This is a genomic window from Enterobacter sp. 01-M-03-SI-ECC, from assembly GCF_047530215.1.
GTDB classification, from domain to species: Bacteria; Pseudomonadota; Gammaproteobacteria; order Enterobacterales; family Enterobacteriaceae; genus Enterobacter; species Enterobacter chengduensis.
Window position 1 is genome coordinate 1 of the sequence record NZ_JBLKDA010000028.1, and the last position, 56,003, is coordinate 56,003.

The window sequence follows — 56,003 nt, forward strand, 5'->3', positions numbered from 1 at the left end:
GCGCTTCTCTGGACCTAAAACATCAATCATTCGGACTCCAACGACTAGTCTAAAAACTAGTATTAAGACTATCACTAACTTAAGTGATACCAACTGTCTGGAGATTCAGGGGGCCAGTCTACTGTTGTTATGCTTGAACAGAATGTTAGCATACCGTCAGTTGTGAATATTAGATATATTCACAAATACATATTCTAAGTTAAGCAAGGATGACTTATCAGCTAAGAGTTAAAAATCGGGATAAGCCCCGCTAAATTTTTCCAAAACCCTTTCTAACTAGGCGAACTATTCAAGACTGCAAACGAGCCCAAAGGAAAAACATATTTACCATTCCTTCAATCACTACTATTATTCCTATTCACTTCGAAACAGAAGGCTTTCAATTTTATTTTAATTATGGCACATGCATTTATTTTTCTAAAGTAGAAGACCGTTATTTTAGGGGTGATGATTCAAGTAACATTCTTTCAACTGTGTTTCTTAGCGCGGGTAGATTATCTGTAATAAAAAATATTACGTCCCCATCCGCACACTAATCTTCCATCAAGATGAAATGTATCCCGTTCAGAATTGAATACTGGACATGAAGGACAAGCCATTCATCACCATTTTCCCGAGCAGGATGCAGGGCGATTTACTAATCCAGTTCCCCTTCAAGCGCTTCCGTTAGCTGCACAACTTTCAACTTGCATGCATCATAGGGCAAGAATTTATCGAGCTACTCAGATCCAATATACGTAGACTACCTTCTTTACTTAAGACGTGCTCCTTATGCGTCCTGGTATATCGGGCTATTCTTTCCGAGCGACACCTTACATCAGCCGATTGATTTCAGAAAGATCGGCTTTGATCATAGTAACGGCAATATCCTAAGGCTTGCCCCCTGAGTGGCCGCCCCGTCTGGGACTGGATGATTACAGAGCTCAGCATCGGAGTTAACCACCTTTGAGGAGTACTGGAATAATCGTCATGGCTGAGCCAGTATGACAAACGCCCCTTTACTGCTTCTGAAACTTTACAGGAGGGATCGTCAATGTTGGCAGCTGCAGGGATGTATCCCGTCAAGATTGATAATGGCCTACATCTTCATTGTGCCGAATCCAGAAAGTTGAAACACCTCCAGAGGCTACTTCAGTGATGTATCAGCTTTGAATTCGCTGAGATAGTTTTGCTTCGAGACGCTGTATAAGAAGGTAGATGCACCTGAGAGTTAACTTCTCATCGTTTACGACATCAAATGCAGCCCTGAGATTGTCGTCCCGCCTGACAGGATTCGTTCTCTTATCTACCATCCCAAAAATCACCCTCGCCAAATCAGACCATTAACCTATAAAAAAGAAAAACAACAGAATAAAATTTTATAAATATAACCAATTCAATATAAAAAAACGCGACAAGGTTTTTCGTGGTAAAAATATCTCACATCAATATGTCATAAGACGTTGATGAATTTTTTATTTATAAACTTCAGATACTAGAAGGATTTCCTGTGAAATTTAACAAAATTACTACTGCCACACTCTTATCATTAGGCTTGGTATCTTTTAGTACCTTCGCGCAGGTTGAAAATAACATGGGTGAAGTGAACTTCACTGGCAGCATCATCGATGCCCCCTGCTCCATATCTTCTGATACCGTAAAACAGGATGTCGAACTGGGTGCAATCTCTCATTCGATGCTTGAGAGCAACGGTACGTCCACACCAACGGCCTTTACAATTAAACTTGAAAATTGCGCTCTTGAAGACGATACGGCGGGAGGCTCACGCCTGAAAAATGGCGTAAACATTACTTTCACTGGTCGACAGAATGAGACGGATAAGAGCTTGCTGGCACTGGATGGCGAGGCTAAAGGAGCTGGCGTAGTACTTACTGATGGCATGCAAAAAGTTATTCCTCTGGGGGAAGCAACTCCGCTGGGTACTTTGACTCAGGGTACTAATAACATCAAGTTCTATGCCTACCTTAAAGGTGCGGATAAGAACATCACCACCGGTGAATTTACTTCGAATGCCAGCTTCACGCTTGACTACGATTAATCAAAAAAATATGGAGGGTGAGATTAATAAAATCACACCCAGTCAATATGAAAAAAAAAGCTCTGGTGCTATTACTCCTTTCACTCTCCTCCTCTGCTAAAGATCATGGAAAAGGTGAAGTGAGCGTGAATGGTCAAATTCAAGAATCAGCATGTAATATTCATTTGGATGATGTATTCCAGTCGCTGTTTTTTGACAACGTAAAAGTTAGTCATATTGTCAATGACGACGAGGATAAGGCTAAAAATTTTACTATTCGTCTGATTAACTGCTCTGCGGAGAAAAGTACAGGGGGATTGTGGGAGTCTGTACATATATCGTTTGACGGCACACCTGATCGCCAGAATGGTGATTTATTCTTAATGTCGGGAGAAGGTTCTGGCGTTGCCGTACAAATCAAAGATACCAACGGACAGCGAGTCTTACCTGGCCGCCGGGTCAATGTTGCTAAAGTAGAAAATGGGCAAACAAGATTGGATTTTAAAATAAAACTTGTAAGCAACGGCACGCAACTATTATTAGGAAGTTTATCCACCACAATAAAATTCACAATTGAATACCAATAAGCTTTATCTTTACACAGGATATAAATCAATGATGTTTTCATTAAAATACCCAAGCATAAAAATGCGTGGATTATTCATATTCGCAGCACTGGCATTACATATTAAATGTGTATATGCTGTTGAGTTCAATATGGATCTGCTTGGCGATGAAAAAGACAATATTGATTTATCCCGCTTTTCAGAGGCCGGTTACATCATGCCCGGCACTTATCTTCTGAAAGTCAGAATCAATGAGTTCACGCTTTCTGAGAAAGAGGTTCTCTTTTTTGAATATGATGAAAATTCTAAAACCGTTGCCCCCTGTCTGGATACCGACATCATTGATATGCTGGGGCTTAAACCTGAGGCTAAAGAGAAAATCATTTGGTGGCACAATCAGCAATGCGCTGATTTTAGTCAATTGCCCGGGATGTCAGCAAAAGGAAACTTATCTGAATCAGCACTGATTATCTCAATACCTCAGGCATGGCTGGAATATCAGGACGCTAACTGGTTGCCGCCAACGCATTGGGAAGAAGGAACGGACGGCTATCTTTTTGATTACAATGTTAACGTAGGCCTGACGCGAAATGTCAATACCGATACGACAAAAGATGCGAGCGGCACGGGTGTAACAGGCATTAATGTGGGAGCCTGGCGTGTACGCGCAGACTGGCAATCCAGTTATCAGCACAAGGCACAATACACTAAAAAAAGTTTTGACTGGTCTCGATTCTACGCTTACCGGGCACTGAAAAAAATCGGTGCAAAAATCACGGCCGGTGAGTCTTATCTGGATTCAGATATTTTTGATAGTTGGCGCTATACCGGTGCCTCTATCGTGAGTGACGACCGCATGCTTCCTCCTAACCTTCGGGGATATGCGCCCTCTATCTCAGGGATCGCGAGAACCAATGCCACTGTGACGATCTCGCAGCAGGGTCGAGTAATATATGAAACAACCGTCGCTACCGGCCCTTTCTTAATTGAGGATCTGAACAGTGCGGTAAATGGAAAGCTGGATGTGAAGGTCAGCGAACAGGATGGCACTGAGCAAAATTTTCAGGTGGATACTGCATCAATTCCCTACCTGACCCGGCCTGGTCAACTCCGCTATAAGCTTGCCCTGGGTAAACCTAGCGACTTTGACCATAAATTCGAAGGGGACGTTTTCGGCACCGGTGAGTTTTCCTGGGGAATCAACAATGCCTATTCTCTTTATGGGGGGAATATTTTCAGTGAAAACTATAACGCACTGGCAGTCGGCATCGGCCGGGATTTGTTGAGTTTTGGTGCCGTTTCTGCGGATGTCACACAATCTATTGCCACTATTGATGGAGAACGTAAACAGGGCAAATCCTGGCGTCTTAGCTATTCGAAGCGCTTTGATGAGCTTAACAGTGAAGTTAGCTTTGCAGGGTATCGCTTTTCCGAACGCGACTTTCTCTCAATGGGTGAATATCTCGGTGCAAGATATCACAATGCCCAAAGCGGCAATAATAAAGAACTCTATACTATCACGGCCAATAAAAGTTTTCCCGACTATCGGATAACAACCTATCTGAGCTGGAGCCATCAAACCTATTGGGATCATAAAGTGTCAGATCGCTATAGTTTTTCAACCAGTCGCTATTTTGATATCGGCAAAATCCGTAATTTATCTGCATCAGTGAACGCAACCCAGAACACCTATATGGGGAGAAAGGATCGATACGCTTATATCAACATTAGTATTCCGATGCAAAGCGGCAGCGTTAATTATAACAGCGGATATGGGAACGGTCGAAACACGCATGCTGTTGGCTGGCATCAGCGTGTGAATGATAACAGCAGCTACATGTTAAGAGCGGGGTATGAGAATAACGCCAATGCCAGCGCGACAAAAAATGTGAGCGGTTTCTATTCGTATAACGGTAATGTTTCAGATGCAAATTTGAATGCAACCTGGCAGGAAAGCAGTTACAGCGCTGCAGGACTGTCGTTGAGTGGCGGCCTCACCGCAACGAAACACGGTATAGCTTTACACCGCGGTAGTAATGGTGGCACGCGCATTATGGTGGACACTGATGGCATCAGCGACGTTCCTTTCTCTTCCTCGGCGCGAACAAATAAGGGCGGCCTGGCTGTTATTCCTGACGTATCAAGCTACTACAAAGTGGCTGCATCCATAGATGTCAATGAGCTTCCTGCCGATGTTGAACATCGTAGTGCACCTGTTAAAGAGTTTGTTTTAACCGAAGGCGCAATCGGCTATAGGAAATTTGATCTCATTGAAGGGAAAAAGCGAATGGCAGCAATAAGAAATAGTCACGGAGAGCACCCTCCTTTTGGCGCCACGGTTCACGATGAAGCAAATCGAGAATTAGGTATTGTGGGTGATGATGGCATGGTCTGGCTTACGGGGCTAAAAGAAGGTCAATCGCTGACGGTGAAATGGGCAGGAAAAGAGCAGTGTACTGTCGTATTACCGCAGGAACTGGACGCCGAAACGCTCCTTTTACCCTGCAATAATTCAGAGTCATAACAAACAGTAAAGGTATTTAATATGTTTAATAAAATTAAGGTAATGATGGCTCTCGCAAGCATGCTGTCATTTTCTATTACGGCGGATGCCGCAGTCGCACTTGACCGAACCCGCGTGATTTATGCCGGGAATGTAAATAGTATGTCACTGACCCTCAGTAATGATAATACACATAGCCCCTACCTCGCTCAGGCATGGATAGAAGATGCACAAGGAAATAAGAGCAACTTACCGCTGGCGGTATCTCCTGCCCTGCAACGTATTGAGCCGGGCCATCGGGGTATGATTCGAATTAACCCTGTCAGCGCATCAGCAGGTTTGCCTCAGGATCGAGAGTCAGTTTTTTGGCTGAATGTGAAAGAGATACCGCCTAAAAGCGATCGTTCCAATGTTATGCAGATAGCGTTGCAAACCAGAATAAAATTGTTTTATCGCCCGACGGGCATTATTCCAAAAAAATTTAGCCGGTGGGATGATCAATTGATTTTAACGCGTACTAACAAAGGCTATAACGTTGAGAATCCGACCCCCTACTTTATGACAATCATTGCGATTCGTGGGTCGGAAAAAGATCCAGTGGCTAAAGGTTATAAATCCGTCATGATTGCGCCAAAATCTAGCAACCACATTGATACTGAACACTTTACTGCGCCTCATCTTACGACCATCAATGATTTCGGCGGGAAACCGACACTGGCATTTCACTGTACGGGTGAAATATGTAAAGCCAAAAAACAGTAAACCGGGATCGAGCAATTACGTATGAAAAAAACACTATGGGCTGCGGTTTCGATGATCACAGTTTTATATCTACCTGGCAGCAATGCTCAAAAACAGGATGCCGCCCACGTCGATGGACTAAATGGCATGCTGACTATCAATGCGAACATTGTTGAAACGCCGTGTAAGCTATCCATAGAATCGTTGAATCAAGATGCAATGCTCTCCTCTGTCTCATTGCGCGAGTTCAGGAAAGTCGGTGATATTTCTCAAGCAGGCCAGATCAGGTTAATTTTTGATGACTGCATGCCGGGCAGTTTATTAAGAAATGCTCATCAGGACGGGGCGTTAGAGTATATCAACGATCAGCCATCGGTTTATGTGCAGTTAGATTCAGAGCATGACATCGTTGACAAATCACTTTTCCGTTTACATGGTGACGTCTCCGGAGTTGGTCTGCGCATCGAAGGCCCGGAGTCAGTTCGTCTCATTCCTGGTGTGAAAAGCAAAGTGTTTAACTTAAGTCCCGGAAGGAATGAGTTTTTCCTGTCAAGTTACCTGGAAAAAACATCTGCGGGTCCTGTTCGACTGGGAGCATTTTGGTCCAGGATTAATGTTACCGTAGAATATCATTAATAAAATTAATTGAGGAACATCATGCGAACATTTGCCTGTAATACATTAATTGCATTAGCATTTATCTTTCCAACCTGCCAGGCTCTGGCAGCTTTATCCGTGGATCGCTCACGCCTTATTTTTAACGAAGGTGAGAAGTCTGTGAGCATTGGAATCACCAATAACAACAAAGATTTGCCTTATCTTGCACAAGCGTGGCTGGAAGATCAGCATGAAAATAAAATAAAAGGAAAATTCACGATACTACCACCGCTACAACGTATTGAACCTGACGGTAAGACATCTATTCGTATACAGCCATTGCCCGATCTGTCAACGCTTCCGCAGGATAGAGAAAGCCTGTATTACCTGAACCTCCGGGAAATTCCGACAAAAGACAACAAAGAGAATGTCCTGACGCTGGCGTTACAGCTGCGCCTGAAAATGTTCTACCGGCCTGCTGCGTTAAAAATAGCCCATCCGGAGGGCCATTATCCGGGTATTGAGAATGTGAAGTTAACAAAGAAGAATGGAGGTTATACGCTGGTGAACCCGACCCCCTATTACCTGACATTCACAGCGATTCGCGATTCTCAAAAAGGGGCCGCACTTCCAGGGTTTGATCCGGTAATGGTGTCACCAAAATCCGCTGCGGAGTTAGCCCTGAAAGGTGGGTTGCCCGGCACTTCTCCTGTTCTGATGCTGATAGATGATTATGGCGGACCTTTGCGACTGACGTTTAATTGCACACAGGCGCACTGTAGCGTGAATAACGTCATTTCAGATCTTTCACCTCAGTAAAGAAATCTCATACTTTTCAGGCTACTTTACATGCAAAAATTTATCTTATGCATCGCTGCATTACTCACCTGCCCCCCGGCCATTTCGGTTGAGGGAAAATATGGTATAAGTTCTGGTGATGATTTGATACTAATCAATATTTCCGGCACATTGAATGATAATCGTACCTGTACAGTAAATAAGGATAATAAGATAAATATTGAATGGAAAGACTTAATTACTATGAACATGACGGGAGATAATTACAAACAAAACATCATTAATACTTTTGAGTGCAATTCAGAAGCAAGAATGACGATTAAAATTTACGGAACAGAAGCGAAATTTGGGAACGGTCTGTTGTTGACAAACAGTGACAATGTCGCAATACAATTTTACTCGGGGGATGCAAAAATAGCTGTTAATAAAGGTTTCTCTTACACCTGGACTTCATCTGCGCAGCCGCCTCGTATTCACGTCTCGCCTGTAGCTAAGAACCAACAGCTTAACCAACAAGATGCATTTTCCGCTACTGCCTCATTGATTATTTCCTTTGAGTAAGGTGATCATTATGCCTGTTAAATTCATATGCTTTGTGTCGTGCATAATCGGCATTATCTTACCCGTTGAGCCCTTGCTCGCTGATGCAACAATTTCAATCAACGGAACGGTAAAGAGAGCGGTACCAACCTGTACGGTAAATACACAGAATCATATTGTTGTTGACTTTGGTGATAAAATTGCCAAAAAAAAGATTATGCAGAAAATATACAGAGAAAAGATACCCATCGAAGCTCGTTGTTCCGATTTTATCCATGACAGCATGACGCTGTCCATTCAGGGTGATCCAGCGGCATTCAACGGCGATTATATAAAAACGTCCATGACGGGCCTTGCTATACAACTTTTCAACAATAATACTCCAATAAAGCAAGGTGACTCAATAAGTTTTACCTATAGCAATAGCTCGCCGAATGGTGGAGCACCTGATATTTATGCACTGCTGGTAGCGAGTGACGATAACTCTGACGCTCTTGATGCCGGTGATTTTACTGGTAATGCCAACATTATTTTTCATTATCATTAGTTAAGTTTTACTAAGTCTGCAAGTGCTTTTATAAGCGCGAAAAAGTGGCCATACATATAATGATAATTCCTTACTCATACTGGAGAGAGTTATGATAAAAAAAATTTCTTTACTAACGCTCATGATTGCCACTTTTTACAGCGGTGTTGCGTCATGTGCACCTGTGAATTGGATACAACCTAACCTCATAACGGACGTTGGCACCAATACTTCTCCAGGTATACATATTCTCTCTCTCTCTCCACGAATTTATACTACGGAATGGGGCGTTAAGACAGAAACGGTCTTCAGGAACATTGGTTACTTTATTATGCTGCGTTCAGAATCAGGAGCACGATGGCAGTTTCTTGACAATGCGTATCAAAGCGCATTGAAACTGAATGTGGAGTCTGACCCACTTTTTCCTGGTAAACCAACTTTTGTATCGGCAGTGAATGATCTTAAAAAGAAATCAGGTATTTATTCGAATGTGACATCAATTGCAGGAGTTGTCATTTCTTATTGTGTTGGGTTTGGTTATTCGTCCTATAAAGAGCAATCTAATATAACATCAGATGGAAGACCAAAAAGAATTGATGGCACGGATTATAACTTTAATGATTCTGATATGTCCTGCGGAAGGATTATACCCAACTATATTCCTTGCAAGGCTCAAGCAAGCACATTGGATCTGAAATTTGGAACCATTAGTCTTACTGACTTCAATACTGCAAAAGCTAACACAACGCTCACCATAAACTGTGTCGGAGTAGCAGGGGCAGGTAACACTACTATCAGTTCCCTTGCATATAAATTAAAAATGCGAAGCAATAGCATTAAGTTAGATAATGGGACCGAAGCCTTCATTTATATTGAGGGAAGAAAAATTACTGCCACTGAGTACTACGGGATAAGGAACACTACTCAGAAAAACAATCTTGAGATCTCAGCCACACTATCCGGCACACCAACCAAAACGGGAGCCTTCAAGGGGTCTGGCTATCTGGTTATGGAATTTCTCTAATATAATAACGAGCATTTTTTCAAAAACTTTCCTGAGGGACTGATGTTCGATCCACAGGTATGGTAAACCGCTAAAAGGAGCGCCAGTCATGGCGCTTTTCTTCAACTTTAATGTGCAAGGCAGGTAAAAACAGGCGCACGTAGTGTTCCCACCACATAGCCATTCATCACCTTTCCAAGAGAAATAGTCCTGCCAGCTTCATCCTTTAGTGAAATAAAATTGCGATCAAAAACGTCATCGGGAGCGTTATCCCGACCGTATTTAATAATACGAACATTATCCAACCGAATATCATTAGTCTGTAAACGGTGATAGTTGAACACCACATCCCGATTCAGTGTCCAGCTACTTTTCCCTTTTCTCATGGTACCTTCTGCGCCAAACAAACCACTTGCATCGTTACGCAAATCCATTGTGATTACCACATCATAACTAAATTCTTCCTGCTGTATCTGATAAGTAACATAGGCATTACACTTGATATTATAGGTAGAGTGATAGCGCGCATAAAAATAGATAGCATTTACGATCATCACCAATGCGGCAAGCGCCAGAAGTACTTTCTGTTTTTTTGTCATCAGACTTCTCATGCTTATAACCAATTATTGAATGAATAGTTTTTACAGGAAACAAGTATCCCGTTGCTGTTATCACAAACGGAGACAAACACCCTCCCTGGCTGATCATAGAACACACTGCTTTGAACGAATAAAAAAGCTGTTTCATCTTTAAGGCAATGAATATTTTTAGCATCAAAGATCCGTTGTGATAGCGCGCGAAAGTCAGAGTGATGGCTGGTGTTTTCCATTTGTAATGTACTTACGTTGCACTGATTTATTTTCCCGATAACGACAGGATCAATTATCAGATTATTATTATTAACCCGATTAATCCCTGCTTTGAAAAGAAAAGGTGTGCAGACTATTACTAGAATTATTACGGCGAGTAGCGCATAAAAGGATGACGAGCGTAAAGCTAGACCTGAATGAATGTCTTTTATCAATTCCGGATGATGGTTTTCAGATAAAGGTTCCGAGATGACAGGGCGATGAATATCTTTTTCAATTTTAATCTCGCTACTCAGCACAAACCCAATACGGGGGATAGTTTTTATTACTTCCTCGCCAAGACCTACGTTTTGAAAATGTCTGCGTATATTCGAGATATATTGATTAAGGCTGTTTCCTGATGGTTCCAGACCGTGAATCGTCCACACGCGCTCCATGATTTCGTCGCGTGTCATTATTTTCCCTTGCTCTTCAAGTAGTAATGCCATTAATCTTGACACAATTGGAGGCAGGATAACTTTCTCGTCTTCCCTCTCCGTCATCCAGAACGCGCCGTCATCGGGGCGAAAAACTATCTTGTCTTCAACGATGTACTTCATCTGTGATCCTGACATTAACTGAATGTAAGCTCAAGGATATTATTTTAATACTTTTTGCACAGGCTTGCGAACATAGCCACCTTTATTTACGTACTTTCGTCAAAAGTAAATGCTTCTCATCCATATGAACTATTTTGCTATGAGTTTTTCATCAAAAAACTGCTATAGCTGAAACTACCGGCCCTACATGACTTTTACCTTCAGGCTAAGATGAAAAGGCGCTTCAGCTTGCCCTGACTCTACGGAAGCTATGACAGTGAGTGTTCACACAGGCTCCCCTGGACCATCAGCGACAGCTCCAGCGCGATCCAGATGGCGGTGGTATCACTCTACAAGTGCGGTTAACCATGGTTATCCTCTCCTGAAGGCCATGCCACCAAAAGACCTTAATTGTAGCGACTCGCTATCCATTACGCCGGGTTCATAACAACTGCAAATCAATATTATTTACTACTTATTATCTTCGCGAAAACCTCATATAAAATCACAATGATGATGAAATAAATTAATTTCATAAAGACGCACTGCACCACATAATGACTGAGGCGTCTCTCCCAAATTAACATCTACCAGCCTCGTAACCCTTATTTCACCTCAAATAAGATAGCGAGCAAGATCGTGTTTTCATTGTCTGCTCTGGCTATCAATAAAATCTGTATGCCACTGTATCATCTCCCTTCGCATGCAAAATCTTACTTATCGTTTCGCGTGGATCATTGCGCTCAGAAAACATCAGTGGAGATTGCCCAGACATTACTTAATGTTGATGTACGATTCCCAGAGCTTGAATAGAGACGGGCCAAGGTGAGGTCGTTCCATCTTCATTCTTACGTCTGGAATTTATCAAGTTAAAACTCGCTCCAGAAAACGGTACGGAGTTCGCCAGCGAGAACTCCCGTAAGGATCAGCAAACGAGCGGCAAGAACAGCTAGCGGACTTCCCGTATAGCCTGGGAGCGCTTTAAAGAAGTTTGGTAGCTTCTCTACACTCAGGCAGGGATAGTACTCCGATTCAAGCCTTGACATCGCGCTAGCTAGCTCTTCAGCAGGAGTATATTCTGCTCGGTCGATGACGATTGCGTAACCGAAGTTCTTCTCGTTAGGTTTAGCAGAATCAACCCGTCGTGCATTAAGCTTCACTGGGGTATCTCCATGGAACGAACCTGGAATGCCCCATAGTGACTTGATTCTGGTTGAGTCCAAATGATGACTAAAGATAAGAAACAGGCCAGAAACCACAGCACACGGACTTTATCTTGTGTCAGGTAAACATGGGAAGAGTTTGAAATGGTGCGATAATAGGAACAATACACATAGGCGATAACCTTTGTTTTTGTTGTCTTTTTTATTGTTCATTTTTTATAGATACCCCCAAAAGTACCCCCATATCTTTTTCCGCCCCTGAAATTTGGTTGTTATTCATACAGCATATCAGGCGGTAACGCTCTCCCTTCAACCCGCTTATTGTATGATAGTGCTATCCCACAATAAGGAACCTGCCAGCCATGAGAATGACCAACCGCAAAAAAGAGATACTCAGCTATTTTGAACCGGATAACCTCGAATGGGTGACAGGTGAAATTGGTGCGCCGCCGTTCGATGTGTCGGGCGTGGCCTACCTGCTTCATGGCATGGTGTCGTTCGATAAGCGCCACCAGCTAGAATCAACCCGGCGTACGTTGGAAAGCATGGTTGCTAGTGGGCTGCTGGAGCGTGTAACAGTGTATGAGTCGCGTCAGGTACGGCGCGGCGGTGAAACCAACGCAATGGTCGTGCGCTACGGTTTACCCGGTCAGTGCGCTGTTATGCGCGATACTGGCGGCGCTGATAACGCAATATCAGGCGAATACATGCGGGTCAGTTAAGAGCCTGCAATCTGTCGTTAATGTTGTTCAGGTCGTAAACCCGGCGTTCAATATCCAGCATCAGGAAATCGTGGATCTCTGCCTGTTCAGGATTATCAGACTTTCTGGCCTGTAAGAGCAATTCATTGTAACCATGCAAACCACCCGAATTTTCCGCCGGGGTAGTCCCCTTCCCGCGCAAACAGCTAACAGGCTGGATACTGGTATCATGTGTTTGCTTCTCCAGTACAATAAGGCAATCCCACCAGTCGCCAAAGTCATACGTGTAAACCAGCTTGTCACCCTCGTTCTGGAGCGCCGCCCATAATGGCGTGATTGCCGCGTTACCCATGCTTTCATCCTCACCCCATACGCGATACTCGCGACCTGGATCACCTTTACGCCCTTTCTCGAACATGTACAGGTGTTCGTCATTCCACCCAAAAGCCAACTGGATCACCGCGTGAAGTTTACTAAAGGGGATTTGCTCTGGAACCAGCACACGCCGCCATATTGGTGGTTTGCTGTCTCGGATGGTTATCTTTAGCTGGTACATGCGTCGTGAACGAATAGTGTAGGTTTAGGTGGGTGTTTTGCTGCTACTGACCGGGATAAAGCTGATGGTCAGGATCAAGCCATACAACATGGAACACGTTGCCTATGAAAAAACCATGTATACGGCCGTACTCATTACGTGATATCGCAAACTGATAAGGTGTAAAACTCTGAAATTGCTCGTTAAGGTGGGTAAAACCGTCAGGCTCAGAGGTCGTTTTCCACTCAATACAGTGGGATTTGAGCGCCGCATTCCGGTTTGTCGTAAACTCAAGTGATGTCAGGCTCGATATATCTTTAAGCCGTTCAAGTACTTTACAAAAGTAAGCTGCTGTCTGACCGGAGAAACCAAATTTCGCATGTGCTGGATCAATGTACTGGAAAGAAAAGCTAAGGGTTGTTGTCGTCGGATTGGGCGTTCCGGCAACAATTTTGTTATCTGCTACCGGAAGTTTCCCCGCTTTAATCTTCCCTTTAGCCATAGTTAAGCATCCATCATGCTGCGGTAAAATTCAGCAGTGACACCTTTGTCTATGCCGTTACGACACGGGGCATCAGATGGAGTATCACCACGAGCAATTAGCCAGGGCTTTTCCTGATGGGTCATCTGCTCAAGCTCATAGGCCGAAAACCTGCCGAATACGTTATAGATTTCGCTCAGGTGCTCTGAAACATCGTCCGGAAGTTCCGGGCATTTTATTTCGCTGGTGATCGGTTGCCATTTGTAGTCAGCAAATCGAATGTATAGATCTCGTGCAACGGGGCCATGTACCCATGCTTCAAACTGGTCAGCGATCAATTCTTTGTCATCATTGAGAGCCATGTACCAAGCATCAGCATAAAACACCATCTTTTGTAATTTCAGCGGCGTCATAACATCCCCATGCTCTTGAGCAAAGCAAAGCAGGTAATCCGCTACGCTGTTAAGGGTTGTAACTGCCATTATCAAATCTCCTGCCGTATGTTTTCGTCTATAACTGTCCACTCTCGTTAATAATCGCATATAACCACGGGTATTGCCCATCGTAAAATGCCATTTAAAGATTCTGCGTGATGGCTCACCATCCACCGCGCAAGATACCCGGTGCGTTTGACTGATAATCCGCAATTTGGTTGAAACTGTCCTGGAAACCTCAAGTTTGGAAACCAGCGACTGGCATCGTAGCTTTACCATTCGGTAGTCATAGTTACTGCTATATCCCTTTATTGGCGAGACCTGCGAGGGGTTTTGTTGTTCGAATATATAAAGGTGAATAAAGGTAATCTACCTGCGCGGCGCGGGCTTCTTCCACTGGTAGGCGGGTGATCGCATCATTTCGCGGAATTTGTCACGCCGGGCTATATCGGCATTAACTGAGCGTTCTATCTCCCGTTGATCTGCCGGGGTAAGCTGGTGGCCTTCGTGCTCCAGTTTGGCGGTGGTCAATAAAGCTATTTCGCGTGGTGTCATACGTCATACCCTCTGGAAGGATGAAACAGCCCCGGATTAAATTTCATTTTTCGCGGGTTTAAACATTCGATGAGGCGGGCAGTCCGTAAGGCTCAGGGTTTCAGAGATTTGGCTCCCCCTCCCCGGTGATAGTTTATTGCTTGATGTGGACGGCTTGCTATATTGGCGGCGAATGCAAATTGTCGCAGAAGTCTATCCCGTTCCCTGACGCCCCGTGCGGGCGTTTTGCTTTTACAAAGTCAGGCCAATGCCTCTGGCTGCTTTCCCCGTCTTACGCTCAATCACGCCCGTTATTCTATCTACTACCGGACTGAATGCCTGCCAGTAAGCCATCTCCATTGCTGACAACTCTGCCCGCTTCCTGTCAAACGTAGCCCAGCGCATCCCCTTTGGCTTCGGGAACATGCGAATGTCATTAAACAGATTATTGGTAAGGTCATTGTTGCCCCATATCGCGCATCGCTGCTGGCGTATCTTCATTCGCATCCTGTCCAGTCTGTCGGCGCTCTGGCTTTTATAGTGGAGTTTCCAGCATCCCCGGCAGCCAATATCTTTTTTGCCGATATACAGCTTCGCTACCCGCTTTATGCAGTGGGGACAGACGTACCATTCCCGCACACCATACCCGGCTTGTGTGGTCGTGGTTCTGATTGCCCGTGTAACGCCGTTGATTGTCATGGCGTAGCTGTCGGCTTGCCGGAAGGTATACAACGTTCCGCTTTCGGTCTGGGTATAAAGCTGCGTCCCCGGTTCGGCGTCCGCCAGCCTGCTACGCATGTGCGCAAGGAATGGCAACCCTATGCGGGGCAGGTCGGTGGTATAGCTGCGTGTTCTGCCTCTCACTTTCCGATCCCTCCTCTGCGCAACGTTAGGAAATGTTAGGATTTGCGCTGCGCACTGCGCAAAATGAATACGAAATAATATGCGTATTTTACTGTAAATTGCGCACCAATTTTGCAATTTCACATTAATAAAGCCAGTAACCGCGCGGGGTTGAGGATGGTTTGCGCATTGGTATCCGTTTCGTTTTGCGCAGATTTTTTGTGAACTGCGCAATTCGCAATTTACTGCGCAATATTCGGGTTTCGTATTTGGAGGATTTTTCACTTTACGTACTGCGTTCGACTGTAGAAACCCAGCGATAATGCGGCTTACAGGCTGGTACGCAACTGCGAATCGGTTTCGTATCACGCAATTTTGCGCACCTGTGAACACTGGCGGGAACTAAAGTTTTCTCAACCACTCCCTGCGCAATTTACTACGCATTCGCAATGCCACCGTTAGGATTAGTGAGGTGGTACTCACGTAGAATACGCAGTTTTGCCGCGTACCTGACTGCGTACTGCGAATCAGTGGCGCGAACCAGAATATTCTGGACGACCTAAATCACGCTCTGGCTTCCAGCCCTCTGCTGGCGCGGGTTTAGCGCTACTTGGGTTTAAAATCCGTCCAGGACAGTCAAGAATTTACAGCCGTTCTGGTGCGAACCTTACTGCGAACTGTCGCTCCCGCTGGTGGTCTGTCGTTGCTTCTTACCGCCATTTAACCGGAAGGCGTTACCGTTCGGTTGCGCTATCCCCATGCGGTGTTGTGTCTCAGTGACTGCTTTATGCAGATCGCCGTAATCATCGGTTTTCACTGGCGGGCGCTTCACATTTGTCAGACACGTATCACGTCGCTGCTTTACCCATTCCCGATCATCGTCCTCAGCACAAAGCATCATGACTTCCTGCCAGCGCGTCGCAGCCCTGCGATACAGCCCCTTTGCTTCCAGAGCCTCTGCTTTACTATCGTTGACCATGCTTATCTCCCTCAGAATGGCGTTTCATCGTCGAATGGTGGGCGCTGGTCGTATTCATCACGGGATGGCTGCTGCGCACGTCTCAGCGCGTCCGTTGCCTGTCCCTGCTGTCCTGCCTTCCCGCCGGGGCGTACCGTTCTGGCGCTGATCACACTGTCGGCTACTACCTGATACCCCTGCTGTGTACCGCCGTCCTGCCCTGTCCACTGGTTGAGTTGCATATTGCCTGCCACGCTCACAAGGTCGCCTTTCTGGTGCTTTGCCAGCACATCGGCCTGCTTCCCAAAAGCAATAACGCCCAGCCAGAAGGTTGACTCTCCCGCCTCTGCCGCATTACAGGGGAGAGACACCGCCAGCCGCGCCATAGCCATGTTGTTACCGTTCGTTGTGGTGCGGGTCTGGGGATCTGCCACCAGCCGCCCGTATGCTGAAATTTGTGCTGTCATTGTTACCTCACCGGATTATTAGTTTTGCTAATAACGATTTCTTAACGTGGGACACCTGCCGATTTTTTTTCATAGTAAGCAGAAATAGTGTTGTCTCAGTTGCCTTTGTTGTCTCACGGCGCTACAGGCCGCGCCACGTCTGGGTTTTGCTGAGACAACATTGATGGTTTTGTGTTGTCTCACGCAGGGTCAATGTTGTCTCACTGCCAGCCAGGCAAAAAATCACACTTTCACTATGTTGTCTCAAAACAGCTAAATGTTGTCTCGCTGTTGTCTCAGAAAATGAAATAAAATCCTTATAAATCAATTAAATTTACAAATTGAGACAACAAAGGCAACTGAGACAACACTAAAACTACGTATGTGAAAAAAGATCACTCCTCTGGCTGGCTGCTTTCCTCTGCCATGAAGTTGAGCACATAAACGCGGATTTGCCTGCCATCCTCGCGCACACGTCCCTGATAACCTCGCCCGCTCGTTGGTGGTGTTAGCATTCCTGCATTCTTGAGAACTTCGGCAAACTGCCTGGCATTGAATCCCCGTGCGATCTCCTGCTCGAAGGTCGCCGGGAAGGTGTAAAAAATTATCGGGTCGCTGTCGTGGTTCCCCTTCTTCCTGTACCCGGCTAAATCACGGATCGGTAAATCACGGGGGTCATAACCCAGCGGTGCGTAGCGGCTCAGGCCATGAGCATTCAAAAACGCCTCCGTCTGCTCAATTATCTGCTGGTGCTCTTTGTTGCCCGTGCCGAACTCGCGCAGCCAGGCATTGTAGCTGTGCTGTATCGCATCACGGCACGTCTGATCGTCCCATCCGGTAACAACCTCACCCAGCAATAAAGCCGCCTCCAGAATGGCAAACCGCGCCCCTACACGGTGAACCTGTTCGCCATAGTCGGCAGGTATCAGGCTGCGCCAGCGGGCTTCACACTCCCGCACGGTATCAATGGCCTGCTGCTGATGGTCTGCCAGCCACTTGATCCACTCCCGCCCCGCTGCGCCGTGGTGGTGCTGATATGCGTCTTTCAGTGCGTCGGCATGTTGTTTGCCGTTTTGGTGATCGTGAAAGCGCACCGCCTTACTCAGCGGGATATTCAGCAGGCGCACCAGTTGCCCGGCTTTGGTCTTGCGTCCGGCGGTGGCTATGAAGGTTTCTAAGTCCATTTCCCCGGTACTGATCGCCACGGTGCGCCAGCGCTTTAAATCCCGGTTGCCGCCTTCCTTCGCCCCCTGCAATTTCCCCACGCCGTTAAACAGCGCGTAAGCAGACTGAGACACGCTTACCGGGTCTGCCCCTTGTCCGACTTCATCCAGTGGCATCAGCCCGTCATTGTGTGCTGCGGCTTCGTTTGCCAGCCCCAGCGCCGTGCCGTACCACGTCAGGCGCAATAAGTCCGGGTTGCCGTACAGACTGCTGGCGACGTTCGCTGTGGTGGTCTTACCCGCGCTCGACTGTTCATAGAAGTGAATCCCGAAACCATCAGCACCCGCCAGCCCGATTAACGGGGCTGCCAGTGCGGCGGCAATGCCTGTCATCATCGCATAGTTACCGTATGCCAGCCGCGCAACACTGTTACGCCAGCTCTCTGAGGTTCCCGCCACGGTGTACCCTGCGGCGGCAGAACTGCGCCCGCTAAACAGCACCGAGCTTTCCGGTGTCCCGATGATTTCCCCGTCCGGCATGATATACGCCCCACACTGCCAGCCAGTAGCGTGAGCAACACGCCACAATTCACACGAGCCGCTACGCTGTAGCCAGTCGGCCAGAATCGCCCGTAAGCTGCTTTTGGTGGTGACGTTAACCCCGCCCGCTTTCAGGGTGCGCCATCCCTCGCGCTCGCCAATATCAGCCAGGGGAATAGCCGCTGTTGTCGGTATGCCTGCGCCAAAGGCCAGCCAGCGCAGTATCAGGTACTGATCCTTATCGTCCCGTCCGGTACCGATAACGTCCATCGGTGAGGCCAGCCAGCTTTCATTGTTGATAATCTCGCCGCTTTCCTTGTCCACTTTAGGCGTGATCCAGTAAACGCCATCTTTCCGGCTCTCAATGCGCGGCTTTAGCGGATCTTTCTCTAGCTGGCTTGTTTTACCGCCCTCAATGGCCTGTAGTTGTGGTTTCACGGCATCCCCCTGAATCTGGTACATCGAATCGTTAAAAGCGGCTGTAGCGGCTTCCAGCCCGTTTTGCTGGCGGTAGTCGTCCCAGTCGGCTTTATGGTCTGTCGGCGGCAGCGCCACCCAGCCAGCCACGGACAAGGCGGCTTTCTCTGCGGCATCTTTGCCCGTGTTCGCCTGTTCGTCCTGCTGGTGGTCGTTATCTGCGGCAATGACAATCTGCGCGGCTGGATACATCCGGCACATCACTTCGGCAACGGGTAGCAGGTTGCCAGCGTCGATTGCTGCCACTGTCAGCGCCTCCGGGCGCATCAGGTGAACAGACAGAGCGGTAGCCAGCCCCTCGGCAATTAATACGCTCTGCGGCTGTTCTGGCGCGTTTACGGCGTGATATGCCCCGCGCTTCGCTGAACCTGTCAGAAGTCGCTTCTCTCCCTGCGGCGTGATGGTCTGCGCCGCCACTACTGCGCCAGATCCATCCACCAGCGGCAGGAGTAACGAACCATCGGGCATAACCGGGTAATTAAACCCGGTCAGCCCTTTTGATTGCAGGTAATCAGATTCGCCCTGTATGGCACTCTGGCGCATTCCGGCATACAGACGGGCAAACGTAGCCCTTCGCTGCTCTGCGTCCTCGGCTGCCTGTTTCTGGCGCTCCTGCTCACGCCGCTGGCGGTCAGCTTCCAGTTGCTCCCTTCTCTGGCTCGCTACCGCCGGGTCGGTTTGCGCTGCCCGGTAATCAATACCCAGCACATCAGCGGCAAGGTGTGCCGCCTCCGTGGTGTCGCAGTTGTTCACTTTCTTAATCAGGTCTAAGCCGTCGCCAGCGCCGCACTGGTTGCAGATAAAGCTGCCGCGCCCGTTGTCGTCGAACCGGAAGCGATCCGTACCGCCGCACGCGGGGCATCCGGCGTGTCGGTGGGGCGAATCAGGAACATCAATATTCAGGCCAGCCAGCACATGAGGCCAGTTGCCAGCGGCGGCGGTGGTCACTTCGCGGATAAGGTCGATATTACGCATTGTGTCGCTCCCTCAGTGCGCCGCTGGCATTTCAGGCCAGCCGTTTTCATCCAGATCAGCAATGAAGTGATCGTGTAGCTCTGCCAGCGTTTCACGTCCGAACGGGGTAAGCTCGCCGCGCTCCGTATCCAGCATGGCCTGATAAAACACAATGGCTTTTTCCGTACCCTGTTCGACGCCGTATCGCTCAATCATTGCGCCCTCGATGTTGTTCGCCATCGCAAGACGTTCCGCGAACGGATAAACCGGAAGTGCCGCTTTGCCATTGGAGTAAATCGCTACCTGCGATGATGTGCCGTCAGACTCAGTAACGGAGGTTGTGCCGTTCTCGCGCTTCATTTCAGCAACGAAACAGGCCGCAATCAGCCAGCGCCACATAGTGACGTTATGCTGCGTGGTAAAGTCGAACCAGCCACGCGCCCCGCCATCAGCAACGGCAAAATGAATGGCGTAGCCGATATCTGGCGTATCGTCGTACTCTCCCGCATCCAGACGGCTTACAGCGCTCTCATAGGTGATAATGGCTACATGCTCATATATCCCGGCATCATTGCGTGTCATGATGTTCACGCCGTCCGGTGTGGCCTCTGCGCGGTGTAATATGTTCATGCTGCTAACTCCTGTTGTTTCTCACGCTGCTGAACAGCGGTGACTGCTCCCATACTCCATCCGTTGCCATGCGCTTCGTCTCTCATACACTGAACGGCAATATCGGGCGTCTCGGCCTCGCCGTACCATGTGACCGGAATCGGCGCACCTCGGAACTGTTTCATTTGTCCGCCTCCAGTCTCACCTGACACTCTTCAACTCTTGTCACGGAGTGAATTTCAAACAGCCACGCATACAACTCGTCACGTTCCGCACTCGCTATTATTCCGGGCATAATCTCCGTCAGCACATGGCAAAGGCCTGCACGTACACGCAAAAGGCGGGCGCGTGAAACATTCTCCGGGGTGTGTGGTTCGGTGATTTCACCGCAACCCAGCGCGGCACGAATGCGGTTACTTACTGCTGTTGCTTCCTCAATCTGGTCAGGTAACTGGTTCATGCTGCCACCTCCATGACGCGGGTAATGCGGAAATGATTCATAGCTCACCCTCCAGTATTGCCAGCTCGCAACGCGCTTCATTGACCAGATCAGAACACGCATCAATAGCGTCTGAAATATCGCAAGGCTCCATTTCTCCGGCTGCGTGGCGGATAGCAATCAGTACAGCGGACGCCTGCTCAATGGATCTGAGGGCAATAGCAATGCTGCTTTTCAATGGGTTTTTACGCATGTGCGCCCCCTGTGCGAATACGGCCTGCAAAGAAACAGACGTGATCCCGTGCCAGCGTGCGGCGGGCTTCGCGCTCAGTTTCAGCAGCAATGTGATGGATTTTGGCGGTAATTGTCGGCATGTCGCGGCGAACGGCAGCGATTAACCAGATAAATTGTGGATTTTGGGTAGGGATAGTAGCCAGCATAGCGGCAGCCTCTGTGGAATGATGTATATAATCACCACCAAAGACGCCAATCGCTGGTGGTGAACTGAACGAGGTTGGCGTACCGGCTTCCACAGATACCGGCGCATCTTTCGATGCCCTCGCCCAGCCCACCATTGAAGGATGTAGCCGTGCGACGCACACAAAAAAACCGCATTTAGCGCGGTTGTGCGCTGTGGATAATTGCAGGACGCCAATCCCGGCACCAGATTTTGCTGGTGCGCTATAACCATAAACCGGGTCGGCGATAGTCAGCAAGCCCTTTTTTATGGACTCCAGAAACTCACCTTCGCGCGTGCGCGTACTGTGGCATAAATTCCCTGCATCTATTGGTGATGTCAGAAAAATCTTCCCGCCTCGTGTAGTGATGATGGAAAAATCTTCCTCGCGTAGTGACCCCCAATAAATCTTCGTGCGCATACTGGTCTCGAAACTCTCCTCGTTACCACGACGAGAAAATGAGGAGCTGGCATTAGCTGGCACTGTTATGCCAGCTTTACCCTCATGCGCGTGCACGATCCCGCGCAAGGTACACATCAGGCCAGCCAGGGGAAAGGCTTTATTCTGGACGGCGGCATTAAGCATGATTAGCCCCCCAGATGTTTAGCTAACCAGCGCTGAGAGAGGCGGATTAGCTCGGCTTTACGCTGGTCATATCCCATACCCATATCAATCAGCGTAATGTTGGTACTCTCCAGGTAGGTAAGGTGTTCCAGTTGCCCGGCGTTCATGCTGTCGCGTGGTTCGCCAGTAATGCTATTCGCCTGCGCCCACTGCTTCGCCGTCATGCCACCCAAAACAATGCGGGCGATCATGTTGCTCTCGTTGCTGTAGTGGCGAGCCTGCGTCTGTTTACCCTGTTCTGCGCGGGCGCTTTCCAGTGCTACGCACATCGGTTTAAACAGGTTGGCGGCACCGATGCGGGCTTTGAGCTGGCGGCGATACTGAGCGGCAATCTCTGGCACGCTGCGCTGTAGGGCTTCTTCACACTGAATAAAGTAACGGCGAACGGCGCGACCTTGTTCGTTTCGCTCAACCATTGCCAGTTCTTTAGCCATTCCCAGAGAAAGGCCATAATCTTTACTGCGACGGTCGCCGCCACGCTTTGTCACCCATCCGGGGCTACCCTGTTCAAAATTTGAACTTTGATTCCTGAAATCTGAGGAATCAAAAACCACGTAATCAGCACTCAGGCTAAAGCCATATTCATCAATGCGTAGTTTTATCCAGGTTGAAAAGTCGTTACCTACTCCAAGCGCTGTATGCAGTGCCTTAGCACTAACAATACTGGCCTCACGCCCGCCAATTTGACCGGAAATAACGGGAACAATAGCGGCAAAGTCATTAGTGCTATATTCGCCCTGGTTAACGCTGGATTGTGGGGCGGCCTCCGAATTGAATCGGCTTTTTTCGATAGTCATGTTTTCGGCTCCGTTATGCGGCGTTAAATGCGTCCGGGTAGAGGTTCAGAATGTCGGCAATATCCTGCTGAGATAGCCCGTGATGTTCATTAATGGCGGCATTATGGTTCACAAGTTGGATCACCTTGAGAACGTCGCCACGGCAGGAAAAGCGGTAGCGCAGGTGTGCGCCGATACCATCCGGGTTTTTCTCGTCGATACGCTCTAGTTGAATATCAAGCTGGCGCTCCAGTTCAGACGCATAATTACGCCCGGATGAAAGACGGCAGTAGCGCAGAATATCATTTTCTGTCCATCCCTCTACGCCAGTGCGCAGCATATAGACGCGGGCGCGGTGTTTCTTTGGGGTACGCTTAGGTACTTGTACCGGGCTGGTGGTCGGCGTAATATCAGACGTGCGAATATCTGAGTTAGCCGCCTGCTGTACGGGGCGGTTTTTCTTTTCCATTACGCCACCTCGCCACGCGACTCAGCGATGCGCTGATTAATCCACTCGTCAATTTCACTTTCAATAAAAGCGATAGAGCGGGAACCAATTTTAATTGCTGCGGGAAAACGTTTCTCGCTCATAAGACGGTATAACCACGCCTTACTATAGCCAGTACGCTTTTGTACCTCGGCAAATCTAATTAATGACTGAGACATATTTACCTCGTAACGTCCATTGCGGTTTACGAGATAGTTACACTAAAAACCATAGTAATATAGGTAGGCATGATTTTGTTGTGTACCCACCCTTGCCGATGAATCAAAAATATTGGGGGGGTACTAATAATGGGTAGGTAAAACACACTTATGATGACTAATGCCACGAAAAATCATGTAGAGCACCCACCATTACTCATGAATGGTAGGCACACACTATCCTTTTGATTTTTTTATCCTTCTTCCTATGCCTTGCAGACAGGATGGGCGTAAAACAAGGTTCACCGCCTCCGCCATATTTTTACCTGCCCCCCGTTCCGTCAAGTAATCAATTACTTCTTTTTTTGTTGGAGCTGTCTGGGGGTCGTCTTCATCATAAGTTGACCAAAGTTCCTTTATAGCATCCTGAACGAATTCCAAACCTTCACTTTGATGTTCATATTTGGGAAGTAATAGAATGCCAACATCATTTTTCTCTGGAACAACATCAATAACATTTTGATCGGAGATAGTTTCACAACTGAAAGAAATTATTTTATCTGGGGATGGCTTACGTACAAAATCAACGCGCTCATTTTCAACCCACATAAATAGTGAATCACGAGTAATTATTGTTTTATCTTTTGATATGTCACTTTTACGATCAGTTGGCTTAATTTCATAAAATTCTTCACAGCCATTCCATTCATCACCGATCCATCTAACCGAAAGACATTGAACTGGAGTTAACACCCCACGACGGATAGCACTTATGATCCCTTCGGATATTCCCCAAGCCATTTTCCAACGTTCATGACGAGTACTTCTAACTCCCTCAAGACCATTTGCATAATCATAGGGGTCAATTCCCGCAAGCAATAACGCAGCCTGGGTAATACTAAACTCCTGTACTGTTTTCCAATGAGATAGATCAGGAAGGTTTTCAACAACAGGCATATTCTACCTCGCACCCTCTAATTTTGGCGGCGATGCCTCCCCGCAGAGGTATACGGGTTTTTGGTGATCAGCCTAGACATAGCCTATTCTTTGTTCATCTACAGAAGTCTACCCCGGTATAGAATAACTGTCTATTCGACCAGTCATGAGGATTTACCAAAACGCCCGTGAACCACGTTTTCACGGTGTTCCAGCGCATCCATATAGTCGGCATACCATTGAAGCATTTCCCGGCGGCCATCGAGATATTGAGCGTGGTTGTATGTGCCTCGAATAGAGTTTTTATCGACGTGGGCGAGCTGCGTTTCAATCCATGCGGTGTTATAGCCCTGTTCGTGGAGAATGGTACTCATGGTGTGGCGGAAACCGTGGCCTGTTACTCTCCCGGCATACCCGATGCGTTTAAAAACCTGGTTAATGCTGGCTTCACTCATGGTTTTACGCGGATCATTACGCCCAGGGAATATATAGGGATAGCGACCTGTCATTTCCCGGATACGCATGATTATTGCTTGCGCCTGTAATGACAATGGCACGATGTGTGGGCGGCGCATCTTCATTCGTTCCGCCGGAATCTCCCAAACAGCAGCATCAACGTCGATTTCCTGCCATGTAGCTCCTCGGAGTTCACCTGTTCTTAAACCAGTGATGATCAGCAAACGCGCGGCCAATACCACCAGCTCACTACCTGAGTAACGTGATAGCGCCTCAAAAAATGCGGGAAGCTCAGGCGCATTCAGGAAAGGATAGTGGCTGGATTCATGCCCCTGCATAGCGCTGGTGAGATCTGGCGCTGGGTTGTATTCAGCCCGTCCGGTGACAATGGCATAGCGGAAGACTTCACCGCAGCGCTGCCTAACCTTCTTAGCCTTCTCCGTTGCCCCTCGCCCCTCCATTCGGCGAAGCACATTAAGCAATTCGAGCGGCTTGATTTCCGAGATTGGTTTTTTACCAATGTACGGAAAAACATCTTTATTGAATGCCTCCATAATGTCTGAGGCGTACCCCTCAGACCATTTGTATAGTTTGCTGGAGTGCCATTCACAGGCAATTTCCTGAAACGTATTCCTGACATTTGCCTCTCGGGCTATCTTTTCTTCCCGTTTCGCTTCGTTGGGATCGATACCCCCAGCGATACCCCTTTTTGCCTCATCACGTTTAGCTCGCGCATCAGCAAGGGTAACGTCTGGATATACTCCCAGAGCCAGCAGCTTTTCTTTGCCTGCCACACGATACTTAAGCCGCCAGTATCGTGCGCCATTTGGGTTAACCAGAAGATAAAGCCCACCACCATCAGCAAGTTTATAGGGTTTATCTTTTGGTTTAGCGGTATCAACCTGGCGGGCGTTGAGCTTCATTGGGGGTATCTCCACAAGACCGAACAGCACATACCCCCGAATGTACCCCCAGAAGCATGTAGATTTTGGGGTATGTCAGTAGACGTAAAAATACTATCAGGAGCGACACAATGCAGAGTATAAGGGGTTTGAGTGAACTTTAGTAGACGTTAGAAGATGTTTGAATGGTGCCGATAATAGGAGTCGAACCTACGACCTTCGCATTACGAATGCGCTGCTCTACCAACTGAGCTATATCGGCCCTGAGAGGCCGGTTACGAGTGTAACCACGGGGCAAAAGGTTAGATCTATCCGGGTGATGCGTCAATGCCCTTTTGAATCAAACGGCTATTTTTGCATCACCCGTGATTATTTACGCACGAATCGTATCGTCACCGAAGCCGATCCACTTGTAGGTGGTCAGCGCTTCCAGCCCCATCGGACCGCGCGCGTGCAGTTTCTGCGTGCTGACCGCCACCTCAGCGCCGAGGCCAAACTGGCCGCCGTCGGTGAAGCGGGTGGAGGCGTTCACATACACCGCCGAGGAGTCCACCTCATTCACGAAGCGATCGGCATTGCGCAAGGTACGCGTCAGAATCGCGTCGGAATGCTGCGTGCCGTGTTCACGGATGTGCGCAATGGCGTCGTCGAGATCGGTAACGATTTTCACGTTCAGATCCAGCGACAGGAACTCGTCGTCATACTGTTCCGCCTGTACAGGAACCACGTTTGCCGGACCATCCTGCAGCAGCGCGAGCGCGTTGGCGTCAGCGTGGAGCGTCACGCCGCTCTCTGCCATCCGTTTGCTCAGAGCGGGCAGGAAGGTGTTCGCAATCCCCTGATGCACCAGCAGCGTTTCTACGGTGTTACAGGTGCTTGGACGCTGGGTTTTCGCGTTCACAATAATCTTCAGCGCCGGTGCAATTTCAGCGCTGTCGTCCACCACGATATGGCACACGCCGATACCGCCGGTGATCACCGGAATCGTCGACTGCTCGCGGCACAGCTTGTGCAGGCCCGCTCCGCCGCGTGGGATCAGCATGTCGATGTATTTGTCCATGCGCAGCATTTCATTGACCAGCGCGCGGTCCGGGCTCTCGATCGCCTGTACGGCACCGGCCGGTAAGCCGCACTCTTCCAGCGCCTGCTGAATGACTTTCACCGTCGCGGCGTTGGTACGCCAGGTCTCTTTCCCACCGCGCAGAATGGCGGCGTTGCCGGTTTTCAGGCACAGAGACGCGACATCCACCGTCACGTTGGGACGAGCTTCATAAATCACGCCGATGACGCCGAGCGGCACGCGGCGGCGCTCCAGGCGTAAACCGCTGTCGAGCAGCCCGCCGTCGATCACCTGCCCTACCGGGTCGGCCAGGTTGCAGACCTGGCGGACATCGTCGGCGATGCCTTTCAGGCGCGCTGGCGTCAACGCCAGGCGGTCGAGCATTGCTTCGCTCAGGCCGTTTTCACGCGCCTCAGCTAAATCCTGTTCATTGGCTCGCAGGATCTCAGCGGATTGCGATTCCAGATAATCAGCGATTTTTTCCAGCACGCGGTTTTTCTCGCGGCTGGAAAGGAGCGCCAGTTTGTAAGAGGCAGCCTTCGCGGCAGCGCCCATTTGTTCCAGCATGTTCTGGCTCCTTAACGAATAATCATGTCATCGCGGTGTACGGCAACCGGGCCATATTCATAGCCCAGAATGGCGTCGATCTGCTGCGAATGGTGACCCGCGATGCGGCGCAGGGCATCGCTGTTATAGCGGCTTACGCCGTGGGCGATGTCGCGGCCTTCGAGGTTACGGATGCGGATCACTTCACCACGGGAGAAGTTGCCTGTCACGCTTTTAATTCCTTTAGGAAGTAATGAGCTTCCTCGTTCCAGAATCGCGGCGGTCGCCCCTTCATCGACGACGAGTTCACCCGCAGGCGGCGCGCCAAATATCCAGCGTTTACGGTTTTCCAGCGGGGATTCCTGGGCGTGAAAGCGGGTGCCGACAGAGATGCCTTCCATCACGTCGCCAATCACGCCAGGGCGGCTGCCCGCTGCAATGATGGTGTCGATACCGGCACGGCACGCCACGTCGGCGGCCTGCAGCTTGGTTCCCATTCCGCCCGTTCCGAGGCCGGACACGCTGTCACCGGCGATGGCGCGCAGCGCATCGTCGATGCCGTGAACGTCGGTAATCAGCTCGGCTTCCGGGTTGGAGCGAGGATCGGCGGTGAACAGCCCCTGCTGATCGGTCAGAAGCAGTAATTTATCCGCTCCGGCCAGAATGGCGGCCAGCGCGGAGAGGTTATCGTTATCACCCACTTTGATTTCAGCGGTAGCAACGGCGTCGTTCTCGTTAATAACCGGAACGATATTGTTGTCCAGCAGCGCGCGCAGGGTATCGCGGGCGTTCAGGAAGCGCTCGCGGTCTTCCATATCGGCACGCGTCAGCAGCATCTGCCCGACGTGGATGCCATAGATAGAGAACAGCTGTTCCCAGAGCTGAATGAGTCGGCTTTGCCCCACGGCGGCCAGCAGCTGTTTGGAGGCGATCGTCGCGGGGAGTTCGGGGTAACCCAGGTGTTCACGCCCGGCGGCAATCGCCCCGGAGGTCACAATCACAATACGATGCCCTGCGGCATGTAACTGAGCGCACTGACGTACAAGCTCAACAATGTGGGCGCGATTTAGGCGGCGCGATCCGCCTGTTAACACACTGGTACCGAGTTTTACCACCAGCGTCTGGCTGTCACTCATGATTCTCTGCCGTTCAACGATAAGGGAAAGTAATGTCAAACGAACGTTTTAACAGGAGTCAGCCCCGTTGCCAACTGCCTTAGCACATCGCGAAACACTTTGTTGCGCGGGATCAGGAAGCGTAGCGGGAGAATTTGACACTTTTATTACCGAAATAATAAATCACAGTTTTTTAAAATTATTCTTAGTTTGTCATAAAAGTTTCATTTCAGAACGATAAAACCCTTCCTGTTTTTTCACGGGACTTAAGCATGAGCTTATCGTCCAGCGAATTTTTTAGCGCGTTTATAAGACAGGATCGAAAATGAAAAAGAGCACTCTGGCATTAATGGTTATGGGCGTAGTGGCTTCTGCATCCGTTCACGCAGCTGAAGTTTATAATAAAAATGGTAATAAGCTGGACGTGTACGGCAAAGTGAAAGCCATGCACTACATCAGCGATGATGCCACCAAAGACGGTGACCAGACGTACGTTCGTTTCGGTTTTAAAGGCGAAACCCAGATTAACGATCAGCTGACGGGCTATGGCCGCTGGGAATCTGAATTTGCCGGTAACAAAGCCGAAAGCGACTCCTCTCAGAAGACGCGTCTGGCGTTCGCGGGCCTGAAGCTGAAAAACTTTGGTTCTTTGGATTACGGTCGTAACCTGGGTGCCCTGTATGACGTCGAAGCCTGGACCGATATGTTCCCTGAGTTCGGCGGCGACTCTTCCGCGCAGACCGATAACTTCATGACCAAGCGTGCGACTGGTCTGGCAACCTACCGCAATACCGACTTCTTCGGCGCGGTTGACGGCCTGGACATGACGCTGCAGTACCAGGGCAAAAACGAAAACCGTGACGCCAAGAAACAGAACGGTGACGGTTTTGGTACCTCTCTGACCTATGACTTCGGCGGCAGCGATTTCGCCGTCAGCGGCGCCTACACCAGCTCTGACCGCACCAATGCACAGAACCTGCTGGCGCGTGGACAGGGCCAGAAAGCAGAAGCCTGGGCTACCGGTCTGAAATATGACGCAAACGATATTTACCTGGCTGCAATGTATTCTGAAACCCGCAATATGACGCCAATTTCAGGCGGGTTCGCAAATAAAGCACAGAACTTTGAAGTGGTCGCACAATATCAGTTCGACTTTGGCCTGCGTCCGTCCCTGGGCTACGTCCAGTCTAAAGGCAAAGATATCGAAGGGATTGGTGACGAAGATCTGGTGAAATATATTGACGTTGGCGCGACCTATTACTTCAACAAAAATATGTCCGCGTTTGTTGATTATAAAATCAACCAGATTGACGACAAGAATAAACTGGGCGTGAGCAGCGATGACATCGTTGCCCTGGGTATGACCTACCAGTTCTAATATTTTCCGGATAAGAAAATCCCGGCAGATCTGCCGGGATTTTTTTGCCCGGTGGCGCTGCGCTTACCGGGCCTACGGGATAGTGCATTGTATAGGCCGGCTAAGGCAAAGCCGCCACCCGGTGCTATGACGCCATCAGGCAGTCAGCTTCACCGCTTCGCTGGAAAAGTCATCCGCGGGCTCGAACTTGAGATCCAGGGTTGCCAGCAGCGCGCTTGCCTTAGCGTGGAACTCTTTTAGCGTATATTCCAGGCGGTCAATCACTTCCTGATCTTTAATGGTCGTGGCCTGCCAGTTGCCGTCTTTATTAAACAGACCAAACTGATAGCTATACGTAAAGCGTTTTTCCTCTGCTTCCATTTCCATCCACCAGCCCCAGAATTCACGTTTTTCGGGTGCAGGCTTCACGTTGACGCATACGGCCAGGCAGTCGAAAAAAAAGCGATTCTCTTCACACTGCTCTTCTCGAATATACGGGCCGAGAGCCATAAACTTCTTAATCAGCCTACTTTTCGGGTGTCCACTCGGTAACGTCATTGCGATCTCCTTTTGTGAAGCCACTGTTTTACCAAACCAGCGAAATTTAGCAATCTATTAACACACTCTCTGCGCGATCCAGCGCGTAATCTCTTTCAGCGCTTTGTCGAAATTCTGATAGACCGGGCTGAACGGCACTTCAAGCAATTTGCCATCGGCAGATGACGAAGTGATTAAGCGCGACTCCTCTTCCGGACTGAACGGATCGTTTTTCCAGAAACCGGACAGCATCGGCGTTGGGCAGCGACGCCCCAGTAACCCCTGCGTTTTTAATGAGTAGCGGTTGAGCTCAACGCGCAGCGCTTCGTCTGATGCATCATGCATGCCAAGACGGCTGGCCAGCACGTCAAGGTACATTTCAGGGACGCTTCCCTGGCGTGCGGGATCGCTTAACAGGGCGTGAACTACCGGCCCCAGGCAGGCGACGGCTTTCAGGCGAGATGATTCAAGGTAGGCCAGACGCACCGCGACGTTTGCGCCAAAGCGGAAGCCAAATGCCGCCACGCGGGTGTGGTCAACCCACGGAATGTTTTCCAGCGCTTTTAGCGCATGCTGGTGCAGCAGGCTGGAATCCTGAGTGAGCTTCCATTTGGAGGAGAAGCCGATTGAGGGCATATCCAGCGTCAGCATCGCGATCCCTTTTGGTGCGAAGTAGCGCTCATACAGGCTGTAATAATCGATTTGCAGCGAATCCAGCCCGCCGCACATAAGGACGGTCGGGAACGGACCTTCACCTTCGGGCATATGCAGGAACCCGGTAACGGATGCCCCACCCGGAATGGTAAACTCAAGCTCGCGCATCTGGCCCGGCAGGCGTTGAGCCGCCTCTTCGTAGGCACGATTCGCCAGCGCCTGAGCCTGCTCAGCCAGTTCGTCCCCTTTTAAATGCGGGTACGCGGCAATGCCGTAGAGATTAGCGGCGTGCAGCCAGTGCTTGCCGCTGCGCGTGGCATCCTCTTCCTGGCTGGCTTTTTGCTGCCAGAGCATCGCCTGCTTAGACCACTCGTAGATCCAGTTTCCGCCGCGGTAGCCCACCACCGTATCGTAGAGTTCGCTGTCGGTACGTTCTGCTTCACTCATTACGATACGCGCCTGCACGTCAAGGATTTCACGGGGATCGATACCGCGCCAGATCCACATCAGGCGGTTAATCATGCGATACCAGTGGGGCACGTTTTTGCCGTCTAACGCGGACTGGACGGCAGGCTGGATACCCGGATTAAAGCGACGCACCAGCGTCGACGTTTCAGGGTGTTTGAAACGGGGTTTGAAGAGAGTCTCGGTGAGATTCGCCTGCGTCATTGCGTTGCCTCCATGAATACGTCATATGGAGACTATTGTAACGCGTGGCAGGCCAAAAAGAACAACGCCCGACAGAGCCGGGCGTGTAAAGATACGTACGGGTATTAACGGCCTGAAATAGGCGGTACGAAGACCACGCCCATATCCCATGGCTGTTCAATCCAGGTATCCTGCGGGATATCAATGACGTAATCGTCAACCAGCGGGCGGCCAGCAGGCTTCGCGAAGATCGTGACGAAATGTGCTTTCGGATACATTTCGCGGATAGCGACCGCAGTACCGCCGGTGTCCACCAGATCGTCGATAACGATAAAGCCTTCACCGTCGCCTTCCGCGCGTTTCAGCACTTTCAGCTCACGCTGGTTGTCGTGGTCATAGCTGGAGATGCAAACGGTATCGACATGACGAATACCCAGCTCACGTGCCAGCAGCGCCCCCGGTACCAGACCGCCACGGCTGACGGCAATAATGCCTTTCCACTGTTCGGAAGGCATCAGACGCGCAGCCAGTTTGCGTGCGTGAATCTGCAACATGTCCCAGGTGACGACGTATTTTTCGCTCATGTGAAGTGTCCCAGCCTGTTTTTATACGGCTTAAAAAGTGTTCGAGGGGGAAATAGGTTGCGCGAGATTATAGAGATCTGACGCACTAAAAACCAGTGTTTAGCGCCTTCTGCCTCAGTTTTTACATGCTTTATGCTACCAGCCAGCAGAGAAAGTGGTATTCTCAGATTCATCTCGCAAGCCTGACTTGTGGTAACTATTAACCTGCTAACCCTGTGGCCTGCAACCCTGTTTGCAGCGCCTCGACAAGGAGACTTATCGTGTCTGAACTGTCTCAATTATCTCCGCAGCCGCTGTGGGATATTTTTGCCAAAATCTGCTCCATTCCACACCCTTCCTACCATGAAGAACAGCTTGCCGAACATATTATGGGCTGGGCGAAGGAAAAAGGCCTGCACGCGGAACGCGACCAGGTTGGCAACATTCTGATCCGCAAGCCCGCTACCGCTGGCATGGAAAACCGCAAGCCGGTTGTGCTGCAGGCGCACCTGGACATGGTGCCACAGAAGAACAACGACACCGTTCACGACTTCACTAAAGACCCGATTCAACCCTACATCGACGGTGACTGGGTGAAAGCGCGCGGCACCACCCTGGGCGCGGATAACGGCATCGGCATGGCCTCTGCGCTGGCGGTGCTGGCCGACGACAGCGTTGAGCACGGCCCACTGGAAGTGCTGCTGACCATGACCGAAGAAGCGGGCATGGACGGCGCGTTCGGTCTGCAGGCGAACTGGCTGCAGGCGGATATCCTGATCAACACCGACTCTGAAGAAGAAGGTGAGATCTACATGGGCTGCGCGGGCGGGATTGATTTCATCTCTACTCTGCCGCTGTCACGCGAAGCGATTCCTGCGGGCTTCCAGACCTTCAAGCTGACGCTGAAAGGGCTGAAAGGCGGCCACTCCGGCGGCGATATTCACCTGGGTCTGGGCAACGCCAACAAGCTGCTGGCGCGCTTCCTGGCAGGCCATGCGGCCGAGTTGGACCTGCGTCTGGTGGACTTCAACGGCGGTACCCTGCGCAACGCGATCCCGCGCGAAGCCTTCGCCACCGTGGCAGTACCGGCGGCAAAAGCCGACGAGCTGAAAAAACTCTCCAGCGTGTACCTGGATATCCTGAAAAACGAACTGTCGGCGAAAGAGAAGAACCTGATCGTGGTGCTGGAATCCGTCTCCACGGATAAAGCCGCGCTGACCGCGCAGTCTCGTGACACCTTCGTTCAGCTGCTGAACGCCACGCCAAACGGCGTGATCCGCAACTCAGACGTGGCGAAAGGCGTGGTGGAAACCTCCCTGAACGTGGGCGTGGTGACCATGAGTGACGACAGCGCGGAAATCATCTGCCTGATCCGCTCCCTTATCGACAGCGGTAAAGAGTACGTGGTGAGCATGCTGGAATCTCTGGGCGCGCTGGCCGGTGCGAAAACCTCCGCCAAAGGCAGCTACCCGGGCTGGCAGCCGGATGCAAGCTCTCCGGTGATGGCGCTGGTGCGCGAAACCTACCAGCGTCTGTTCAACAGCACGCCGAACATTCAGGTGATCCACGCGGGTCTGGAATGCGGTCTGTTCAAGAAACCGTATCCGGATATGGATATGGTGTCTATCGGGCCAACCATTACCGGTCCGCACTCGCCGGATGAGCAGGTTCATATCGAAAGCGTGGGCCATTATTGGACCCTGCTGACTGAACTGCTTAAAGCGATTCCTGCGAAGTAATTCGCCGTTTGATGCCCGGTGGCGCGATGCTTACCGGGCCTACGATTACAACACTCTACAACCCTAATACCAGCTGACGTTCCAGCTGCGGATCAAGCAGCGTGACGTGCAACCCCACCAGCCTCACCCCTCGCCCGCCCCGGCGTTCTTCCCATGCCTTTTTCGCCGTCGCGACAAGATCGTCTTTGTTCAGACGCGGCCAGACGTGTTCCTGCGTGGTCTGCTGGAAGTCGTTGAATTTAAGCTTGATGCCCTGACGTGCAATGAGCAGGTCCGGCTTTACCTTGCTTAAGCGTCGCTCCAGCTCCGGGTAAAGCTGTTCCGTGATAATGGTCTCGCATTCGGACCAGTCATGAATATCTTCAATGAGGGTGCGCTCAACCCCCACGGATTTCCGCAGCCGTTCGCTGTTTACGTCGCGATCGTCAATCCCCTGGCTGCGCTCCCACAGCACGCGGCCAAACTTACCAAAACGCTTGAGCAGCATGGCGAGGTCGCTTCGCTGCACGTCTTCGCAGGTGCGTAACCCCATGCTTTCCAGCTTTGCGGCGGAGACTTTCCCGACGCCGGGGATTTTGCCGAGCGGCAGCGTTTTTAAAAATGCGGGCACCTCTTCCGGGGTGATGACGTACTGACCGTTGGGCTTATTTAAATCGGAGGCGATTTTGGCAAGGAATTTAACGGGAGCGACACCCGCCGATGCCGTCAGATTTAGCTCGTTGAAAATCGTCTGGCGGATTTCCTGCGCCATCAGCGTGGCGGAGCCGTGGCAGTGCACGCTGTCGGTCACATCCAGATAGGCTTCGTCCAGCGAAAGCGGCTCTATCAGAGAGGTATAGCGGGAGAAGATCTCCCGAATATGAAGAGAAGCCTCTTTGTAGGCTTCAAACCGGCCGGGCAGAAGCGTGAGATGAGGGCAAAGCTTTAGGGCCATCGCCGTCGGCATCGCGCTGCGCACGCCAAATTTGCGTGCGGGATAGTTGGCGGTGCTGATGACGCCACGCTGAACGCGGCTGCCGCCAATAGCGATGGGAATATCCCGCAGCGCCGGGTTGTCTCGCATCTCCACTGCGGCAAAAAAGCAGTCCATATCGACATGGATTATTTTGCGCATAGTAAGCCCTCACTCATCACTGGATAAGTATACAGTAAATAAATGAGAATTGAGAAGCAGATGTAAGAATGCCGGGTGGCGGCTTTGCCTTACCCGGCCTACAAAAAATTAAATAATGCGCTGCTGCTCGCGGGCCATTCTTTTTTTCCGCGCATCGCACGGCTCAGGGCAGTCGCAGACCTTTTCCATCCCAAGGGAGGAAATACCGCCGCAGCTGCCCTGAATGCTTTTCCGCTTAACGATCCAACCTAACGACATACCGAAGATGACAAGCACAAAAACCACGAAGGTTGCCAGAAACGTCAGCATTATCAGCCTCCAAAGTCATCAAGCATGATGTTCTCATCTTCGACGCCGAGGTCTTTCAGCATCTTAATCACGGCGGCGTTCATCATCGGTGGACCACACATATAGAACTCGCAGTCTTCCGGCGCCGGGTGCTGCTTGAGGTAGTTTTCATACAGCACGTTGTGGATGAACCCCGTGTAGCCCGTCCAGTTATCTTCCGGCTGCGGATCGGAAAGCGCCACGTGGAAAGTAAAGTTCGGATTATCTCGCGCCAGCTGTTCGAACTCATCATCATAGAACATCTCGCGCAGGGAACGCGCCCCGTACCAGAAGCTGATTTTGCGCTTGCTGCCGAGACGCTTGAGCTGGTCAAAGATGTGCGATCGCATCGGGGCCATACCGGCACCGCCGCCGATAAAGACCATTTCCGCGTCGGTATCTTTCGTGAAGAACTCGCCGAACGGACCGGAGATGGTCACCTTATCGCCAGGCTTCAGGGACCAGATGTATGACGACATCACGCCCGGCGGCGCATCCGGCACGTTTGGCGGCGGCGTGGCGATACGCACGTTGAGCATGATAATGCCCTTCTCTTCCGGGTAGTTGGCCATCGAGTAGGCGCGCAGCGTCGGCTCTTTTACCTCAGAGACAAAGCGGAAGAGATTAAATTTGTCCCAGTCGGCGCGGTACTCGTCCGGCACGTCGAAGTCCGCATAGGCCACGGTATGCTCAGGACATTCAATCTGAATGTATCCCCCGGCGCGGAACGGCACATCTTCCCCTTCCGGTACCCGCAGCTTGAGCTCTTTGATAAAGGTGGCCTTGTTATCGTTAGAGATAACCTCGCACTCCCATTTTTTCACGCCGAAGATCTCTTCCGGCAGCTCAATCTTCATGTTCTGGCGCACCGCGACCTGGCAGGCCAGACGGCAGCCCTCTTTCGCTTCACGCTTCGAGATATGCGACAGTTCCGTCGGCAGAATATCGCCGCCGCCCTCTTTTACCGTCACGCGGCACTGTCCGCAGGAACCGCCGCCGCCGCAGGCTGAGGAGACAAAAATGCCGTTACCGGAGAGCGTGTTGAGCAGCTTATCTCCCGCAGGCGTGCGGATCTGATTCTGCGGATCGTCGTTAATATCAATCACCACGTCGCCGGAATTCACAAGCTTCGCCCGCGCCGCCAGAATCAACCCTGACAGCACCAGTACAATCAGCGTGAACATCACCACGCCAAGGATTATTTCCATCTGTTAGCCCTTATAGCTGCACACCGGAGAAGGACATAAAGCCCAGCGCCATCAGACCGGTGGTGATAAAGGTGATCCCTAAGCCACGCAGGCCCGCAGGCACGTTGGCATATTTCATTTTCTCGCGGATCCCCGCCATGGTGACAATCGCCAGCATCCAGCCGATGCCGGAACCGAAACCGTACACCACGGATTCACTGAAGTTGTAATCACGCTGAACCATAAACGAGACGCCGCCAAAGATGGCGCAGTTTACGGCGATCAGCGGCAGGAAGATCCCCAGCGCGTTGAACAGCGACGGGAAGTACTTATCGAGGATCATCTCGAGGATTTGCACCAGCGCTGCAATCACCCCGATAAAGGTGATGAAGTTCAGGAAGCTGAGATCGACCCCTTCCACCAGCGCGCCGTCCCGCAGCACAAAGTTGTAGACCAGATTGTTAATCGGTACGGATAAGCCGAGCACCACGGTAACCGCAATACCCAGACCAAACGCCGTCGACACTTTTTTGGAAACCGCAAGGAACGTACACATGCCGAGGAAAAACGCGAGCGCCATGTTTTCAACAAACACCGCGCGCACAAACAAACTCAGGTAATGAGCCATTGTCGGTTACTCCTTTTCCTGCTGTTCTGGTCTCAACGTACGAATCAGCCAGATCAGCAAACCGATAATGAAAAATGCGCTAGGGGCCAGCAGGAACAGGCCGTTTGGCAGATACCAGCCGCCGTTTTGCACCGTGTCCAGCACCGTGATGCCAAACAGCTTGCCGCTGCCGATCAGCTCGCGCAGGAATCCCACGGTCAGCAGGATCGCGCCGTAGCCCAGGCCGTTGCCGATACCGTCCATGAAGCTCGCCAGCGGCGGCATTTTCATGGCGTAGGCTTCCGCACGCCCCATCACGATACAGTTGGTAATAATCAGGCCGACAAACACCGAAAGCTGTTTTGATGTTTCGTAGGCAAAAGCGCGCAGCAGCTGATCGACTACGATCACCAGCGAGGCGATGATCGCCATCTGAACGATGATCCTCACGCTGTTGGGGATGTGGTGGCGGATCATCGAGATAAACATGCTGGAGAATGCCGTGACCAGCGTGACCGCCAGCGTCATTACCACCGCCGTTTCCAGCTTGGTTGTCACCGCCAGGGCCGAACAGACGCCCAGCACCTGGAGCGTGATCGGGTTATTGGCTAACAGTGGGCCAATGAGCACCTTTTTAACTTCTTTTCGTTCACCGGTATCAGCCATTGTTCAGCGCTCCTTCACGTACGTTTTTCAGGAAAGGACCAAAGCCCAGCTCGCCCATCCAGAAATCAAAACTGTGCTGCACGCCTTTTGATGTCAGCGTGGCGCCGGAAAGCCCGTCAACGGCGTAGTCGTCGCCCGGACGAGCCGCCCCTTTCATCACCTTCAGCGCAGGCTGGCCGCTATCGTCGAGCACTTTCTTGCCGACGAACTGTGCCCGCCAGTTAGGGTTTTCTACTTCGCCACCCAGCCCCGGCGTTTCGCCCTGATCGTAATAGGTGATGCCTTTAACCGTGCGGCCATCGGTGTCCAGCGCCACAAAGGCGTACATCATTGACCACAGCCCGTTACCGTAAATCGGCAGCACTACTTCCTGAATGCGTTTTTGAGCATCGCGAACCAGATAGATTTCGGCAAGGTTGCTGCGACGCTTAATCCCGGCGGGATCGTGCGATGCCTCCAGCGTCAGGCTCATCTGCGGATCTTTCAGCGCCAGCGCCTGGTTGAATGTTGCCGGGTCTTTATCCAGCAGTTCACCCGTTTTTAAATCCACCAGACGCGCCGAAATACGTTCGGCAAAGACGGCCGAAACGTCGTCCGCGCTCATCCCGTCCTGCATCAGCCCGGCGACGGCCAGGATGTTGCGCTGTTTATCCAGCGCACGCTGCTTCTGCTGCAGGGGTTTTAACCCCACCGCAGAACCGGCCACGACTATCGAACAGACCAGACAGAGCACCAGCACCACCAGCAGCGTTTTGCTGATGCTGTCGTTATTTTTAACCTCAGCCACGCGCCTTCCTCCGCTTGATATTGGCCCGCACCACCAGGTAATCGAAGAGTGGCGCAAACAGGTTGGCAAACAGAATGGCCAGCATCATCCCTTCCGGGTACGCCGGGTTGACCACGCGGATGAGGACACACATCGCGCCAATGAGCACGCCATAGCTCCATTTACCTTTGTCGGTAAACGAGGCCGAGACGGGGTCCGTCGCCATGAACATCATGCCGAATGCGAAGCCACCCAGCACCAGATGCCAGTACCACGGCATGGAGAACATCGGGTTGGTGGTGGAACCGATGAGGTTAAACAGGGTGGCGGTCAGCACCATGCCGATCATCACGCCCGCCACAATCCGCCAGGAGGCCACGCGACCGAAAAGAATGATCGCGCCGCCCAGCAAAATCATCAGGGTCGAGACTTCCCCGATGGAGCCCGGTATGTTGCCAATAAAGGCATCAAACCAGGTAACTGGCTGACCCGTTGCGTTGTTCACCAGCGTTTCGCCGCCGCGTGCCGCCCACTGTGAAAGCGGCGTCGCGCCGGAAAAACCGTCCGCCGCCGTCCAGACCAGGTCGCCCGAGATTTGCGCCGGATAGGCAAAGAACAGAAACGCGCGTCCCGCCAGCGCCGGGTTGAGGAAGTTCCGCCCGGTGCCGCCGAAGATCTCTTTGGCCATCACCACGCCGAAACTGATGCCCAGCGCCGCCTGCCAGAGCGGCAGCGTCGGGGGGACAATCAGGGCAAACAGAATCGAGGTCACGAAGAAGCCTTCGTTGATCTCGTGTTTACGGATGATGGCGAACAGCACTTCCCAGAAGCCACCCACGATAAATACCGTGAGGTAAATCGGCAGGAAGAACACCGCGCCCAGCGTCATCATGCTGATCCAGCCCGCATCTGCAGCGAAGCTTACCCCCAAGGACTGGGCCAGACGATAGTGCCAGTCAGCCTGAATGACCTGCGCCAGCTGCTGGGCATCGTACATGTGGTGCAGCGCCGGAATGGTCTGCAGGCCGACGTTGTACATGCCCCAGAACATGGCCGGGAAGACCGCAAACCACACCAGGATCATCATCCGCTTAAGGTCGATGGCGTCACGAACGTGCGCCGCCCCTTTCGTTACCAGCCCGGGCGTGTAGAAAATGGTCGCCGTTGCTTCATACAGCGGGTAGTACTTTTTGAGCTTCCCTTCGGTAAAGTGCGGCTCAATTTTTTCAAAGAGGTGTTTTAAGCCCATCGTTATCCTTCCTGCTCAATGCGGGTTAACACCTCGCGCAATACGGGTCCATATTCGTATTTACCTGGACACACATAGGTACAGAGCGCCAAATCTTCTTCGTCCAGTTCGAGACAGCCCAGCGCCTGCGCGCCGTCGGTATCGCCGGCAAGGAGATCGCGCAGCAGCACGGTGGGCAGAATGTCCAGCGGCATCACGCGCTCGTAGTTGCCAATTGGGACCATGGCGCGCTCGCCGCCGTGCGTGCTGGTGGAGAAGTTAAAGAGCTTATGACGCAGGAAGTGGCCCAGCGTGGTGCGGGTGACGGAATATTTCTCTGCGCCAGGCAGAACCCAGCCAAACAGCTCTTTCTCACGCCCTTCCTGCACAACGCTGACCTGCAAATGGAAACGTCCCAGGTACGCGTGCGCCTGGAGAGCATGGCGGCCACTGAGCACCGAACCGGAAATCAGGCGGTTTTCACCTGCTTTCGTCTCCCCCACCAGCAGCTCATTGATGTCTGCGCCCAGCAGCGTCTTCACCAGGCGCGGGTTTACCGCCTGCGGCCCGCCGATGGCGATGACGCGTTCCGCGTCCAGCTCACCGGTGGTGAAAAGTTTCCCGATGGCGATGACGTCCTGATAATTCAGATGCCAGACCTGTTTCGTCAGGCTTACGGGCTCAAGGAAATGGATGTGCGTACCGACCAGCCCCGCCGGATGCGGGCCCGAAAATTCATTAAACGTGACCTGCCCCTGCGGATGACCGCCGAGCTTGCCGCCGCCGGCCTGGCAAACGTGGACTTTTCCCGACGTCAGACGGGTTAGAACGGTAAGCCCGGCATCAAAGGCTTTGCGCTGCGCCAGGATAACCGGCTGCGGATCCACGCTGAGCGGGTTGGTGTCGATTGCCGTAACGAAAATCGCGACCGGTTGCGTGCCCGGAACGGGGGATTTGCTGAAGGGTCGCGTACGAAGCGCAGTCCATAAGCCTGAGGCCAGCAGCTGAGCCTGAACAGCATCACGGCTCAGCGACGCGAGATCTGCGGCATCGTAATGGGCGAACTCACGGTGTTCATCGCCCTCAATGCGGATAACCACCGACTGCAGAACGCGCCGTGCGCCACGGTTGATGGCCACAACGGTGCCGCTCGCGGGGGCCGTGAACATCACGCCGGGATTTTTTTTATCCTCAAAGAGCGCCTGCCCTTTGATAACGCGTTCGCCCTCCTGTACCAGCATTGAAGGACGCATACCCAGGTAGTCCTCGCCCAGAATGGCGACATGACGGACATTCGCGCCTGTCGAAACGTGCTGCACGGGCACGCCTGCAATCGGCAGATCAAGTCCTTTTTTGATTTTAAACATGTGGTTAGCAGGTTTCCATGAACAACAATCCAATGGCCGCGAAGTGTAACATTTTCCCCTTCTCGCGGGCAGGGAATCCGCCGTCGCGCGCGCCAAATTGCGAGCTAATGCGCAAAGTTCCTGGCGCCATCGCGATTTTGATGGTTTATAAAGTAAAACTAATTTGTAAACTCACCGCCCGGCTCTTGCGAAAATCTATGGCGGTGCTAATGTGAGCGCTCCTAACAGATTAGTCTGATTTCGGGTCTCTTTTGCCGTCCTGGCAAGTTGGTCATGGTTTTATCAAGGAACTAGTAGTATGCGTAAAATCGCATTGTTCATTGCGATGCTTCTGATTCCGTGCATGTCGTTTGCCGGACTGCTCAGCAGTAATAGCTCAACGACGCCGGTCAGCAAGGAATATAAACAGCAGTTAATGGGATCGCCGGTTTATATTCAAATCTTCAAGGAAGAACGCACTCTCGATCTGTTTGTGAAAATGGGCGAGACATATCAGCTGCTTGATAGTTACAAAATTTGTAACTACTCCGGCGGGCTGGGGCCAAAACAGCGTCAGGGCGATTTCAAAAGTCCGGAAGGGTTTTATAACGTTCAGCGCAGCCAGCTCAAACCCGACAGCCGCTTCTATAAAGCCATCAACATCGGCTTCCCGAATGCCTATGACCGTGCACACGGTTATGAAGGTAAATACCTGATGATCCACGGTGCCTGCGTATCTATCGGCTGTTATGCGATGACCGACTCCGGCATTGATGAGATCTTCCAGTTCGTGACCGGCGCGCTGGTCTTTGGGCAGCCTAGCGTACAGGTCAGCATCTATCCGTTCCGCATGACGGACGCCAACATGGCGCGTCACAAGTACTCCTACTACGCGGATTTCTGGAAACAGCTGAAGCCGGGTTATGACTACTTTGAGCAGACCCACAAGCCACCGGTGGTCTCTATCGTAGATGGCCGTTACGTGGTCAGCAAACCGCTGAGCCACGAAGTCGTCCACCCACAGCTGGCGTCAAATTACACGGTCCCCGAGACAAAATAGCACCCACTCGCCTGGCATGATCTTTTGCCAGGTTTCGTTGCCCGTCAGCGGCTGCGTTGCGATAACAGTGACCACATCGTTCGGTGTGGTCTCCTTCTGAAAGTCTATCTCCACATCCTGATCGAGCAACGTCGCAACGCCAAACGGCGCGCGGCGGGTGATCCAGAACAGATTCGTCGAACAGAACGCCATCACATAGCGGCCGTCAGAGAGCAGCATGTTGAACACGCCTTTTTCGCGCAGCTCGGTCGCCAGCGTCGCGATGTATTTGAACACGGCAGCCATATTGCCTGGCGTGCGGGGATAGCGCTGCGTCAGCTTGTGCAGCAGCCAGCAGAAGGCTTTTTCGCTGTCGGTTTCGCCAACCGGACGGAAGTTGCCCGTCTCCAGCGACTTGTAGCCCGTGAGTTGCCCATTGTGCGCGTAGGTCCAGTTACGGCCCCACAGTTCACGGGTAAACGGATGGGTATTTTCCAGCGCCACTTCGCCGCGGTTTGCCTGGCGAATATGGGCAATCACCGAGCGGGACTTAATGGGATAGTCCTGCACCAGTTTGGCAATCGGTGAGTTAAAGCTAGGCTGGGGATCTTTGAACGTGCGACACCCTTTGCCTTCGTAGAAGGTGATGCCCCAGCCGTCTTTATGCGGCCCGGTTCCTCCACCGCGCTGAACCAGCCCGGTGAAGCTAAAGCAGATATCGGTTGGCACATTGGCGCTCATCCCGAGCAGTTCGCACATACATCACCTCCACAACAGCGGGGGCAAGAGTGCCCCCAGCGAAGTCTTACTTAGCCATCTCTTTTTCGATCAGCTGAATCAGGATGTGGATCACTTTGATGTGAATTTCCTGAATACGGTCAGCATAGCCGAAGTGCGGAACGCGAATTTCAACGTCTGCCGTACCGTCCATCTTACCGCCATCTTTCCCGGTCAGGGTGATGACTTTCATCCCTTTTTCACGCGCGGCGGTAATCGCTTTGATCACGTTGCCAGAGTTGCCAGAGGTAGAGATACCCAGCAGCACGTCACCTTCACGGCCTACCGCTTCAACGTAGCGAGAGAAAATATGGTCGTAACCGAAGTCGTTGCCGACGCAGGAGATGTGGCTCACGTCGGAAATCGCAATCGCCGGGTAGCCCGGGCGGTTTTCGCGATAGCGGCCGGTCAGCTCTTCTGCAAAGTGCATCGCATCGCAGTGGGAACCGCCGTTACCGCAGGAGAGCACTTTGCCACCCGCCTTGAAGCTGTCGGCCAGCAGGACCGCCGCGCGCTGAATAGCGTAAATATTGGCATCATCTTTCAGAAAGTTAGCCAGCGTTTCCGCCGCTTCGTTCAGTTCGTTACGAATAAGATCCTGGTACATGAGGATAATCCTTCAGTATTGATGAAATAACACAGTGGAGTGTACCGGATAGCGGGAAAAGCGAGAAGCTAAAGCCATGCGAAACGTCCGGCGTTTTGCTTTTTCGTGCCGCTTAAAACACGAACAATGTGAACCAGGTTGTAATTATTTTGTAAACACATTGCTAAAGGAAATAACATCAACTACAACCATATCATCACAAGTGGTCAGACCTCCTACAAGCAAGGGAGCTTTTCTTTATGATGATTTTGAGCATTCTCGCAACCGTTGTTCTGCTCGGTGTGCTGTTCTATCACCGCGTAAGTTTATTCCTGAGCAGCCTGATTCTTCTGGCCTGGACGGCTGCGCTTGGCGTCGCAGGTCTCTGGAATATCTGGCTTTTAGTCCCTCTTGCCATCATTCTTCTGCCGTTTAACTTTGCCCCGATGCGTAAATCAATGATCTCTGCGCCGGTGTTCAAAGGCTTCCGCAAGGTGATGCCGCCGATGTCGCGTACTGAGAAAGAAGCGATTGATGCGGGCACCACCTGGTGGGAAGGCGACCTGTTCCAGGGCAATCCGGACTGGAAGAAGCTGCACAACTATCCTCAGCCGCGCCTGACAGCTGAAGAACAGGCCTTTATTGACGGCCCGGTAGAAGAAGCGTGCCGCATGGCAAACGACTTCGCGATTACCCATGAAATGGCAGACCTGCCGCCAGAACTGTGGGCGTACCTGAAAGAGCATCGCTTCTTTGCGATGATCATCAAGAAAGAGTACGGCGGTCTGGAGTTCTCCGCCTACGCTCAGGCTCGCGTACTGCAAAAGCTGTCGGGTGTCTCCGGGATCCTGGCGATTACCGTTGGCGTGCCTAACTCCTTAGGCCCGGGCGAACTGCTGCAGCATTACGGTACCGAAGAGCAGAAAAATCACTATCTGCCGCGTCTGGCACGCGGTCAGGAAATTCCGTGCTTCGCGCTGACCAGCCCGGAAGCGGGCTCCGATGCGGGCGCAATTCCGGATACCGGCGTGGTCTGCATGGGCGAGTGGCAGGGCCAGCAGGTGCTGGGCATGCGCCTGACCTGGAACAAGCGTTATATCACCCTGGCGCCAATCGCCACCGTGCTGGGTCTGGCCTTCAAGCTCTCTGACCCCGAAAAACTGCTGGGCGGTGAAGAAGATCTGGGCATTACCTGTGCGCTGATCCCAACCTCTACCCCAGGCGTTGAAATTGGTCGCCGTCACTTCCCGCTGAACGTGCCGTTCCAGAACGGTCCTACCCGTGGCCAGGATATCTTTGTACCGATTGACTACATCATCGGTGGCCCGAAAATGGCCGGTCAGGGCTGGCGTATGCTGGTGGAATGTCTGTCGGTGGGTCGCGGCATTACCCTGCCGTCGAACTCAACCGGCGGTCTGAAGTCGGTCGCGCTGGGGATTGGCGCTTACGCCCACATCCGCCGTCAGTTCAAAATCTCCATCGGCAAGATGGAAGGTATCGAAGAGCCGCTGGCGCGTATCGCGGGCAACGCCTACGTGATGGACGCCGCCGCCACGCTGATTACCTACGGCATTATGCTGGGCGAAAAACCGGCCGTGCTGTCGGCAATTGTGAAGTACCACTGTACCCACCGCGCGCAGCAGTCAATCATTGACGCGATGGATATCGCAGGCGGTAAAGGCATTATGCTTGGCGAAGGCAACTTCCTGGCGCGCGGCTATCAGGGCGCACCGATCGCCATCACCGTGGAAGGGGCTAACATCCTGACACGCAGCATGATGATCTTCGGTCAGGGCGCCATTCGCTGCCATCCGTACGTGCTGGAAGAGATGGCCGCTGCGCAGAACAACGACGTGGATGCCTTCGACAAGCTGCTGTTTAAACATATTGGTCACGTGGGCAGCAACAAGGTGCGCAGCTTCTGGCTGGGCCTGACGCGCGGCCTCACCAGCGCTACGCCCACCGGCGATGCGACCAAACGTTATTACCAGCATCTGAACCGTCTGAGCGCCAACCTGGCCCTGCTGTCTGACGTTTCCATGGCGGTGCTGGGCGGCAGCCTGAAGCGTCGCGAGCGTATCTCTGCCCGTCTGGGCGACGTGCTGAGCCAGATCTTCCTGGCCTCTGCGGTCCTGAAACGCTACGACGATGAAGGCCGTCAGGAAGCGGATCTGCCGCTGGTTCACTGGGGCGTGCAGGATGCGATGTATCAGGCTGAACAGGCGATTGACGACCTGCTGGCGAACTTCCCGAACCGCTTCGTGGCGGGCGCGCTGCGCGCGGTGATCTTCCCGACCGGCCGTCACCATCTGGCGCCGTCCGACAAGCTGGACCACAAGGTGGCGAAGATCCTGCAGGTACCGAGCGCAACCCGCTCCCGTATCGGCCGCGGTCAGTATCTGGCGCCGACGCAGCATAACCCGGTGGGTCTGCTGGAAGAGGCGCTGCTGGACGTGATGGCCGCCGACCCAATTCACCAGAAGATCTGTAAACAGCTGGGCAAAAACCTGCCGTTTACCCGTCTGGACGAACTGGCAAAACAGGCGCTGGCCGGTGGCATTATCAATAAAGATGAAGCTGCTCTGCTGGTGAAAGCCGAAGAGAGCCGTCTGCGCAGCATTAACGTGGATGATTTCGAACCGGACGAGCTGGCGACGCAGCCGGTAAAGCTGCCGGAGAAGCACCGCAAACCTGAAGCGGCGTAACGCGTTTCGCTTAGACAAACCCCGCCTCGCGCGGGGTTTTTTATTGCCACATTTTCTCGTTATGTCGTGCTACAGTGTCAAAAAGTGGTCGTTTGAGGAGTCTGAATTGTGCCTGGTCTGAAGATTTCGATTTTGCAGCAACCTTTAGTGTGGATGGATGGCCCCGCCAACCTGCGCCACTTTGATCGACAGCTGGAAGACATTGCCGGGCGTGATGTGATTGTCCTGCCGGAAATGTTCACCACCGGCTTCGCCATGGAGGCGGCAAAACAGTCCATGCCTCAGGATGAGGTGGTGGCCTGGATGCATGCCAAAGCGCAGCAAACCAACGCGCTGATTGCGGGCAGCGCCGCCCTGCAGACCGAACGCGGGCCGGTAAACCGTTTCCTGCTGGTGGAACCAGAAGGAAAGGTGCATTTTTACGATAAACGCCACCTGTTCCGCATGGCGGATGAGCATCATCACTATGAAGCCGGTAACGAGCGCGTGGTGTTCGAATGGCGCGGGTGGCGCATTCTGCCGCTGGTCTGCTACGACCTGCGCTTCCCGGTGTGGTCGCGCAACCGCAACGATTATGACCTGGCGCTGTATGTCGCCAACTGGCCTGCCCCACGCTCCCTGCACTGGCAGTCTCTGCTGGTGGCCCGCGCGATTGAGAACCAGGCGTACGTGGTGGGCTGTAACCGCGTGGGAACCGACGGTAACGGGCATCACTACCGCGGCGACAGCCGGGTGGTGAATCCGCAGGGCGAGATTATTGCCACCGCCGAGCCGCACCAGGCGACGCGCATTGATGCGGAGCTGTCCTTGACGGCGCTGAAGGAGTATCGGGAGAAGTTTCCGGCGTGGCAGGATGCGGATCCGTTTAGCATTGGGTGAAAAAAAAGCCGGGTGGCGGCTACGCCTTACCCGGCCTACCAATGTTGCTCGCTTCTTTTAACTCACCAGCGCCTGCCCGTCCTTGCGGCTCTCCGTCGCGGCCACGTAGTGCCCTTCCGGCAGACGGTAAATCACCTGCGCACCGCCGAAGTTGTAATCCTGCAGCGGATCTTCCACCACGATGTGATGCCCACGCTCGCGCAGGGCGGCAATCGTATTGCGATCGAACGTCGATTCAACGATCACTTCCCTGCCCTGGACCACGCGCCAGCGCGGCGCATCAATTGCCGCCTGCGGGTTTTGCCCGTGCAGCATGATGCGCAGCGCCATCTGCATGTGCCCCTGCGCCTGCATCGGGCCGCCCATCACGCCGAAGGACATCAGCGGCTGGCCGTTGCCGTCCATCGCAAAGCCCGGAATGATGGTGTGGAACGGACGCTTGCTGCCCGCCAGCGCGTTCGGGTGACTGGGATCCAGCGAAAAACCACAGCCCCGGTTTTGCAGGCTGATCCCGGTGTCCGGCACCACAATCCCTGAACCGAAGCCCATATAGTTGGACTGAATAAACGAGACCATCATCCCGCTGGCGTCGGCGGTGCTGATGTAGACCGTGCCGCTCTGCGTCGGGGAACCGTAGGAAAAATCAGACGCTTTATCATGATCGATAAGCGCCGCGCGCGACTTCAGATAAGGGTCGCTCAGCAGCGCTTTTGCCGCGAACGTCATGTGATCTTCATCCGCCACGTAGCGGTCGAGATCCGCCAGCGCCAGCTTCATCGCCTCAATGGACAGGTGCAGAGACTGCACGGAGTCCGGATGATGCTTCTCAATGCCGCACTGCTCCAGAATGCCGAGCGCAATCAGCGTGGCGATCCCCTGACCGTTTGGCGGCAGCTCCTGCACCGAACCGCCCGCGAAGTCGCGTGACAGCAGGTCTACCCAATCCACGCGGTGGCTGGCGAGATCCTCAGCCGTCAGGTGCGCGCCGTGCTCTTTGGCGAAGGCGGCAATTTTCTCCGCCAGCTCGCCGCGGTAAAACGCGTCGCCGTTGGTTTTCGCAATCAGCTCAAGCGAGTTTGCCTGCGCCGGGTTACGGAAGATCTCTCCCACGCGCGGGGCGCGGCCTTCCGGCGCGAAGCAGGCGCTGAAGCCGGGCTGATCTTTCAGCTTGCTATAGCCGCGCTGCCAGAGATGGCCAATCAGCGGCGAGACCGGGAAACCGTTGCGCGCGTAATCAATGGCCGGCTGCGCCAGCGTGGTCAGCGGCAGCGTGCCGAAGCGTTCCGCCAGCGCCACCCAGCCGGATACCGCGCCCGGGACGGTTACCGCGTCCCAGCCGATTTCCGGTACCGCCGTTTTACCGGCAAACAGATCCGCATGCCAGCTGGCCGGTGAGCGCCCAGACGCGTTAAGTCCATGAAGCTTTTTACCGTCCCAGACGATGGCGAAGGCGTCGCTGCCGATCCCGTTGCCGGTCGGCTCAACCACCGTGAGCGCCATCGCGGCGGCAATGGCCGCATCCACGGCATTCCCGCCCAGCTGGAGCATCTTCATGCCCGCCTGCGCCGCCAGCGGCTGCGACGTGGCAACGGCGTTATGGCCCAGCATCGGCGGGCGTCGTGAATCGTAACCGGACGTAAAATCTAGCGCTTTGGTCATCATGACTCCTTAGTCGTGGCGCGGATCGAGCGCATCGCGCAGCCCGTCGCCGAGTAAATTAAAGCCCTGCACGGCAAGGAAAATCGCCACGCCGGGGAAAATGGACATCCACGGCGCCTGCTCCAGAAAACCTTTTGCGGTGTTGAGCATGGAGCCCCAGGAGGGATTAGGCGGCTGCTGTCCCAGCCCTAAAAACGACAGGCTGGCTTCGGCGATAATCGCCGAGGCGACCGCCAGCGTGGCCTGCACCAGGATCGGCGACATCACGTTCGGCAGGACGTATTTGATAATGATCCAGCGATCCGGCAGGCCAATCGCCCGCGCGCCCTCGATGTACTCTTCGTTGCGGATGGCGATCACCTGCCCGCGCGTCAGGCGGGCGAAGATCGGCATCGCCGAAAGGCCGATAGCGATCATCGCGTTGGTCAGGCTTGGGCCTAAAAACGCCCCGAGCGCGATCGCCATGATCAGGAACGGACAGGCCAGCAGCGCTTCAATGAAGCGCGAGATCGCCCCATCCCACATCTTCTGGAAATACCCCGCCACCAGCCCCAGCGGCACGCCGATAACCACGGCAATCACCACGGACATACAGCCCGCCATCAGCGAAGTGCGCGCCCCCCAGATAATGCGGGATAAAATGTCGCGCCCCAGCTCGTCGGTACCGAACCAGTACATCGCCGACGGCGCTTTACGCACCGCCAGGAAGTTGGCTTTAACCGGATCGAACGGGGCAATCCACGGCGCCAGCAGCGCCACCAGCACGAAGAAGCCCACCACAATCGCGCCAATCACCGCGCTTTTATCGCCGAGGAATTTTTTCAGCACCCGGTTTTGCGCGCGCGGCAGCGCGGGCACAGCGGTTTGCGTCGTCAGTTCCGCCATGGTTAACCTCGCATTTTCGGGTTGATAAGAACGTAGAGCACGTCGGCCAGCAGATTGAGCATCAGGAAGCCAATCGCCACGATCAGCACCACGCCCTGCACCACGGCGTAGTCACGGTTGAATACCGAGTCGACGATCATCTTGCCAAAGCCGGGAATGGTGAAGACCTGCTCGGTCAGCACCGCGCCGCCCAGCAGCTCGCCAAAAAGCAGCGTGGTAAGGGTGATCACGGGCACCAGCGCGTTGCGAAACGCGTGCTTCAGGATCACCGCCTTCGGCAGCAGCCCTTTCGCCCGCGCGGTGCGGATGTAGTCCGCCTTCAGCACGGCAATCATCGACGCGCGGGTGTGGCGCATCAGCGTTGCCGCAAGCCCCGTTCCGAGCACGGACGCGGGCAGCAGCAGCGTACGCAGGTTCTGGAGCGGATCTTCACTGAACGGCACGTAGCCGGACGCGGGTAGCCACTGCAGATTCACCGAAAAGACCAGAATCAGCAGGATCCCCAGCCAGAAGTGCGGGATCGAGATCCCCGAGATCGCCACGAAGTTTGCCCCGTGATCGACCCAGCTGTTTTTGTTCACCGCCGCGAGAATTCCCATGCTGATGCCAAACACCAGCGCGATAATCATCGCCAGCAGGGACAGCTCCAGCGTGACCGGCAGCTTGCTGGCAATCAGCTGCGTCACCGGTTCGTGCGTGCGCAAGGAAACGCCCAGATCCCCCTGCAGCGCCCGCGTCAGCCAGTGGAAATACTGCACGGGGATCGGCGCATCCAGATTCAGCTCTGCGCGCAGCTGGGCGATGACCGCCGGATCGCGCTCCTCGCCGGCCATGGCGATCAGCGGGTCGCCGGGCAGCAGCTTTTGCAGCCCGAACACCATCATGCTCACCAGCAATAGCGTCGGGACGGCCAGCAGCAGGCGTTTGCAAATCAGTTCCAGCATGGGTTCTCCTCAGGACGGTTATTTCGCCAGCGTCAAACCCGCCAGACGCACGATGCCGTCCGGGTACGGCTTAAAGCCCTGCACGCTTTTGTTGAGACCGAAAATGCGCGGCTCGAAGTAGAGGTAGGCAATCGGCATGTCGGTTTGCAGCTGCTTCACCACCTTGTCGTACAGCGGCTGGCGCGCGGCCTGGTCGGTGCTCTGGCGCGCCTGCGTCAGCCATTCGTCCACCTGCGCATTGCTGTAGCGGCCGTCGTTCAGGGTGCCTTTACTGTTGATAAAGCCGTAGATGCTGCCGTCCGGATCAGGGCGTCCCGACCAGCCGGAGAAACTCAGCTGATAGTCGCCGCTCTGCTGGCGATCCAGCAGCGTGGCGAATTCGGTCATCTGCAGGTTCAGGTTAAATCCCGCCTCGGCGACCATCGCCTGCAGCACCTGGCCCACCTGCTGGGAGGTTGGGTTGTTCGGCACCAGCAGGTTGACGGTCAGCGGCGCGGTGACGCCTGCCGCCTTCAGCAGCGATTTGGCTTTGTCGACGTCACGCGGCGGAACCGGCAGGTTGACGTGATACGGGCTGACCGGTGAAAACGCCTGGTTTGCCGGGGTATAGAGCCCCTCGAAGACCACCTGGTTTAAGGCATCGCGGTCAATGGCCTGGGAAAACGCCTCGCGCACGCGGGCGTCCCTGAACGGATCGTTCGCCGGCACCTTGCCGTTGTTGATGTTGAAGGTGATGCCCTGATAGCCCAGACCCGTTACCTTCGCCAGCGCCAGCTTGCTGTCGGCTTCGACGGTTTTCACGTCGCTGGCGGCAATGCCTTCGGTCAGGTCAAGATCGCCCGCGCGCAGGTTCGCGAGGCGCACGGAGGCATCCGGGATCGGCAAATAGATAATTTTGTCGAAGTGGTAGGCGCCTTTGTTCCAGTAGTTGTCGAAGCGGGTGAGTACGATGCGGTCCTGGGACACGCGGCTGTCGAACTTGTACGGGCCGGAACAGACCGGATGGGCGGCAAAATCGGGCTTTTTCGCCGCGTCGGGGGCCATCATCGCGCCCGCGCGGTCGGTGAGCTGCATCAGCAGCGCGGCATCCGGCGTTTTCAGGTGCAGGGCAATCTGCATCGGGCCGGTAACCTCGACCGACTCAACGGAAGAGATCTCGCTTTTGCGCAGGGAGCCTTTTAAGGTCAGGGCGCGGTCGAGGTTGTATTTTGCGGCGGCGGCATCGAATTTCTCACCGTCGTGGAAGGTCACGCCTTCGCGCAGATTGAGCGTCAGGGTTTTACCGTCCGCACTCCACGCCCAGTCTTTCGCCAGACCGGGGACGACCTTCAGATTTTCATCCACGTCCACCAGCCTGTCGCACAGGGAGGCAAACACGAAGCGGCCATAGTAGGTGCGCGCCAGATGCGGGTCGAGCATGTCCGGGTCGGCGCCCAGGCCGATTCGCAGCACGCTTTCAGAATGGGCGGGCAGCGCCGCGCCAAGCAACATTACACTTCCCAGTACGGTCAAAAGAGAATTACGCATTGTCATTATCATGAGTTCCTTGAAGGAAGGGACGAGTGAGTGGCCGCGTGTTCAAACAGCGCGCGGCGGCGCAGAAAAGCGGCGGATGGCGGTGCGATCTGGATAACGCTGCGATCGCGGTTAATCTCCTGCCAGCGATGGCACGCAACCTGACGCCCGCCGTCGAGCATCTGATTGATCGGCTCAACCTGGCGACATTCATCGGTAACGTACGGGCAACGGGTGTGGAAACGACAGCCGGACGGCGGGCTGGCCGGATTCGGTAAGTCGCCCTGCAGCAGCGGCGCGTCGCGCTCTACGCCCGGCTGCATCTGCGGCGCCGAGGCGATCAGCGCCTGGGTATAGGGGTGCAGCGGTGCGTCAAAAATCTCGTCGACGGTGGCAAGCTCGACGATTTGCCCGAGGTACATGACCGCCACGCGGTCGCTCATGTGGCGGATCACCGCCAGGCCGTGGGCGACGATCACCATCGTCAGCCCCAGCTGGTGCTTCAGGCTCTCCAGCAGGTTGACCACCTGCGCCTGCACGGACACATCCAGCGCGGATACCGGCTCATCCCCCAGCAGCAGCTTCGGCCCCGAGGCCAGCGCGCGCGCAATGCCAATACGCTGGCGCTGTCCGCCGGAAAACTCGTGCGGATAGCGCCCGGCCCAGGCGGCAGGCAGACCAACGGTTTTGAGCAGTTCGGCAACGTGGTACTGACGGTCCGCTTTTTTCATGTTCTGGTGCAGCCACAGCGGCTCACCGACGATCTGCTCCACGGTCATGCGCGGGTTCAGCGAGGCAAAGGGATCCTGAAAGATGATCTGCAGCTCGCGCCGGAGCTGGTTGAGGCGTGTCCCCGAGGCATGCGTGATCTCTTCCCCCTGGTAAAACACGCGCCCTTCGCTGGCTGCCAGCAGGCGCAGCAGCAGACGACCAAGGGTGGATTTCCCGGAGCCAGACTCCCCGACTATCGCCAGCGTTTCGCCCGGCATCACGGCAAGCGAAACGCGATCGACCGCCGTGACAAACCGTGCTGTGGCAAAGAGTTTTTTCGGGCCGGGGAAAAGCTTGCTGAGGTCACGGGCTTCAAGGATGGGCGTGGTCATGCGGTCTCTCCCAGGGCAATGTGGTGTTCGAGCGGCACGCGGAAGCAGGCGACCTGATGACCCGCGCCGAGCGTGTTGAGCGACGGTTTTTCATCATGGCAGCGGGACTGCGCAAACGGGCAGCGGGTGGCAAAACGGCAGCCTTTCGGCATGGATTCCGGCAGCGGAACCGAACCGGGAATGGTAGAGAGCTGGCCTTTGCGCGCCCCCAGCGAAGGGATAGATCCCATCAGGCCGATGGTGTACGGGTGCTGCGGGTCGGCGAAGATGGCCTCCACGCTCCCCTGCTCCACCACCTGCCCGGCATACATCACGGCGACCTGCTGGGCGACTTCGGCCACCACGCCTAAATCGTGGGTGATCATCAGAACCGCCGTGCCGGTTTCTTCTTTTAAAGCATTGAGCAGGGTGAGAATTTGCGCCTGGATGGTGACGTCGAGCGCGGTGGTCGGCTCGTCGGCAATCAGCAGTTTGGGGTGGTTAATCAGCGCCATCGCAATCATCACCCGCTGGCGCATGCCGCCGGAAAGCTGGTGGGGATACGCCTTCAGGCGCATCCCGGCCGCCGGGATCTGTACCTTCTCGAGGATCTGCAGCGCGACCTTCATCGCCTCTGCGCGCGAAACGTTCTGGTGTCGCATTACCGCCTCGCTAAGCTGATCGCCCAGCGTGAACGCCGGATTGAGCGAGGTCATCGGCTCCTGGAAAATCATCGCCAGCTCGCTGCCGCGAAGATCGGCATACTCCCGCGGCGAGAGCTTTCTCAGATCGTGGCGGCGAAACTGCATCTCACCGCTGACAATCTGCGCGCTGGCGGGCAGTAACCCCATCAGCGCTAGCGAGGTGATACTTTTCCCGCAGCCGGACTCCCCCACCAGCGCCAGCGTTTCGCCCGCTTTGACCGTCAGGGAAATGCCGTCCAGTACGCTTACCGGGGAGCCGGCAAATTTAACGTTGAGATTTTTTAGCCGGAGTACGGGCGTGGCGTCCTTAAAGGGGATAGTCGTCATGGCGTGAAGTCGTCCTCAAGGTGGATCGCCTGAATCAGGGCGGTTTGCAGGCTGAGCAGGTGTTCGCGCATGGCGGCTGCGGCTTCATTGGGCTGGCGATGGATAATCGCAGCCATGATCTTATGGTGGTGGTCGTTATAGCTGTCGACGCGCTCGGGCGTGCGGGCTAATTCACGCAGATGCTGCCAGCCCGGTTCGCGCCGCACGGCATCGATGGCATCAAACAGGCCGAGCATCAGACGGTTGCCCGCCGCTTCGGCAATCGCCCGGTGAAAGGCGCTATCCCACAGTTCGTTGAGATCGCGGTCGTCCGGGCTGACCTTGTCGATGCGTTCCAGCATGCGCTGCATAAGCGCGAGGTTTTCCCTGGTGGCACGCAGTGCCGCAAGCCGGGCTAAGCCGGGTTCGAGCTGCAGACGAGCTTCCATCACTTCCAGCAGGTTGGTCTGCTGAACCAATCCCTGCAGGGCCAGCGGTTCCACAGGTGCCGCCGGGCCAATAAAGGTCCCTTTGCCCTGCTTGCGCCAGATGCGCCCCTCTTCTTCCAGCACGTCCAGCGCACGACGCACTTCACGTCGTCCTACGCCGAGAGTGTCCGACAGCTCACGTTCCGTGGGCAGCGGAATGCCTGGTGTTGACTCATGCTGGTTGATTAGCCCGCGCAGCTGCTCAAGCGCGGTGCTGGAATTGGCCAGAAACCGTGACGGTTTTTCCATATTGGTTCGCTCGCTTTCATCATGACTTTATTTTTATTAACGATAAGCTATTGATATGGAATGACGCTTATCGTGCTAATGATTAAGCAATAACCAAACCAATCCGCAATTGGTTCGGTATTTTTTTATAAAGCGAAAGATAACCAGATGATTCTGCGTGAATTATTTTTACAGAAAGAGACGTTCTGACTGAGGTATGTTGAGGGAGGTGGTGACGAAATGCACAATACAAGTGCAAATAACGCACCATTTTTGTGCAATTGTTAATTTATTGCACTGCATATATTAACTTTTTGTTAATGATGGGGGAGAGGATGAGATGACTGAACGCTGAAACGACGAAGGCCTGAATCATTTCTGATTCAGGCCTTCTGAATAGTGGCGGAACGGACGGGACTCGAACCCGCGACCCCCTGCGTGACAGGCAGGTATTCTAACCGACTGAACTACCGCTCCACTGTTCCCGTTTGGGGAACGAGGCGCATATTACGGTGCGCCTCCGATCTCGTCAACGCTTTTTCTCACGTTTTGAATCGTTTGCTGCAAAAATCGCCCAAACGATGATTTTACAGGCATTCAGGCGTCTTTTCAGGCGCGCCAGAGACAGCTGCCGCCCTTCTTCTGCACCAGATCAAGCCGCGATTCGTGGTTAAGCAGCTCTTCATCGCTGGCTAAAATAACCCGCAGCCGGCTCGCCTGACGGACAACACGCTGAATACCCGCTTCGCCCTGCGTCTGCTGAGACTCATTTTCCATACTGAACTTCATTGACGTCTGCCCGCCGGTCATCGTCAGATAGACATCGGCGAGGATCTGGGCATCGAGCAACGCCCCGTGGAGCGTACGCTTGGTATTGTCTATCTCATAGCGCGAACAGAGTGCATCAAGGCTGTTACGCTTGCCCGGGAACATCTTCCTTGCCAGCGCCAGGCTATCCGTCACCTTACAGAAGGTGTTCGTCTTCGGGATATCA

Annotated in this window: 58 protein-coding genes, 2 tRNA genes and 1 pseudogene (1 of these 61 running past the window's edge); 15 read left to right on the forward strand and 46 right to left on the reverse strand. The window is 53.1% G+C overall.

The window, feature by feature from the left end; translation table 11 throughout:
- Nucleotides 1–1,489: 1,489 nt before the first annotated feature.
- The 9 genes from ACMWKK_RS20600 (at nucleotide 1,490) to ACMWKK_RS20640 (ending at nucleotide 9,312) form a co-directional block, all read left to right on the forward strand.
- Nucleotides 1,490–2,038, forward strand: coding sequence for a fimbrial protein (locus tag ACMWKK_RS20600; RefSeq protein WP_161656416.1), 549 nt, complete (start codon nucleotides 1,490–1,492; stop codon nucleotides 2,036–2,038).
- Between the two features lie 47 nt (nucleotides 2,039–2,085).
- Nucleotides 2,086–2,604: a fimbrial protein gene (locus ACMWKK_RS20605; RefSeq protein WP_112781972.1), complete on the forward strand. Its 519-nt coding sequence runs from the start codon at nucleotides 2,086–2,088 to the stop codon at nucleotides 2,602–2,604.
- Between the two features lie 28 nt (nucleotides 2,605–2,632).
- Nucleotides 2,633–5,107, forward strand: a complete 2,475-nt coding sequence (locus ACMWKK_RS20610; RefSeq protein ID WP_236653079.1) for a fimbria/pilus outer membrane usher protein — start codon at nucleotides 2,633–2,635, stop codon at nucleotides 5,105–5,107.
- A 21-nt stretch (nucleotides 5,108–5,128) separates the two neighbouring features.
- Nucleotides 5,129–5,848: a molecular chaperone gene (locus tag ACMWKK_RS20615; protein WP_112781973.1), complete on the forward strand. Its 720-nt coding sequence runs from the start codon at nucleotides 5,129–5,131 to the stop codon at nucleotides 5,846–5,848.
- Between the two features lie 21 nt (nucleotides 5,849–5,869).
- The gene (locus tag ACMWKK_RS20620; protein WP_112781974.1) at nucleotides 5,870–6,463 is read left to right on the forward strand and encodes a fimbrial protein; all 594 of its coding nucleotides are present in this window, start codon (nucleotides 5,870–5,872) and stop codon (nucleotides 6,461–6,463) included.
- Nucleotides 6,464–6,484: 21 nt separating this feature from the next.
- Entirely contained in the window at nucleotides 6,485–7,243 is a 759-nt protein-coding gene (locus ACMWKK_RS20625; protein WP_112781975.1) for a molecular chaperone, read from the forward strand.
- 30 nt (nucleotides 7,244–7,273) lie between these two features.
- Nucleotides 7,274–7,783 (forward strand): fimbrial protein, encoded by a 510-nt coding sequence (locus ACMWKK_RS20630; RefSeq protein ID WP_161656557.1) that lies wholly within the window; start codon nucleotides 7,274–7,276, stop codon nucleotides 7,781–7,783.
- Nucleotides 7,784–7,793: 10 nt separating this feature from the next.
- Nucleotides 7,794–8,309 carry a fimbrial protein gene (locus tag ACMWKK_RS20635; protein WP_112781977.1) on the forward strand — a complete coding sequence of 172 codons (516 nt, stop codon included), beginning with the start codon at nucleotides 7,794–7,796 and terminating at the stop codon, nucleotides 8,307–8,309.
- A 91-nt stretch (nucleotides 8,310–8,400) separates the two neighbouring features.
- Nucleotides 8,401–9,312, forward strand: coding sequence for a fimbrial protein (locus ACMWKK_RS20640; protein WP_112781978.1), 912 nt, complete (start codon nucleotides 8,401–8,403; stop codon nucleotides 9,310–9,312).
- A gap of 107 nt (nucleotides 9,313–9,419) precedes the next feature.
- On the opposite strand, the gene ACMWKK_RS20645 is transcribed toward ACMWKK_RS20640, so the two are convergent.
- The 3 genes and pseudogenes from ACMWKK_RS20645 to ACMWKK_RS20655 all read right to left on the reverse strand — a co-directional run.
- Nucleotides 9,420–9,890, reverse strand: a complete 471-nt coding sequence (locus ACMWKK_RS20645; protein ID WP_112781979.1) for a hypothetical protein — start codon at nucleotides 9,888–9,890, stop codon at nucleotides 9,420–9,422.
- A 14-nt stretch (nucleotides 9,891–9,904) separates the two neighbouring features.
- On the reverse strand, nucleotides 9,905–10,699 hold the full coding sequence (locus tag ACMWKK_RS20650; protein WP_161656558.1) for a winged helix-turn-helix domain-containing protein: 795 nt from the start codon (nucleotides 10,697–10,699) through the stop codon (nucleotides 9,905–9,907).
- Between the two features lie 691 nt (nucleotides 10,700–11,390).
- A pseudogene (locus ACMWKK_RS20655) lies at nucleotides 11,391–11,787 on the reverse strand (tyrosine-type recombinase/integrase); the annotation flags it as partial.
- Nucleotides 11,788–12,203: 416 nt separating this feature from the next.
- On the opposite strand from ACMWKK_RS20655, the gene ACMWKK_RS20660 reads away from it, so the two are divergent.
- On the forward strand, nucleotides 12,204–12,563 hold the full coding sequence (locus ACMWKK_RS20660) for a hypothetical protein (protein WP_058654065.1): 360 nt from the start codon (nucleotides 12,204–12,206) through the stop codon (nucleotides 12,561–12,563).
- Here ACMWKK_RS20660 and ACMWKK_RS20665 read toward each other — a convergent pair.
- From ACMWKK_RS20665 to proB, 21 genes are all read right to left on the reverse strand, one after another.
- Complete coding sequence (locus ACMWKK_RS20665; protein WP_045350890.1) at nucleotides 12,556–13,098, reverse strand: plasmid pRiA4b ORF-3 family protein; 543 nt, start codon at nucleotides 13,096–13,098, stop codon at nucleotides 12,556–12,558. The two genes, ACMWKK_RS20660 and ACMWKK_RS20665, sit on opposite strands and share 8 nt — an antisense overlap.
- A 43-nt stretch (nucleotides 13,099–13,141) precedes the next feature.
- A complete protein-coding gene (locus ACMWKK_RS20670; RefSeq protein WP_045350891.1) occupies nucleotides 13,142–13,579 on the reverse strand; it encodes a hypothetical protein in 438 nt (145 codons plus the stop codon).
- A gap of 2 nt (nucleotides 13,580–13,581) precedes the next feature.
- Nucleotides 13,582–14,040 (reverse strand): Panacea domain-containing protein, encoded by a 459-nt coding sequence (locus ACMWKK_RS20675; protein WP_045350892.1) that lies wholly within the window; start codon nucleotides 14,038–14,040, stop codon nucleotides 13,582–13,584.
- Between the two features lie 321 nt (nucleotides 14,041–14,361).
- Nucleotides 14,362–14,547, reverse strand: a complete 186-nt coding sequence (locus tag ACMWKK_RS20680; protein WP_045350893.1) for a hypothetical protein — start codon at nucleotides 14,545–14,547, stop codon at nucleotides 14,362–14,364.
- Between the two features lie 231 nt (nucleotides 14,548–14,778).
- Nucleotides 14,779–15,390 carry a hypothetical protein gene (locus ACMWKK_RS20685; RefSeq protein WP_126288684.1) on the reverse strand — a complete coding sequence of 204 codons (612 nt, stop codon included), beginning with the start codon at nucleotides 15,388–15,390 and terminating at the stop codon, nucleotides 14,779–14,781.
- A 646-nt stretch (nucleotides 15,391–16,036) separates the two neighbouring features.
- The gene (locus ACMWKK_RS20690) at nucleotides 16,037–16,348 is read right to left on the reverse strand and encodes a PerC family transcriptional regulator (protein WP_047721951.1); all 312 of its coding nucleotides are present in this window, start codon (nucleotides 16,346–16,348) and stop codon (nucleotides 16,037–16,039) included.
- An 11-nt stretch (nucleotides 16,349–16,359) separates the two neighbouring features.
- The gene (locus tag ACMWKK_RS20695; protein ID WP_126288680.1) at nucleotides 16,360–16,794 is read right to left on the reverse strand and encodes a single-stranded DNA-binding protein; all 435 of its coding nucleotides are present in this window, start codon (nucleotides 16,792–16,794) and stop codon (nucleotides 16,360–16,362) included.
- 374 nt (nucleotides 16,795–17,168) lie between these two features.
- On the reverse strand, nucleotides 17,169–19,928 hold the full coding sequence (locus ACMWKK_RS20700; protein WP_406542923.1) for a DUF927 domain-containing protein: 2,760 nt from the start codon (nucleotides 19,926–19,928) through the stop codon (nucleotides 17,169–17,171).
- Between the two features lie 12 nt (nucleotides 19,929–19,940).
- Nucleotides 19,941–20,537: a hypothetical protein gene (locus ACMWKK_RS20705; RefSeq protein ID WP_045620585.1), complete on the reverse strand. Its 597-nt coding sequence runs from the start codon at nucleotides 20,535–20,537 to the stop codon at nucleotides 19,941–19,943.
- Complete coding sequence (locus ACMWKK_RS20710) at nucleotides 20,534–20,701, reverse strand: hypothetical protein (protein WP_220425644.1); 168 nt, start codon at nucleotides 20,699–20,701, stop codon at nucleotides 20,534–20,536. Before ACMWKK_RS20710 ends, ACMWKK_RS20705 begins: the two co-directional genes overlap by 4 nt.
- Nucleotides 20,698–20,976: a hypothetical protein gene (locus ACMWKK_RS20715; protein ID WP_220425643.1), complete on the reverse strand. Its 279-nt coding sequence runs from the start codon at nucleotides 20,974–20,976 to the stop codon at nucleotides 20,698–20,700. The genes ACMWKK_RS20710 and ACMWKK_RS20715 overlap by 4 nt, the downstream gene beginning before the upstream one ends.
- A gap of 37 nt (nucleotides 20,977–21,013) precedes the next feature.
- The gene (locus ACMWKK_RS20720; protein ID WP_220425642.1) at nucleotides 21,014–21,208 is read right to left on the reverse strand and encodes a hypothetical protein; all 195 of its coding nucleotides are present in this window, start codon (nucleotides 21,206–21,208) and stop codon (nucleotides 21,014–21,016) included.
- Nucleotides 21,201–21,998, reverse strand: a complete 798-nt coding sequence (locus ACMWKK_RS20725; protein ID WP_406542924.1) for a host cell division inhibitor Icd-like protein — start codon at nucleotides 21,996–21,998, stop codon at nucleotides 21,201–21,203. The genes ACMWKK_RS20720 and ACMWKK_RS20725 overlap by 8 nt, the downstream gene beginning before the upstream one ends.
- Before the next feature lie 2 nt (nucleotides 21,999–22,000).
- A complete protein-coding gene (locus ACMWKK_RS20730) occupies nucleotides 22,001–22,834 on the reverse strand; it encodes an antA/AntB antirepressor family protein (RefSeq protein WP_109555193.1) in 834 nt (277 codons plus the stop codon).
- Between the two features lie 13 nt (nucleotides 22,835–22,847).
- On the reverse strand, nucleotides 22,848–23,282 hold the full coding sequence (locus tag ACMWKK_RS20735) for a hypothetical protein (RefSeq protein WP_033146207.1): 435 nt from the start codon (nucleotides 23,280–23,282) through the stop codon (nucleotides 22,848–22,850).
- Nucleotides 23,282–23,479, reverse strand: a complete 198-nt coding sequence (locus ACMWKK_RS20740) for a helix-turn-helix transcriptional regulator (protein ID WP_048241341.1) — start codon at nucleotides 23,477–23,479, stop codon at nucleotides 23,282–23,284. The genes ACMWKK_RS20735 and ACMWKK_RS20740 overlap by 1 nt, the downstream gene beginning before the upstream one ends.
- 216 nt (nucleotides 23,480–23,695) lie before the next feature.
- Entirely contained in the window at nucleotides 23,696–24,415 is a 720-nt protein-coding gene (locus ACMWKK_RS20745) for a hypothetical protein (protein ID WP_087855513.1), read from the reverse strand.
- A gap of 143 nt (nucleotides 24,416–24,558) precedes the next feature.
- Nucleotides 24,559–25,773, reverse strand: a complete 1,215-nt coding sequence (locus ACMWKK_RS20750) for a tyrosine-type recombinase/integrase (RefSeq protein ID WP_119173954.1) — start codon at nucleotides 25,771–25,773, stop codon at nucleotides 24,559–24,561.
- A gap of 165 nt (nucleotides 25,774–25,938) precedes the next feature.
- Nucleotides 25,939–26,014 (reverse strand) — tRNA-Thr (locus tag ACMWKK_RS20755).
- Between the two features lie 111 nt (nucleotides 26,015–26,125).
- Entirely contained in the window at nucleotides 26,126–27,379 is a 1,254-nt protein-coding gene (gene proA / locus ACMWKK_RS20760; protein ID WP_112781981.1) for a glutamate-5-semialdehyde dehydrogenase, read from the reverse strand.
- Between the two features lie 11 nt (nucleotides 27,380–27,390).
- Nucleotides 27,391–28,494 (reverse strand): glutamate 5-kinase, encoded by a 1,104-nt coding sequence (gene proB / locus ACMWKK_RS20765; protein WP_008501877.1) that lies wholly within the window; start codon nucleotides 28,492–28,494, stop codon nucleotides 27,391–27,393.
- 304 nt (nucleotides 28,495–28,798) lie between these two features.
- On the opposite strand from proB, the gene phoE reads away from it, so the two are divergent.
- A complete protein-coding gene (gene phoE / locus ACMWKK_RS20770; RefSeq protein ID WP_112781982.1) occupies nucleotides 28,799–29,851 on the forward strand; it encodes a phosphoporin PhoE in 1,053 nt (350 codons plus the stop codon).
- Between the two features lie 135 nt (nucleotides 29,852–29,986).
- Here the strand turns inward: phoE and crl are convergent, their stop codons facing one another.
- The 3 genes from crl to gpt all read right to left on the reverse strand — a co-directional run bounded on the left by crl (nucleotide 29,987) and on the right by gpt (nucleotide 32,253).
- On the reverse strand, nucleotides 29,987–30,388 hold the full coding sequence (crl, locus tag ACMWKK_RS20775) for a sigma factor-binding protein Crl (RefSeq protein WP_045330370.1): 402 nt from the start codon (nucleotides 30,386–30,388) through the stop codon (nucleotides 29,987–29,989).
- A gap of 57 nt (nucleotides 30,389–30,445) precedes the next feature.
- Entirely contained in the window at nucleotides 30,446–31,690 is a 1,245-nt protein-coding gene (gene frsA / locus ACMWKK_RS20780; protein WP_045330371.1) for an esterase FrsA, read from the reverse strand.
- A gap of 104 nt (nucleotides 31,691–31,794) precedes the next feature.
- On the reverse strand, nucleotides 31,795–32,253 hold the full coding sequence (gpt, locus tag ACMWKK_RS20785; RefSeq protein WP_003863205.1) for a xanthine phosphoribosyltransferase: 459 nt from the start codon (nucleotides 32,251–32,253) through the stop codon (nucleotides 31,795–31,797).
- 260 nt (nucleotides 32,254–32,513) lie between these two features.
- Between gpt and pepD the strand changes: the two genes are divergently transcribed.
- Nucleotides 32,514–33,971, forward strand: a complete 1,458-nt coding sequence (gene pepD, locus ACMWKK_RS20790; RefSeq protein ID WP_112781983.1) for a cytosol nonspecific dipeptidase — start codon at nucleotides 32,514–32,516, stop codon at nucleotides 33,969–33,971.
- Nucleotides 33,972–34,026: 55 nt separating this feature from the next.
- Here the strand turns inward: pepD and dinB are convergent, their stop codons facing one another.
- The 8 genes from dinB to ACMWKK_RS20830 all read right to left on the reverse strand — a co-directional run bounded on the left by dinB (nucleotide 34,027) and on the right by ACMWKK_RS20830 (nucleotide 41,233).
- A complete protein-coding gene (gene dinB, locus ACMWKK_RS20795; RefSeq protein ID WP_045330379.1) occupies nucleotides 34,027–35,085 on the reverse strand; it encodes a DNA polymerase IV in 1,059 nt (352 codons plus the stop codon).
- 108 nt (nucleotides 35,086–35,193) lie between these two features.
- The gene (gene nqrM, locus ACMWKK_RS20800) at nucleotides 35,194–35,394 is read right to left on the reverse strand and encodes a (Na+)-NQR maturation NqrM (RefSeq protein ID WP_112781984.1); all 201 of its coding nucleotides are present in this window, start codon (nucleotides 35,392–35,394) and stop codon (nucleotides 35,194–35,196) included.
- 2 nt (nucleotides 35,395–35,396) lie between these two features.
- Entirely contained in the window at nucleotides 35,397–36,620 is a 1,224-nt protein-coding gene (gene nqrF / locus ACMWKK_RS20805) for an NADH:ubiquinone reductase (Na(+)-transporting) subunit F (protein ID WP_112781985.1), read from the reverse strand.
- A gap of 10 nt (nucleotides 36,621–36,630) precedes the next feature.
- The gene (nqrE, locus tag ACMWKK_RS20810; RefSeq protein ID WP_112781986.1) at nucleotides 36,631–37,227 is read right to left on the reverse strand and encodes an NADH:ubiquinone reductase (Na(+)-transporting) subunit E; all 597 of its coding nucleotides are present in this window, start codon (nucleotides 37,225–37,227) and stop codon (nucleotides 36,631–36,633) included.
- A 6-nt stretch (nucleotides 37,228–37,233) separates the two neighbouring features.
- Entirely contained in the window at nucleotides 37,234–37,872 is a 639-nt protein-coding gene (locus ACMWKK_RS20815; RefSeq protein ID WP_112781987.1) for an NADH:ubiquinone reductase (Na(+)-transporting) subunit D, read from the reverse strand.
- A complete protein-coding gene (locus tag ACMWKK_RS20820; RefSeq protein WP_112781988.1) occupies nucleotides 37,865–38,659 on the reverse strand; it encodes a Na(+)-translocating NADH-quinone reductase subunit C in 795 nt (264 codons plus the stop codon). The genes ACMWKK_RS20815 and ACMWKK_RS20820 overlap by 8 nt, the downstream gene beginning before the upstream one ends.
- Entirely contained in the window at nucleotides 38,652–39,887 is a 1,236-nt protein-coding gene (locus tag ACMWKK_RS20825) for an NADH:ubiquinone reductase (Na(+)-transporting) subunit B (RefSeq protein WP_045330392.1), read from the reverse strand. The genes ACMWKK_RS20820 and ACMWKK_RS20825 overlap by 8 nt, the downstream gene beginning before the upstream one ends.
- Nucleotides 39,888–39,889: 2 nt before the next feature.
- Entirely contained in the window at nucleotides 39,890–41,233 is a 1,344-nt protein-coding gene (locus ACMWKK_RS20830) for a Na(+)-translocating NADH-quinone reductase subunit A (protein ID WP_112781989.1), read from the reverse strand.
- A 298-nt stretch (nucleotides 41,234–41,531) separates the two neighbouring features.
- Here ACMWKK_RS20830 and dpaA point away from each other — a divergent pair, with 298 nt between their 5' ends.
- Nucleotides 41,532–42,272, forward strand: a complete 741-nt coding sequence (gene dpaA / locus ACMWKK_RS20835; protein WP_024909462.1) for a peptidoglycan meso-diaminopimelic acid protein amidase — start codon at nucleotides 41,532–41,534, stop codon at nucleotides 42,270–42,272.
- Here dpaA and ACMWKK_RS20840 read toward each other — a convergent pair.
- Nucleotides 42,243–43,010, reverse strand: a complete 768-nt coding sequence (locus tag ACMWKK_RS20840; RefSeq protein ID WP_112781990.1) for a class II glutamine amidotransferase — start codon at nucleotides 43,008–43,010, stop codon at nucleotides 42,243–42,245. The genes dpaA and ACMWKK_RS20840 overlap by 30 nt on opposite strands.
- 46 nt (nucleotides 43,011–43,056) lie before the next feature.
- A complete protein-coding gene (gene lpcA / locus ACMWKK_RS20845) occupies nucleotides 43,057–43,635 on the reverse strand; it encodes a D-sedoheptulose 7-phosphate isomerase (protein WP_406542925.1) in 579 nt (192 codons plus the stop codon).
- Between the two features lie 239 nt (nucleotides 43,636–43,874).
- Here lpcA and fadE point away from each other — a divergent pair, with 239 nt between their 5' ends.
- Nucleotides 43,875–46,319 (forward strand): acyl-CoA dehydrogenase FadE, encoded by a 2,445-nt coding sequence (gene fadE / locus ACMWKK_RS20850; RefSeq protein ID WP_112781991.1) that lies wholly within the window; start codon nucleotides 43,875–43,877, stop codon nucleotides 46,317–46,319.
- A gap of 108 nt (nucleotides 46,320–46,427) precedes the next feature.
- Nucleotides 46,428–47,198, forward strand: coding sequence for an amidohydrolase (locus tag ACMWKK_RS20855; protein WP_045330406.1), 771 nt, complete (start codon nucleotides 46,428–46,430; stop codon nucleotides 47,196–47,198).
- A gap of 57 nt (nucleotides 47,199–47,255) precedes the next feature.
- Here ACMWKK_RS20855 and ACMWKK_RS20860 read toward each other — a convergent pair whose 3' ends face one another.
- The 9 genes from ACMWKK_RS20860 to dnaQ form a co-directional block, all read right to left on the reverse strand.
- Nucleotides 47,256–48,857, reverse strand: coding sequence for a gamma-glutamyltransferase family protein (locus tag ACMWKK_RS20860; protein ID WP_112781992.1), 1,602 nt, complete (start codon nucleotides 48,855–48,857; stop codon nucleotides 47,256–47,258).
- Nucleotides 48,858–48,866: 9 nt separating this feature from the next.
- Nucleotides 48,867–49,742, reverse strand: a complete 876-nt coding sequence (locus ACMWKK_RS20865; protein ID WP_112781993.1) for an ABC transporter permease — start codon at nucleotides 49,740–49,742, stop codon at nucleotides 48,867–48,869.
- Nucleotides 49,743–49,744: 2 nt separating this feature from the next.
- Nucleotides 49,745–50,686 (reverse strand): ABC transporter permease, encoded by a 942-nt coding sequence (locus ACMWKK_RS20870; protein ID WP_008500268.1) that lies wholly within the window; start codon nucleotides 50,684–50,686, stop codon nucleotides 49,745–49,747.
- A gap of 18 nt (nucleotides 50,687–50,704) precedes the next feature.
- The gene (locus tag ACMWKK_RS20875) at nucleotides 50,705–52,219 is read right to left on the reverse strand and encodes an ABC transporter substrate-binding protein (protein ID WP_181663691.1); all 1,515 of its coding nucleotides are present in this window, start codon (nucleotides 52,217–52,219) and stop codon (nucleotides 50,705–50,707) included.
- A gap of 2 nt (nucleotides 52,220–52,221) precedes the next feature.
- Nucleotides 52,222–53,304, reverse strand: coding sequence for an ABC transporter ATP-binding protein (locus ACMWKK_RS20880; RefSeq protein ID WP_112781995.1), 1,083 nt, complete (start codon nucleotides 53,302–53,304; stop codon nucleotides 52,222–52,224).
- On the reverse strand, nucleotides 53,301–54,314 hold the full coding sequence (locus ACMWKK_RS20885; RefSeq protein ID WP_112781996.1) for an ABC transporter ATP-binding protein: 1,014 nt from the start codon (nucleotides 54,312–54,314) through the stop codon (nucleotides 53,301–53,303). The genes ACMWKK_RS20880 and ACMWKK_RS20885 overlap by 4 nt, the downstream gene beginning before the upstream one ends.
- Nucleotides 54,311–55,030: a FadR/GntR family transcriptional regulator gene (locus ACMWKK_RS20890; RefSeq protein WP_024909454.1), complete on the reverse strand. Its 720-nt coding sequence runs from the start codon at nucleotides 55,028–55,030 to the stop codon at nucleotides 54,311–54,313. The genes ACMWKK_RS20885 and ACMWKK_RS20890 overlap by 4 nt, the downstream gene beginning before the upstream one ends.
- Nucleotides 55,031–55,409: 379 nt before the next feature.
- A tRNA-Asp gene (locus tag ACMWKK_RS20895) sits at nucleotides 55,410–55,486 on the reverse strand.
- Between the two features lie 132 nt (nucleotides 55,487–55,618).
- Nucleotides 55,619–56,003, reverse strand: the 3' portion of a protein-coding gene (gene dnaQ / locus ACMWKK_RS20900) for a DNA polymerase III subunit epsilon (protein ID WP_055703371.1). The gene runs 347 nt beyond the window's last position; only the last 385 of its 732 coding nucleotides appear in the window; its start codon lies beyond the right edge, outside the window; it ends in the stop codon at nucleotides 55,619–55,621.

Bases quoted from the DNA above. Each gene is read 5' to 3' on its own strand.
- ACMWKK_RS20605 (WP_112781972.1), top strand. From the start codon at position 2,086: ATGAAAAAAAAAGCTCTGGTGCTATTACTCCTTTCACTCTCCTCCTCT.
- ACMWKK_RS20610 (WP_236653079.1), top strand. From the start codon at position 2,633: ATGATGTTTTCATTAAAATACCCAAGCATAAAAATGCGTGGATTATTC.
- ACMWKK_RS20615 (WP_112781973.1), top strand. From the start codon at position 5,129: ATGTTTAATAAAATTAAGGTAATGATGGCTCTCGCAAGCATGCTGTCA.
- ACMWKK_RS20620 (WP_112781974.1), top strand. From the start codon at position 5,870: ATGAAAAAAACACTATGGGCTGCGGTTTCGATGATCACAGTTTTATAT.
- ACMWKK_RS20625 (WP_112781975.1), top strand. From the start codon at position 6,485: ATGCGAACATTTGCCTGTAATACATTAATTGCATTAGCATTTATCTTT.
- ACMWKK_RS20630 (WP_161656557.1), top strand. From the start codon at position 7,274: ATGCAAAAATTTATCTTATGCATCGCTGCATTACTCACCTGCCCCCCG.
- ACMWKK_RS20635 (WP_112781977.1), top strand. From the start codon at position 7,794: ATGCCTGTTAAATTCATATGCTTTGTGTCGTGCATAATCGGCATTATC.
- ACMWKK_RS20640 (WP_112781978.1), top strand. From the start codon at position 8,401: ATGATAAAAAAAATTTCTTTACTAACGCTCATGATTGCCACTTTTTAC.
- ACMWKK_RS20645 (WP_112781979.1), bottom strand. From the start codon at position 9,890: ATGACAAAAAAACAGAAAGTACTTCTGGCGCTTGCCGCATTGGTGATG.
- ACMWKK_RS20650 (WP_161656558.1), bottom strand. From the start codon at position 10,699: ATGAAGTACATCGTTGAAGACAAGATAGTTTTTCGCCCCGATGACGGC.
- ACMWKK_RS20660 (WP_058654065.1), top strand. From the start codon at position 12,204: ATGAGAATGACCAACCGCAAAAAAGAGATACTCAGCTATTTTGAACCG.
- ACMWKK_RS20665 (WP_045350890.1), bottom strand. From the start codon at position 13,098: ATGTACCAGCTAAAGATAACCATCCGAGACAGCAAACCACCAATATGG.
- ACMWKK_RS20670 (WP_045350891.1), bottom strand. From the start codon at position 13,579: ATGGCTAAAGGGAAGATTAAAGCGGGGAAACTTCCGGTAGCAGATAAC.
- ACMWKK_RS20675 (WP_045350892.1), bottom strand. From the start codon at position 14,040: ATGGCAGTTACAACCCTTAACAGCGTAGCGGATTACCTGCTTTGCTTT.
- ACMWKK_RS20680 (WP_045350893.1), bottom strand. From the start codon at position 14,547: ATGACACCACGCGAAATAGCTTTATTGACCACCGCCAAACTGGAGCAC.
- ACMWKK_RS20690 (WP_047721951.1), bottom strand. From the start codon at position 16,348: ATGGTCAACGATAGTAAAGCAGAGGCTCTGGAAGCAAAGGGGCTGTAT.
- ACMWKK_RS20695 (WP_126288680.1), bottom strand. From the start codon at position 16,794: ATGACAGCACAAATTTCAGCATACGGGCGGCTGGTGGCAGATCCCCAG.
- ACMWKK_RS20700 (WP_406542923.1), bottom strand. From the start codon at position 19,928: ATGCGTAATATCGACCTTATCCGCGAAGTGACCACCGCCGCCGCTGGC.
- ACMWKK_RS20705 (WP_045620585.1), bottom strand. From the start codon at position 20,537: ATGAACATATTACACCGCGCAGAGGCCACACCGGACGGCGTGAACATC.
- ACMWKK_RS20710 (WP_220425644.1), bottom strand. From the start codon at position 20,701: ATGAAACAGTTCCGAGGTGCGCCGATTCCGGTCACATGGTACGGCGAG.
- ACMWKK_RS20715 (WP_220425643.1), bottom strand. From the start codon at position 20,976: ATGAACCAGTTACCTGACCAGATTGAGGAAGCAACAGCAGTAAGTAAC.
- ACMWKK_RS20720 (WP_220425642.1), bottom strand. From the start codon at position 21,208: ATGCGTAAAAACCCATTGAAAAGCAGCATTGCTATTGCCCTCAGATCC.
- ACMWKK_RS20725 (WP_406542924.1), bottom strand. From the start codon at position 21,998: ATGCTTAATGCCGCCGTCCAGAATAAAGCCTTTCCCCTGGCTGGCCTG.
- ACMWKK_RS20730 (WP_109555193.1), bottom strand. From the start codon at position 22,834: ATGACTATCGAAAAAAGCCGATTCAATTCGGAGGCCGCCCCACAATCC.
- ACMWKK_RS20735 (WP_033146207.1), bottom strand. From the start codon at position 23,282: ATGGAAAAGAAAAACCGCCCCGTACAGCAGGCGGCTAACTCAGATATT.
- ACMWKK_RS20740 (WP_048241341.1), bottom strand. From the start codon at position 23,479: ATGTCTCAGTCATTAATTAGATTTGCCGAGGTACAAAAGCGTACTGGC.
- ACMWKK_RS20745 (WP_087855513.1), bottom strand. From the start codon at position 24,415: ATGCCTGTTGTTGAAAACCTTCCTGATCTATCTCATTGGAAAACAGTA.
- ACMWKK_RS20750 (WP_119173954.1), bottom strand. From the start codon at position 25,773: ATGAAGCTCAACGCCCGCCAGGTTGATACCGCTAAACCAAAAGATAAA.
- proA (WP_112781981.1), bottom strand. From the start codon at position 27,379: ATGCTGGAACAAATGGGCGCTGCCGCGAAGGCTGCCTCTTACAAACTG.
- proB (WP_008501877.1), bottom strand. From the start codon at position 28,494: ATGAGTGACAGCCAGACGCTGGTGGTAAAACTCGGTACCAGTGTGTTA.
- phoE (WP_112781982.1), top strand. From the start codon at position 28,799: ATGAAAAAGAGCACTCTGGCATTAATGGTTATGGGCGTAGTGGCTTCT.
- crl (WP_045330370.1), bottom strand. From the start codon at position 30,388: ATGACGTTACCGAGTGGACACCCGAAAAGTAGGCTGATTAAGAAGTTT.
- frsA (WP_045330371.1), bottom strand. From the start codon at position 31,690: ATGACGCAGGCGAATCTCACCGAGACTCTCTTCAAACCCCGTTTCAAA.
- gpt (WP_003863205.1), bottom strand. From the start codon at position 32,253: ATGAGCGAAAAATACGTCGTCACCTGGGACATGTTGCAGATTCACGCA.
- dinB (WP_045330379.1), bottom strand. From the start codon at position 35,085: ATGCGCAAAATAATCCATGTCGATATGGACTGCTTTTTTGCCGCAGTG.
- nqrM (WP_112781984.1), bottom strand. From the start codon at position 35,394: ATGCTGACGTTTCTGGCAACCTTCGTGGTTTTTGTGCTTGTCATCTTC.
- nqrF (WP_112781985.1), bottom strand. From the start codon at position 36,620: ATGGAAATAATCCTTGGCGTGGTGATGTTCACGCTGATTGTACTGGTG.
- nqrE (WP_112781986.1), bottom strand. From the start codon at position 37,227: ATGGCTCATTACCTGAGTTTGTTTGTGCGCGCGGTGTTTGTTGAAAAC.
- ACMWKK_RS20815 (WP_112781987.1), bottom strand. From the start codon at position 37,872: ATGGCTGATACCGGTGAACGAAAAGAAGTTAAAAAGGTGCTCATTGGC.
- ACMWKK_RS20825 (WP_045330392.1), bottom strand. From the start codon at position 39,887: ATGGGCTTAAAACACCTCTTTGAAAAAATTGAGCCGCACTTTACCGAA.
- ACMWKK_RS20830 (WP_112781989.1), bottom strand. From the start codon at position 41,233: ATGTTTAAAATCAAAAAAGGACTTGATCTGCCGATTGCAGGCGTGCCC.
- dpaA (WP_024909462.1), top strand. From the start codon at position 41,532: ATGCGTAAAATCGCATTGTTCATTGCGATGCTTCTGATTCCGTGCATG.
- ACMWKK_RS20840 (WP_112781990.1), bottom strand. From the start codon at position 43,010: ATGTGCGAACTGCTCGGGATGAGCGCCAATGTGCCAACCGATATCTGC.
- lpcA (WP_406542925.1), bottom strand. From the start codon at position 43,635: ATGTACCAGGATCTTATTCGTAACGAACTGAACGAAGCGGCGGAAACG.
- fadE (WP_112781991.1), top strand. From the start codon at position 43,875: ATGATGATTTTGAGCATTCTCGCAACCGTTGTTCTGCTCGGTGTGCTG.
- ACMWKK_RS20860 (WP_112781992.1), bottom strand. From the start codon at position 48,857: ATGACCAAAGCGCTAGATTTTACGTCCGGTTACGATTCACGACGCCCG.
- ACMWKK_RS20865 (WP_112781993.1), bottom strand. From the start codon at position 49,742: ATGGCGGAACTGACGACGCAAACCGCTGTGCCCGCGCTGCCGCGCGCG.
- ACMWKK_RS20870 (WP_008500268.1), bottom strand. From the start codon at position 50,686: ATGCTGGAACTGATTTGCAAACGCCTGCTGCTGGCCGTCCCGACGCTA.
- ACMWKK_RS20875 (WP_181663691.1), bottom strand. From the start codon at position 52,219: ATGACAATGCGTAATTCTCTTTTGACCGTACTGGGAAGTGTAATGTTG.
- ACMWKK_RS20880 (WP_112781995.1), bottom strand. From the start codon at position 53,304: ATGACCACGCCCATCCTTGAAGCCCGTGACCTCAGCAAGCTTTTCCCC.
- ACMWKK_RS20885 (WP_112781996.1), bottom strand. From the start codon at position 54,314: ATGACGACTATCCCCTTTAAGGACGCCACGCCCGTACTCCGGCTAAAA.
- ACMWKK_RS20890 (WP_024909454.1), bottom strand. From the start codon at position 55,030: ATGGAAAAACCGTCACGGTTTCTGGCCAATTCCAGCACCGCGCTTGAG.